Annotated in this window: 58 protein-coding genes (1 of these 58 cut by a window edge); 37 read left to right on the forward strand and 21 right to left on the reverse strand. The window is 64.5% G+C overall.

Annotated elements, in window-relative coordinates:
- Positions 1–122 precede the first annotated feature (122 nt).
- Both AC13FW_RS10860 and AC13FW_RS10865 read right to left on the reverse strand, forming a co-directional pair.
- Positions 123–725 (reverse strand): HutD/Ves family protein, encoded by a 603-nt coding sequence (locus tag AC13FW_RS10860; protein WP_482989064.1) that lies wholly within the window; start codon positions 723–725, stop codon positions 123–125.
- Positions 726–924: 199 nt separating this feature from the next.
- The gene (locus tag AC13FW_RS10865) at positions 925–2757 is read right to left on the reverse strand and encodes a 3-hydroxybutyrate oligomer hydrolase family protein (RefSeq protein ID WP_482989065.1); all 1833 of its coding nucleotides are present in this window, start codon (positions 2755–2757) and stop codon (positions 925–927) included.
- A gap of 115 nt (positions 2758–2872) precedes the next feature.
- On the opposite strand from AC13FW_RS10865, the gene AC13FW_RS10870 reads away from it, so the two are divergent.
- Both AC13FW_RS10870 and AC13FW_RS10875 read left to right on the forward strand, forming a co-directional pair.
- Positions 2873–3670 carry a 3-hydroxybutyrate dehydrogenase gene (locus AC13FW_RS10870; RefSeq protein WP_482989066.1) on the forward strand — a complete coding sequence of 266 codons (798 nt, stop codon included), beginning with the start codon at positions 2873–2875 and terminating at the stop codon, positions 3668–3670.
- A gap of 111 nt (positions 3671–3781) precedes the next feature.
- Complete coding sequence (locus tag AC13FW_RS10875) at positions 3782–4444, forward strand: response regulator transcription factor (protein WP_296250722.1); 663 nt, start codon at positions 3782–3784, stop codon at positions 4442–4444.
- 95 nt (positions 4445–4539) lie between these two features.
- On the opposite strand, the gene AC13FW_RS10880 is transcribed toward AC13FW_RS10875, so the two are convergent.
- Genes AC13FW_RS10880 through AC13FW_RS10890 form a run of 3 tightly spaced genes read right to left on the reverse strand, consistent with a single transcriptional unit; the run spans position 4540 to position 6310 of the window.
- The gene (locus AC13FW_RS10880) at positions 4540–5013 is read right to left on the reverse strand and encodes a DUF6691 family protein (protein WP_482989067.1); all 474 of its coding nucleotides are present in this window, start codon (positions 5011–5013) and stop codon (positions 4540–4542) included.
- A complete protein-coding gene (locus tag AC13FW_RS10885) occupies positions 5010–5423 on the reverse strand; it encodes a YeeE/YedE family protein (RefSeq protein WP_482989068.1) in 414 nt (137 codons plus the stop codon). Before AC13FW_RS10885 ends, AC13FW_RS10880 begins: the two co-directional genes overlap by 4 nt.
- The gene (locus AC13FW_RS10890; RefSeq protein ID WP_482989069.1) at positions 5420–6310 is read right to left on the reverse strand and encodes an MBL fold metallo-hydrolase; all 891 of its coding nucleotides are present in this window, start codon (positions 6308–6310) and stop codon (positions 5420–5422) included. Before AC13FW_RS10890 ends, AC13FW_RS10885 begins: the two co-directional genes overlap by 4 nt.
- A gap of 81 nt (positions 6311–6391) precedes the next feature.
- Here AC13FW_RS10890 and AC13FW_RS10895 point away from each other — a divergent pair, with 81 nt between their 5' ends.
- Entirely contained in the window at positions 6392–6721 is a 330-nt protein-coding gene (locus tag AC13FW_RS10895; protein WP_482989101.1) for an ArsR/SmtB family transcription factor, read from the forward strand.
- A 119-nt stretch (positions 6722–6840) separates the two neighbouring features.
- On the opposite strand, the gene AC13FW_RS10900 is transcribed toward AC13FW_RS10895, so the two are convergent.
- Both AC13FW_RS10900 and AC13FW_RS10905 read right to left on the reverse strand, forming a co-directional pair.
- Positions 6841–10197, reverse strand: a complete 3357-nt coding sequence (locus tag AC13FW_RS10900) for a hybrid sensor histidine kinase/response regulator (RefSeq protein ID WP_482989070.1) — start codon at positions 10195–10197, stop codon at positions 6841–6843.
- 527 nt (positions 10198–10724) lie between these two features.
- Positions 10725–12965: a TonB-dependent receptor gene (locus tag AC13FW_RS10905; protein WP_482989071.1), complete on the reverse strand. Its 2241-nt coding sequence runs from the start codon at positions 12963–12965 to the stop codon at positions 10725–10727.
- Positions 12966–13126: 161 nt separating this feature from the next.
- Between AC13FW_RS10905 and AC13FW_RS10910 the strand changes: the two genes are divergently transcribed.
- Complete coding sequence (locus tag AC13FW_RS10910; protein WP_481546230.1) at positions 13127–14533, forward strand: GntP family permease; 1407 nt, start codon at positions 13127–13129, stop codon at positions 14531–14533.
- 439 nt (positions 14534–14972) lie between these two features.
- On the opposite strand, the gene AC13FW_RS10915 is transcribed toward AC13FW_RS10910, so the two are convergent.
- Complete coding sequence (locus AC13FW_RS10915) at positions 14973–15305, reverse strand: ComEA family DNA-binding protein (protein WP_482989072.1); 333 nt, start codon at positions 15303–15305, stop codon at positions 14973–14975.
- 234 nt (positions 15306–15539) lie between these two features.
- On the opposite strand from AC13FW_RS10915, the gene AC13FW_RS10920 reads away from it, so the two are divergent.
- The 4 genes from AC13FW_RS10920 (at position 15540) to murU (ending at position 19153) form a co-directional block, all read left to right on the forward strand.
- Positions 15540–17033 (forward strand): M20 family metallopeptidase, encoded by a 1494-nt coding sequence (locus tag AC13FW_RS10920; protein ID WP_296250974.1) that lies wholly within the window; start codon positions 15540–15542, stop codon positions 17031–17033.
- 93 nt (positions 17034–17126) lie between these two features.
- Complete coding sequence (locus AC13FW_RS10925; protein ID WP_282267821.1) at positions 17127–17399, forward strand: GlsB/YeaQ/YmgE family stress response membrane protein; 273 nt, start codon at positions 17127–17129, stop codon at positions 17397–17399.
- Between the two features lie 45 nt (positions 17400–17444).
- Positions 17445–18455: an aminoglycoside phosphotransferase family protein gene (locus AC13FW_RS10930; RefSeq protein WP_482989073.1), complete on the forward strand. Its 1011-nt coding sequence runs from the start codon at positions 17445–17447 to the stop codon at positions 18453–18455.
- Positions 18452–19153 carry an N-acetylmuramate alpha-1-phosphate uridylyltransferase MurU gene (gene murU / locus AC13FW_RS10935; RefSeq protein ID WP_482989074.1) on the forward strand — a complete coding sequence of 234 codons (702 nt, stop codon included), beginning with the start codon at positions 18452–18454 and terminating at the stop codon, positions 19151–19153. The genes AC13FW_RS10930 and murU overlap by 4 nt, the downstream gene beginning before the upstream one ends.
- Positions 19154–19421: 268 nt before the next feature.
- Here murU and hda read toward each other — a convergent pair whose 3' ends face one another.
- From hda to AC13FW_RS10950, 3 genes are read right to left on the reverse strand one after another with little or no spacing between them, the layout of a single operon-like run.
- Positions 19422–20123, reverse strand: coding sequence for a DnaA regulatory inactivator Hda (hda, locus tag AC13FW_RS10940; RefSeq protein WP_296250981.1), 702 nt, complete (start codon positions 20121–20123; stop codon positions 19422–19424).
- On the reverse strand, positions 20120–21295 hold the full coding sequence (locus AC13FW_RS10945) for an AI-2E family transporter (protein ID WP_296250983.1): 1176 nt from the start codon (positions 21293–21295) through the stop codon (positions 20120–20122). The genes hda and AC13FW_RS10945 overlap by 4 nt, the downstream gene beginning before the upstream one ends.
- Positions 21292–22425: a DUF2066 domain-containing protein gene (locus tag AC13FW_RS10950; RefSeq protein ID WP_296250985.1), complete on the reverse strand. Its 1134-nt coding sequence runs from the start codon at positions 22423–22425 to the stop codon at positions 21292–21294. The genes AC13FW_RS10945 and AC13FW_RS10950 overlap by 4 nt, the downstream gene beginning before the upstream one ends.
- Before the next feature lie 97 nt (positions 22426–22522).
- Here AC13FW_RS10950 and purM point away from each other — a divergent pair, with 97 nt between their 5' ends.
- The 6 genes from purM to AC13FW_RS10980 all read left to right on the forward strand — a co-directional run bounded on the left by purM (position 22523) and on the right by AC13FW_RS10980 (position 27155).
- Positions 22523–23581, forward strand: a complete 1059-nt coding sequence (gene purM, locus AC13FW_RS10955; RefSeq protein WP_481614993.1) for a phosphoribosylformylglycinamidine cyclo-ligase — start codon at positions 22523–22525, stop codon at positions 23579–23581.
- A 12-nt stretch (positions 23582–23593) separates the two neighbouring features.
- Positions 23594–24202: a DUF2238 domain-containing protein gene (locus tag AC13FW_RS10960; RefSeq protein ID WP_282267834.1), complete on the forward strand. Its 609-nt coding sequence runs from the start codon at positions 23594–23596 to the stop codon at positions 24200–24202.
- Positions 24199–24858, forward strand: a complete 660-nt coding sequence (gene purN / locus AC13FW_RS10965) for a phosphoribosylglycinamide formyltransferase (RefSeq protein WP_482989075.1) — start codon at positions 24199–24201, stop codon at positions 24856–24858. The genes AC13FW_RS10960 and purN overlap by 4 nt, the downstream gene beginning before the upstream one ends.
- A 63-nt stretch (positions 24859–24921) precedes the next feature.
- The gene (locus AC13FW_RS10970) at positions 24922–25716 is read left to right on the forward strand and encodes a DUF3108 domain-containing protein (protein WP_482989076.1); all 795 of its coding nucleotides are present in this window, start codon (positions 24922–24924) and stop codon (positions 25714–25716) included.
- A gap of 2 nt (positions 25717–25718) precedes the next feature.
- Positions 25719–26402, forward strand: coding sequence for a DUF3108 domain-containing protein (locus tag AC13FW_RS10975; protein ID WP_296250994.1), 684 nt, complete (start codon positions 25719–25721; stop codon positions 26400–26402).
- A gap of 60 nt (positions 26403–26462) precedes the next feature.
- A complete protein-coding gene (locus tag AC13FW_RS10980) occupies positions 26463–27155 on the forward strand; it encodes a DUF3108 domain-containing protein (protein WP_296250995.1) in 693 nt (230 codons plus the stop codon).
- Between the two features lie 187 nt (positions 27156–27342).
- On the opposite strand, the gene AC13FW_RS10985 is transcribed toward AC13FW_RS10980, so the two are convergent.
- Genes AC13FW_RS10985 through AC13FW_RS10995 form a run of 3 tightly spaced genes read right to left on the reverse strand, consistent with a single transcriptional unit; the run spans position 27343 to position 29192 of the window.
- A complete protein-coding gene (locus AC13FW_RS10985; RefSeq protein ID WP_296250997.1) occupies positions 27343–27651 on the reverse strand; it encodes an EF-hand domain-containing protein in 309 nt (102 codons plus the stop codon).
- Complete coding sequence (gene murA, locus AC13FW_RS10990) at positions 27648–28922, reverse strand: UDP-N-acetylglucosamine 1-carboxyvinyltransferase (protein ID WP_296250999.1); 1275 nt, start codon at positions 28920–28922, stop codon at positions 27648–27650. Before murA ends, AC13FW_RS10985 begins: the two co-directional genes overlap by 4 nt.
- 39 nt (positions 28923–28961) lie before the next feature.
- Complete coding sequence (locus tag AC13FW_RS10995; RefSeq protein ID WP_296251001.1) at positions 28962–29192, reverse strand: BolA family protein; 231 nt, start codon at positions 29190–29192, stop codon at positions 28962–28964.
- A 52-nt stretch (positions 29193–29244) separates the two neighbouring features.
- Between AC13FW_RS10995 and AC13FW_RS11000 the strand changes: the two genes are divergently transcribed.
- The 16 genes from AC13FW_RS11000 to AC13FW_RS11075 all read left to right on the forward strand — a co-directional run bounded on the left by AC13FW_RS11000 (position 29245) and on the right by AC13FW_RS11075 (position 41985).
- Complete coding sequence (locus AC13FW_RS11000) at positions 29245–30246, forward strand: KpsF/GutQ family sugar-phosphate isomerase (RefSeq protein WP_282267852.1); 1002 nt, start codon at positions 29245–29247, stop codon at positions 30244–30246.
- Positions 30247–30308: 62 nt separating this feature from the next.
- The gene (locus AC13FW_RS11005; protein ID WP_282267853.1) at positions 30309–30854 is read left to right on the forward strand and encodes a KdsC family phosphatase; all 546 of its coding nucleotides are present in this window, start codon (positions 30309–30311) and stop codon (positions 30852–30854) included.
- Positions 30854–31420 (forward strand): LPS export ABC transporter periplasmic protein LptC, encoded by a 567-nt coding sequence (gene lptC, locus AC13FW_RS11010; RefSeq protein ID WP_482989077.1) that lies wholly within the window; start codon positions 30854–30856, stop codon positions 31418–31420. The genes AC13FW_RS11005 and lptC overlap by 1 nt, the downstream gene beginning before the upstream one ends.
- Entirely contained in the window at positions 31398–31925 is a 528-nt protein-coding gene (lptA, locus tag AC13FW_RS11015; protein WP_282267857.1) for a lipopolysaccharide transport periplasmic protein LptA, read from the forward strand. The genes lptC and lptA overlap by 23 nt, the downstream gene beginning before the upstream one ends.
- Positions 31925–32644, forward strand: a complete 720-nt coding sequence (gene lptB / locus AC13FW_RS11020; RefSeq protein WP_282267859.1) for an LPS export ABC transporter ATP-binding protein — start codon at positions 31925–31927, stop codon at positions 32642–32644. Before lptA ends, lptB begins: the two co-directional genes overlap by 1 nt.
- A gap of 40 nt (positions 32645–32684) precedes the next feature.
- Positions 32685–34115, forward strand: coding sequence for an RNA polymerase factor sigma-54 (locus tag AC13FW_RS11025; protein ID WP_482989078.1), 1431 nt, complete (start codon positions 32685–32687; stop codon positions 34113–34115).
- A 58-nt stretch (positions 34116–34173) separates the two neighbouring features.
- Complete coding sequence (gene hpf, locus AC13FW_RS11030) at positions 34174–34488, forward strand: ribosome hibernation-promoting factor, HPF/YfiA family (RefSeq protein WP_282267862.1); 315 nt, start codon at positions 34174–34176, stop codon at positions 34486–34488.
- A 26-nt stretch (positions 34489–34514) separates the two neighbouring features.
- Positions 34515–34967 carry a PTS sugar transporter subunit IIA gene (locus AC13FW_RS11035; protein WP_296251014.1) on the forward strand — a complete coding sequence of 151 codons (453 nt, stop codon included), beginning with the start codon at positions 34515–34517 and terminating at the stop codon, positions 34965–34967.
- Complete coding sequence (gene hprK / locus AC13FW_RS11040) at positions 34964–35914, forward strand: HPr(Ser) kinase/phosphatase (RefSeq protein ID WP_282267866.1); 951 nt, start codon at positions 34964–34966, stop codon at positions 35912–35914. Before AC13FW_RS11035 ends, hprK begins: the two co-directional genes overlap by 4 nt.
- A complete protein-coding gene (gene rapZ / locus AC13FW_RS11045; protein WP_482989079.1) occupies positions 35911–36789 on the forward strand; it encodes an RNase adapter RapZ in 879 nt (292 codons plus the stop codon). The genes hprK and rapZ overlap by 4 nt, the downstream gene beginning before the upstream one ends.
- Positions 36790–36887: 98 nt before the next feature.
- Positions 36888–37280 carry a PTS sugar transporter subunit IIA gene (locus tag AC13FW_RS11050; RefSeq protein ID WP_282267870.1) on the forward strand — a complete coding sequence of 131 codons (393 nt, stop codon included), beginning with the start codon at positions 36888–36890 and terminating at the stop codon, positions 37278–37280.
- Entirely contained in the window at positions 37273–37542 is a 270-nt protein-coding gene (locus tag AC13FW_RS11055) for an HPr family phosphocarrier protein (RefSeq protein ID WP_282267872.1), read from the forward strand. Before AC13FW_RS11050 ends, AC13FW_RS11055 begins: the two co-directional genes overlap by 8 nt.
- 46 nt (positions 37543–37588) lie before the next feature.
- Complete coding sequence (gene ptsP, locus AC13FW_RS11060; protein ID WP_296251020.1) at positions 37589–39310, forward strand: phosphoenolpyruvate--protein phosphotransferase; 1722 nt, start codon at positions 37589–37591, stop codon at positions 39308–39310.
- Positions 39311–39428: 118 nt separating this feature from the next.
- Positions 39429–40790, forward strand: a complete 1362-nt coding sequence (gene mgtE, locus AC13FW_RS11065; protein WP_282267877.1) for a magnesium transporter — start codon at positions 39429–39431, stop codon at positions 40788–40790.
- A gap of 117 nt (positions 40791–40907) precedes the next feature.
- A complete protein-coding gene (locus tag AC13FW_RS11070) occupies positions 40908–41171 on the forward strand; it encodes a hypothetical protein (RefSeq protein ID WP_482989080.1) in 264 nt (87 codons plus the stop codon).
- 76 nt (positions 41172–41247) lie between these two features.
- Complete coding sequence (locus AC13FW_RS11075; protein ID WP_482989081.1) at positions 41248–41985, forward strand: hypothetical protein; 738 nt, start codon at positions 41248–41250, stop codon at positions 41983–41985.
- 129 nt (positions 41986–42114) lie between these two features.
- Here AC13FW_RS11075 and AC13FW_RS11080 read toward each other — a convergent pair whose 3' ends face one another.
- The 4 genes from AC13FW_RS11080 to AC13FW_RS11095 form a co-directional block, all read right to left on the reverse strand.
- Positions 42115–43542, reverse strand: a complete 1428-nt coding sequence (locus tag AC13FW_RS11080) for a hypothetical protein (protein WP_482989082.1) — start codon at positions 43540–43542, stop codon at positions 42115–42117.
- Positions 43543–43618: 76 nt separating this feature from the next.
- Positions 43619–44569, reverse strand: coding sequence for an aspartate carbamoyltransferase catalytic subunit (locus AC13FW_RS11085; RefSeq protein ID WP_282268494.1), 951 nt, complete (start codon positions 44567–44569; stop codon positions 43619–43621).
- A 17-nt stretch (positions 44570–44586) separates the two neighbouring features.
- Positions 44587–45054: a Holliday junction resolvase RuvX gene (gene ruvX, locus AC13FW_RS11090; RefSeq protein WP_296251643.1), complete on the reverse strand. Its 468-nt coding sequence runs from the start codon at positions 45052–45054 to the stop codon at positions 44587–44589.
- Positions 45047–45613: a YqgE/AlgH family protein gene (locus AC13FW_RS11095; RefSeq protein WP_296251645.1), complete on the reverse strand. Its 567-nt coding sequence runs from the start codon at positions 45611–45613 to the stop codon at positions 45047–45049. The genes ruvX and AC13FW_RS11095 overlap by 8 nt, the downstream gene beginning before the upstream one ends.
- Positions 45614–45690: 77 nt before the next feature.
- On the opposite strand from AC13FW_RS11095, the gene AC13FW_RS11100 reads away from it, so the two are divergent.
- The gene (locus AC13FW_RS11100) at positions 45691–46227 is read left to right on the forward strand and encodes a DNA-3-methyladenine glycosylase I (protein ID WP_482989083.1); all 537 of its coding nucleotides are present in this window, start codon (positions 45691–45693) and stop codon (positions 46225–46227) included.
- A gap of 297 nt (positions 46228–46524) precedes the next feature.
- Here AC13FW_RS11100 and AC13FW_RS11105 read toward each other — a convergent pair whose 3' ends face one another.
- Together AC13FW_RS11105 and AC13FW_RS11110 are read right to left on the reverse strand one after the other, a co-directional pair.
- Positions 46525–47655: a PilT/PilU family type 4a pilus ATPase gene (locus AC13FW_RS11105; protein ID WP_482989084.1), complete on the reverse strand. Its 1131-nt coding sequence runs from the start codon at positions 47653–47655 to the stop codon at positions 46525–46527.
- 112 nt (positions 47656–47767) lie between these two features.
- Positions 47768–48805, reverse strand: a complete 1038-nt coding sequence (locus AC13FW_RS11110; protein ID WP_296251652.1) for a type IV pilus twitching motility protein PilT — start codon at positions 48803–48805, stop codon at positions 47768–47770.
- Positions 48806–48901: 96 nt separating this feature from the next.
- Here AC13FW_RS11110 and AC13FW_RS11115 point away from each other — a divergent pair, with 96 nt between their 5' ends.
- The 5 genes from AC13FW_RS11115 (at position 48902) to AC13FW_RS11135 (ending at position 53301) form a co-directional block, all read left to right on the forward strand.
- Positions 48902–49564, forward strand: coding sequence for a YggS family pyridoxal phosphate-dependent enzyme (locus tag AC13FW_RS11115; protein WP_282268507.1), 663 nt, complete (start codon positions 48902–48904; stop codon positions 49562–49564).
- 19 nt (positions 49565–49583) lie between these two features.
- Complete coding sequence (gene proC / locus AC13FW_RS11120) at positions 49584–50429, forward strand: pyrroline-5-carboxylate reductase (protein ID WP_296251655.1); 846 nt, start codon at positions 49584–49586, stop codon at positions 50427–50429.
- A 236-nt stretch (positions 50430–50665) separates the two neighbouring features.
- Positions 50666–51127 carry a DUF4426 domain-containing protein gene (locus tag AC13FW_RS11125; RefSeq protein ID WP_482989085.1) on the forward strand — a complete coding sequence of 154 codons (462 nt, stop codon included), beginning with the start codon at positions 50666–50668 and terminating at the stop codon, positions 51125–51127.
- Positions 51128–51461: 334 nt separating this feature from the next.
- Complete coding sequence (locus tag AC13FW_RS11130; RefSeq protein WP_482989086.1) at positions 51462–52811, forward strand: phosphatase domain-containing putative toxin; 1350 nt, start codon at positions 51462–51464, stop codon at positions 52809–52811.
- An 82-nt stretch (positions 52812–52893) separates the two neighbouring features.
- Complete coding sequence (locus AC13FW_RS11135) at positions 52894–53301, forward strand: hypothetical protein (protein ID WP_282268515.1); 408 nt, start codon at positions 52894–52896, stop codon at positions 53299–53301.
- A gap of 90 nt (positions 53302–53391) precedes the next feature.
- Here the strand turns inward: AC13FW_RS11135 and soxR are convergent, their stop codons facing one another.
- Positions 53392–53826: a redox-sensitive transcriptional activator SoxR gene (soxR, locus tag AC13FW_RS11140; protein WP_282268518.1), complete on the reverse strand. Its 435-nt coding sequence runs from the start codon at positions 53824–53826 to the stop codon at positions 53392–53394.
- A gap of 74 nt (positions 53827–53900) precedes the next feature.
- On the opposite strand from soxR, the gene AC13FW_RS11145 reads away from it, so the two are divergent.
- Positions 53901–55006: the 5' portion of an MFS transporter gene (locus tag AC13FW_RS11145; RefSeq protein ID WP_296251663.1), read on the forward strand. Its footprint extends 256 nt past the window's final position; only the first 1106 of its 1362 coding nucleotides appear in the window; the start codon lies at positions 53901–53903; the stop codon falls past the right edge of the window.

A 55006-nucleotide genomic window follows, 5' to 3' on the forward strand; every position in this document is an offset into this window, starting at 1 on the left:
ACCCCCCCCCCCGGGGCTGCCGCGCCCCCGCGGCCCCCCGCCCTCCCCCCCCCCCCCCCCCCCCGCGCCGGCCCCCCCACTACAGGTGAAGCTTTGCACCGCTGGTTCTTTGGCTTCGCGGCTTACGCCGATCCTACAGCAGCCGGGGCCACCTTTATCGCCAGCAGCTCACCGCCGCCGCTGAGCGTGTAGCGCTGCCGCTCCCCCGCCCCCAACCAGGCGGTATCGCCCGCCGACATTGCCGGCAGCACACCACCCTCGAATTCGGCCTGCCCAGCCAATAGATGGATCGCCCACGCGGCCTGCGGCTCGGTGAAGAACAGCATGTTGCCAACCAAGGGGCGATGCAGCAGCTCGGCTTGCAGCGCCTCACGCCGCCACATCAGGTTGAAATCCTGGGTCACGCCATCGACCAGTTCACCCACCAACTCCGCCTCGCCAGCGAAGCGCAGGCGCTGATACGGCGGCAGCAGGGTTTCGCAACGGCCATCGGCAAAGCGCAGGCGCAGGCCTTCGCCCTGCAGCAGCACCAGCTCACGTTCGACACCGGGGAAGGCGGAGAAGGCCGCATCCTGTTCGATCTCGGCGATCGACAAACGCAGCTGCCAATCACCCTGCTCCGGCAGACGCAGGATCTCGCGCGTCCAGCCCAGACCATTGCGCCAGCGCTCGAGCTGGTAGAGGGCGGACGGGATGACGCGGGAAGGAGAGTTCAGTGTATGCATCCGGCAATGATGCCATCAGCGCGCGGATGGCTGCTTCTTTTGTGGGAGTGGCGTGAGCCGCGAAGCCACAGAGCCAACAGCGCAGAGCAACAACAACCCCTCCCCAACCCTCCCCTTGCCTTCGGCAAATGGAGGGGGCTCAAAGCAACCCCTCCCCAACCCTCCCCTTTGCTGCGCAAAAGGGAGGGAGTAGAAGCACTTACTTCGGCATCGCCAGGTTCTCCGCCGTCAGCGGCTTGCCCGCACGCGGGATGGTCGCGATCACCGCATCGGCCGGCAAGGCCGTGCCCTTGTCCAGACGCGCCTGCACCCGATCCAGCGCCTCGTACACGTACGGCAACAACGGCAGGTAACGCGAGCCGTAATCCGGCAGGCCGAGGAAACCATCAAAGTGCTGCACGTTCTGCACCTTCCAATAGCTCACCTCACGCCCGGCAGCCTTCGCTGCATCCGCATACGGCGCGCTGCTGAAAGCCGGCGGAATCAGACCATCGTCAGCACCGTGCACCACCATCACCGGCAGACCCTTGCGCGGCAATCCAGCGTGGGTAGCCTGGATACCGGCCTGCACATGCCTGGCGTCTTCGCCCTGCCCGTCCCACAGTCCACGCAGGCACTTCAGGCCGGCATAGGTCAGGTCGGGCAAGGCGACCTTGCTGTCGAGCAGGCCAACACCTGCGCCCGGCGGAATACCGCTGCCATCGGAGATCCACGCCGCACGTTCGACGGCGGTCGCGGCGCGCGGCGAGAAGTCCGGGTTCTGTGCCGCAAAGTTGAAACCGCAGGGGTGCTCGCCCACGCCATAACGGCCGTAAGCCGAGGCATAGGTCGCGGCGATCGCACGCCACAGATCGAAGCCGGTGGACAAGGCACCCGCACGCAGCGATGCGTCGGTCCAGCCCTTGCTCAGCATCAGGTCGTAAGCCGATTTGGCCTGCGCAGCCGGAGTCGCGCCGCTGATAACACCTTCCGCCGCCAGCGTCGCGCAGCGCAATGCGGCACTGGCCTGCAGCGCAGCCGTCATTGGCGGCTGCGGCAGGTTGCTCATATGCAGCTGCGCACACGGCATCAACAGCGCCGCTTCGGTGCTGTAGTCGTACAGCGCGCGTGCGCCCGGGCCGCTGGAGTAGATGCTGGGCTCGCCCGCCACCACGGCGTCCAGCCAATCGCCTTCCAACTCGGCCGCACGCAGCACCGCACCGCCACCGTTGGAAATGCCAACGGCGATGATGCGGGTGTTCTCAAACGTGAAAGGCGCAGCCTGCGGATAGGCTTCTGCCAACGCCAGCAATGCGAACTCGGCGGCCTGCTTTACGTGGCGGCCCCAATCGGCCTCCGGGTTGTCCTTGGAGTGCGCATGCTTGAACGCCACGCCCGAGGCGTTGATCGGCGCATCCGGCACGAAGGCAAGGTCGCTCACTTCACCCAAGGCACCGACCGTGCCATTGGCACGCACGCCAGCCTGCGCGTTCAGATCGTAATAATCGCTGCCCGCGCCCTTGTCGGTATAGACCACGGCACAGCCCTTGGGCAGGCCCCAGGCAGCGGCAACCGAGACGGCGCCATAGATGCCGCGCGAGCCCGACGCCGGTGCGACCAGCACGCAGCGCTTGCCGGTATCGAAGTTGTCCGGAATCTGCGCCAGCACGCGGTGCGGCTGCTTGGCACCGGGCAGGCGCGCGAACGCCGAATACTCCCGGCCGGGCACGCTCTGCAGGCTGCCGAACAATTCGCCGTAGCCACCGCCGGGAGCGAGGTCGGCAATACCGCGCCAGCTGCCCCACATCGCCCGGCGGCGCAGCTCATCGACGGTCGGCGCACTGGCGTCGGCGAATGCCGGCGGCGCCATGCTGCGCAGGCCGGCCAGGCCGAGCCCGGCGGTAAGCAGGTCGTCACTGCCGCGGTGTTCGCTGCGGAGTTCGTTGCTGAACATGGAAGGCTCCACGGACTTGGATGCTGGGCCGCTGGCACAGGAGGCCAGGCTCAGTCCGACGAATAGGCCGCAGGCGGCGCGCAGTAGGGATTGGCTCATGGACGCACCCTAGCAGAGCCGCAGTACCCGGCTCATCGTACTTAAGTACCACACGCTTTTAGCGCCACGGCTGCTAGGTTTCCACCATCCCCCAAAGCAACAATCGGAGTTCCCCATGGACCGCTTCCTGCAAGGCCGCACCGCACTGGTGACCGGCAGTACCTCCGGCATCGGCCTGGCCATCGCCCAAGCCCTGGCCAGCGCCGGTGCGCGCGTGGCCATCAATGGCCTCGGCAGCGCCGAGCAGATCGAGGCGGCGCTGAAGAGCGTCACCGATACCGGCACCGAATCACAACACTTCGATGCCGACCTGCGCAAGCCCGACCAGATCGCGCACATGCTCGAAGCCGTGCAGGCCTGGGGCAACATCGACATCCTGGTGAACTGCGCCGGCATCCAGCACGCCGCACCGCTGGCCGAACAGCCGCCACAGAAGTGGGACGACATCATCGCCATCAACCTCAGCGCGGCCTTCCACACCATGCAGCAGGCGCTGCCTGGCATGGCCGAGCGCGGCTATGGCCGGGTGGTCAACATCGCCTCGGTGCACGGCCTGGTCGCCTCCAAAAACAAGGCTCCTTATGTGGCCAGCAAGTTCGGCATCGTCGGCCTGAGCAAGGTCGCCGCGTTGGAATATGCCGCTGCTGGCAGCCGTGACAGCGGTGGCGTCACCGTCAACTGCGTGTGCCCGGGCTGGGTGGAAACCCCGTTGATCGAGCCGCAGATCCAGGCCCACCGCAATGGCGGCAGCCGCGACGACGGCGTGCGCGCCCTGCTGGAAGAAAAGCAGCCAAGCCTGCGCATGTCGCTGCCGGAAGACATCGGCGCAATGGTGGTGTGGCTGTGCCGCCGCGAGGCGCACAACCTGACCGGCGCGGCGATGCCGATGGACGGCGGCTGGACCGCGCAGTAAGTCTGGAAATGCAGGAGGAAGCGGGCAATGGCTGAAATCCACGGCATACTGCCCCGGGCGCATGCTGCCGAGCAGCCGGCACCCGCTTCCTTCCATCCTGTTAGCACCGCCATGCCCAGCCTGTTGATTGCCGACGACCATCCCCTGTTCCGTGCCGCCCTGCGGCAGGCTGCCAGCGAGGCGGTCAGCGATCTATCGGTGCGCGAGGCCGAATCACTGGAAGGCGTGCTGGCCGCACTGGATGCTGCGCCGGATACCGACCTGATCCTGCTCGACCTGCACATGCCGGGCAATCATGGTCTGGCCGGGCTGGCCGCGATCCGTGCCCAGCATCCTGGCGTGGCGGTGATCGTGGTGTCGGCCAATGACGATCCGCGCGTGGTGCGGCGTGCGCTTGATCATGGCGCTGCGGGCTACCTGCCCAAGAGTTCCGGCTTGAACGAGCTGCGCGAGGCGATCCGCTGCGTGATGGCCTGCGAGCAATGGTTGCCGGCCGCGCTGCGCGCCTCGGTTTCGCGCGCGCAATCGTCCACGCATGACAGCGAACTGGCAGCGCGGCTGGCAAGCCTGTCACCGCAGCAGTTCCGCGTATTGGCGCTGGTCGCCGAAGGCCTGCTCAACAAGCAGATTGCCGACCGCCTTGATGTGCAGGAACGCACGGTCAAGGCGCATCTGTCCGCCATCTTCGAGCGGCTGGGCGTGCGCAACCGCACCCAGGCCAGCGTGGTGTTGCGTGAGCTGGAATTGAGCGACCCGGCGCGGCAGGCGCTGTAGTCAAGGCTTCTGATTCTTGTGGGAGCGGCGTAAGCCGCGAAGCTATCGAACTGGCCGCCCGCGGCCGGACCAACCCCACGCATTCCTGATTGCAATTATTCCGACGTCGGAACCGATGTCAGCTTCGCGGCTGACACCGCTCCCACATTGCTTCTGTTGGTCAACTTGTGCAGCAACATACCTGCCACCATCGCCGGCACAAACCATAACGCCTCCGGTGACAACACACCCAGGCCAACCAGCGCCGGGCCCGGGCAATAGCCAGCCAATCCCCAGCCAATACCAAACAAACCCGCACCGATCAGCAACGGCCGATCGATGCTGCGCAGATCCGATATCTGGAAGCGTTCGGCAAACACCGGCGCAGGACGCCGCAGGACAAAGCGAAACAACAGCATCGTCGTCCCAACCGCGCCGCCAAGCACAAACAGCAGCGCCGGATTGAAGTCACCAAACACATCCAGAAAACCCAGGATGCGCTGCGGATTGGTCATGCCTGACACCGCCAAGCCGAGACCGAACAGCGCACCGGAAACCAATGCAGCCAAGCTGATGCGTGACGTACTCATGCCAGGTGCCTCACGACATAGGTAGTTGCTATCGCAGTTGCCATGAAGGTCAACACCGCGGCAAACGAACGCATCGACAAGCGCCCCAGACCGCAGACACCGTGGCCGCTGGTACAGCCGTTGCCCATGCGCGTACCGAAACCTACCAACACACCGGCCATCACCAGCAACAACGGCGAGAATCCCTGTCGTGGCGAATACGCACCCGGCACCAGCCACAGATACGCGGCGCCGGCGCCGATCAGGCCAACCAGGAAAGCCACGCGCCAAGCCAGCTCGCCGCTGCGCGGCATCAGCACACCACCAAGAATGCCGCTGATGCCGGCGATACGCCCTGTCAGCCACAACAGCAAGGTGGCAGCGATACCAATCAGCACGCCACCGGCCAGCGCCATCATCCAGCTGTTCATTGCGGCTTTCCGATCTGATCCAACGGCAAGCGTAGATAGCGCACACCATGGGCATCCGCTTCCGGCAGGCGACCACCACGGATGTTCACCTGCAACGCAGGCAGGATCAGCTTCGGCACCGGCAGGGTCGCATCACGCTGCTGGCGCATCTGCACGAAGGCTGCCTCGTCGGTGCCTCCCTTCAGATGCACGTTGTTCTGCCGTTGCTCATCGATCGTGGTCTGCGCCTGCGCCTCGCGCCGGTTGCCCGGATAGTCGTGGCACAGGCAGATGCGGGTATCGGCAGGCAACGACAGGATGCGCTGGATCGAAGCGTACAGGCGACGCGCGTCGCCGCCGGGAAAGTCACAGCGCGCGGTACCGGTGTCGCTTGCAAACACCGTGTCGCCGACGAACGCGGCATCACCGATCACATAGGTCAGGCTGTCATCGGTATGCCCCGGCGTAGCGATCACCCGCGCGCTCAACGCTCCAACGTTGAAGGTATCGCCGTCGTCGAACAGCCGGTCGAACTGGCTGCCGTCGGCGATGAACTCATCGCCCAGGCCAAACACCGTCTTGAAATGCTGCTGCACCTGCACGATGCCGCGACCGATGGCCACCGGCGCCTGCAGCTGATCAGCAAGATAGCCGGCGGCACTGAGATGATCGGCGTGTGCATGGGTTTCCAGAATCCACGCCACCGTCAGCAGCTTGCCGCGCACGAACTCCAGCAGCACATCGGCCGAAGCGGTGCTGATGCGTGCACCGGCGGGCTCGTAATCCAGCACCGGATCGATGATGACGGCCATGCCGCCGACCTGGTCATAGGCCACGTAACTGAAGGTACCAGTGTCCTTGTCGTAGAACGGTTCGACCAGGGTTGATGAAGGCTGCGGCTGGCTCATGGGGTGCCTCGCTTTTAATTTAGCTTTTTCTAAACTAGGCTAGTACCTTCCAAAGTACAAGCCCGAACCTCAACGCTCATGATGCGCGCTTCAGACATGGATATGGAGCAGATGCAGCTGCACGCCGAGCAGGCGGCGCAGCTGCTGAAGTCGCTGGCCCATCCGGCCCGCCTGCGCGTGCTGTGCCGTCTGGTGGAAGGTGAAGCCTCGGTGGGCGAATTGCAGGCGCAGGTTGGCCTGTCGATGTCTGCACTGTCACAGCATTTGGCGGTAATGCGAGAAGCGGCGCTGGTCAGTACCCGCCGTGAAGCCCAGACCATCTACTACACGCTGGCTGACAGCCCGGCGCTGGGCGTGATGCAGGCATTGCATGCGGCGTATTGCGGAAATACCGAGATCCGGAGTTCCTGACCACCCAATTCGCCGAACTCCGTAGCCCGGGTAAGCGCAGCGCACCCGGGGCTCCATGCGGAAAGCCCCGGGTGCGCTGCGCTTACCCGGGCTACCAACTCCGACCGATAGCACTGTCCCTATTCCCTGCCACCGGTCCCGGGCCGCAACGCATCCGCCGCCAACAGTCGATCCAGGATCGACTTCAACGCCAATGGCCGCACAGGCTTGTGCAGTAAGGTCAGCCCCTGTTCCAACACTTCGCGCCGCGTCGCAAGGCTGTCATCGGCACTGAGGATCAACGTAGGTCGCGCGCCAAAGCGTTCGCCCAACCGCAGCTGCAATGCAGTGCCGGTATCGCCATCGTCCAGGTTGTAGTCGAACAACCACAGACTCGCAGGCATCTGCTGCAATGCCGCCACCGCCTGCGCTTCGCCCGAGGCCTCGGCCACCTCATAGCCCCAACCGCGTAGCAGCCCGGCCAATCCCTGCAGGGCGGCAGGATCGTTATCAACCACCAGTACCGGCACGCCGCCCGAGGTTGCCGCAGTGCGTGCACGCGGCTGGTTCGCTATCTGCGGCGAGCTCACGCGTTTCAACGACACCGAGAAGACCGTGCCCTGCCCTTTCTCGCTGCGCAGGCGCAGCGGTGCATGCAGCAGACCGGCAATACGGTCTGCGATCGCCAGGCCGAGGCCAAGTCCCTGCCCACTGCTGTCCTCGCCGCGCCGGAACTCCTCGAATATTCGCTGCTGTTCTTCCTTGGCAATACCCGGGCCGGTGTCGTGCACCTCAACCCGCAGGCGCTCGCCATCACGGCGTACGCCCAATAGCACGCCGCCCTGGCTTGTGTAGCGCACCGCATTGGCCAGGAAGTTCTGCAGCACCCGTCGCAGCAGCTGCGGATCACTGTTCACCCAGGCAACCGTGGGCACATAGTGAAACGCCAGTCCGCGCGCAGTGGCCAGTGCGCGGAACTCCGAGACCAAGGGGTCCAGCACTTCAGCCAGCGGCAGGTCACGCGGCTGCGGCACCAGCCCACCGGCTTCCAGCCGCGACATGTCGAACAGGCCGGTCAATAGATCGGTGGTCGAATCCAGGGCGCCACGGATCTGCACCACCGCCTGTTGCTGCTGGCTGGACTCCACCTGTTGCGCCAGCGTATCGGTGAACAGATGCGCAGCGTGCAGCGGCTGCAGCAGGTCATGTCCCACCGCGGCCAGAAAGCGGCTCTTGGCATCGTTTGCCCGCTCGGCCTCACGCTTGGCCGATTCCAGCAACGCGGTACGTTCGCCAACGCGCTGCTCCAGCGTCTCGTTGCTGCGCTTGAGTTCGCGCTCGCTACGGCGGAATTCGGTGACGTCGGTGAAGGTGGCGACGAAGCCACCGCCCGGCATCGGATTGCCACGAATCTCGACGATGCTGCCGTCGGGAAACACGCGCTCGGTCAGGTGTGGCGTGCCTGCGCGCATGAATGCCAGACGCCGGTCCACCGCACGCTCATCGCCACCGCGCGCCGGCATCGCCTGCAGCGCCCAGCGGGTCAGGTCCATGATCGGCCTCCCGACCTGCAGCAACTCATCGGGGAAGCCGAACATGCGCGCATAAGGGCGGTTCCACGCCACCAGACGCTGTTCGCGATCGATCACGCTGATGCCCTGGCTCATGTTCTGCAACGCGGCCTGCAGCACCTGCTGGCTGAAACGCAGATCCTGCGAGGCCTCACTGACGATGGCTGCCACGGTCGCCAGCTCATTCCCTTCGCGGCGTGCGGCATCCAGCAATAGGCGCGCAGAGGCGGCACCGAGCACCGCCGACAACTCGCGCTCGATGCTGGCCTCGATCGACGCTGGCACCGCACCGCTGCGCGGCGCGTCTGCCAACAGCTGTTGCACGCGCTCGTCGGGCAGGAAGCGGCGCCCCGCATTGCGCAAGGTATCGGCATCCAGGTTGCGGCTGATGCGATCGGGCGTATCGCGACGCCATGCCATCGCCAGCAAGGTCACCGCAGTGCCAACGAAAAGACTCGCTCCCACTGCCCGGCCCAACGGCGTCCAGCCGGTCAGGCCAAACAGGCCTTGCGGGGCAAGCCACTGCCATCCGAACGGCCCCTGCTGCAGCCACATCGGTGTACGCCCGCCGCTTTCCAGCAGCGATGGCAGCAACAGTACCCAGGCCCAGGTCGCAAAGCTGGCGACCACACCGGCAATGGCGGCACGTGGTGGCGTCTGCGGACGCCAGATGGCGAACGCCAGCACCGGCACCAGCGTCGCCATCGCCGAGAACGACACCGCACCGATATCGGCCAGCACATTACCACCGCCAATCAGGCGGCTATAGCCCCAGGCCAGCAACATGATCACGCAGATGCCTGCGCGTCGCAGCCACACCAGTTCGCGCCGATGATCACCACCGCCAGCGCGCGCCCACGCGCTGCGCACCAGACCTGGCGCAAACCAATGATTGCCGATCATCAGGCTCAGCGTGAGCGTACTGACCACCACCATGCCGGTGGCCGCACTCAGGCCACCGAGGAAGGCGAACAAAGCAACCCCTTCATGGCCTGCGGCGAACGGCAGCGCCAGCGTATACATGTCGGAAGGCACGCTATTACCCAACAGCAGCGTACCGGCGCGTGCCAAGGGCAGGATGGGCAGCGCGATCAGCAGCAGGTACAAGGGGAACAACCAGCGTGAGGTGCGCACATCGGCAGGATCGCGGCACTCCACCACGCCGATATGGAACTGATGCGGCAGCAGGAACATCGCCAGTCCGCCAAGTATCACCAGCGGGATGAAGCCGCCCTCAGGCGCGCTGACGGGTGCCACGGGGGCTGCTTGCACGCCCTTCAAGCCAAACCAGACAAATACCCCCAGCGCCAGCATCGCGCCCAGTTTGAATACCGATTCGGCCGCCATTGCCAGCACCAGCCCGCGGTTGTGCTCGGAGGCATCAGCGCGGCGTGCGCCAAACAACATCGCGAACAAGGCCATCGCCAGCGCCACGTACAAGGCGCTGTCCTGCCAGATCGAACCGCCCTGCCCGGCCTCTACCGCGCGCGAGGTGATCATGCCGAAACTCATCGCCACTGCCTTGAGCTGCAATGCGATATACGGAATCAAGCCGAGCACGGTCACCAGCGTCACCGTTGCCGCCAGCCAGGCATCGCGACCCAAGCGCGCAGCGATCAGGTCGGCCAGCGAGGTCGCGTTGGTTTCGCGCGCCAGCCGCACCAGCCGCATCATCACGCCGATGGCCAGCGCATAGAACAGGATGGCGCCGACGAAGGTGGGTGGCAGTGGCCAGCCGTGACGGGCTGCCTGGGTGACGGTGCCGTAGAACGTCCACGAGGTGCAGTGCACCGCCAGTGACAGCGCATAGATGTGCCGCCAATGCCGGGCAAACGCGGTGGGCCGGCGTTCGCCGTACAGGGCCACGCCGAACATCAAGGCCAGCCAGGCCAGACCCGCCAAGGCCACTGTTACCAGACTCAACATGGAAAGCGTTTCCCGGAAACTGTTTGGCAGGATACGGAGTTAAGAGCGGAGGATGAAGCGGTGCAGGCTCAAAGCCCCTCTCCCTCCGGGGCGAGAAGATGCGTTTGCGAACCATAGGTTCGCGCTTCGTCGAGCGCCCTCGCGCTGGCGCGGGGGCCGGGGCGCGGAGCGGGGGTTGGGGTGAGGGTGCGGTTCGCCAGGAGTCTACTTTTTAGCTTTTGCATCAAAAGCCAGAGCTTAAAAACCAACAGCAAGGGCTGCCCTCACCCCAACCCCTCTCCCGCAAGCGGGAGAGGGGCTTCAAGCAACAGCAACAGCAACAGCCAAGCAATAGCCAAAACAACGGCCAAAGCAACAGCCATAGCAACAGCCATAGCCAAAGCCAAAGCCAAAGCAGCAGCACCTGCTCCGGCAACCGCCGCCGCAGCTACAACCAGAGCACCAACAACAAACGCAAAAGCCCTCCCCCGTCATGCGGGAGAGGGCTGCCTTGCATACCAATCAGCCAGCCGTCACCGGCTACATCATCAGAAGTTGTAACGCACCGACACATACCAGTTGCGCGGCAGGCCGTAGTACGCGGTCTGGATGTTGCCAACGCTGGCGAACTCCTGGCCTTCGGTCTTGTACTGCTTGTCGGTCAGGTTGCGCACGCCCGCACGTACCTGCCAGGTCAGCTGCGACGAATCCCATACGCCGTAGGCGCCCAGCAGGGTGTAAGCGTCCTGGCTCAGCACCTTGCGGTTGTCCACCGACAACCAGGTGTCGCTGCGATACGACACGTCGCCGCCAAAGGTCAGGCTGCCGTTATCACCCAGCGAGAACACATGCTGCAAGGCCACGCGGGCAGTCACGTCCGGCGAGAACGGCACGTGGTCGTGGTTCACGGTCGGATCGTAGCCGGCGTAGGACGGATCGAGACGGAAGTCCTCGAAGCTGTCGTACTTGGCATCCATCCAGCCCAGCTGTGCGCTCAAGGTGGTGGACTCGCCCAGCAGCGCGCTGCCTTCCAGCTCGATGCCCTTGATGTTGAGCTTGGCCGCATTTAACACCGGGAAGGTGCCCACGTCCTGCGATACGCGTGCCTGGAAGTCGCTGTAGTTGCTGTAGAACGCAGTGGCGGTGCCGCGCAGTCGGTGATCCGCCGAGCTGCCCTTCATGCCCAGCTCGTAGGTCCACACGTATTCCGGGTCGAACTTGGCGTGCTGGGTGTCGTACACGGTGTTGGCGCGGCCGTTGAAGCCACCGGACTTGAAGCCACGGTTGGCCGACACATAGCCCATCAGGTTGTCGCTGAATTCCTTCTGCAGGCTGATCGACGGCGTTACCGCCGTCCACGAGGCCTTGGCATCGAACGCAACCGTGCCGTTCGAACCAGCAAACGGTGCACCCCAGAACGTGCTGGTGGAACGATTGTAGTCTTTCTTGTCCTTGGTCCAGCGCACGCCGGCGGCGACGGTCCAGGTCGGCACGAACTCCCAGTTCACATGCGCGAATGCCGCGGTGGACGTGGTGGTCAGGTCATCGTCGATGGTACGCAGGAACGGAACCTTGGCACCCAGGAACGAGAACAGGTCATCGGCATACGCTTCCTGGTACGACGGCACGTTCTCCTTCATGTAGTACGCACCAAAAGTGGCGTGCACATTGGAACCGTTGTCGTAGTGCAGCTGGAATTCCTGGCTCTTCTGGTTCTGGTCCAGCGCCACCAGCACGTCGCCCAGCTCGTACTCGGAGGCGTCGATGTCGATGTACGACTTGGTCTTGAGCTTGCGGTAGGAGCTGATGCTCTTCAGCGTGAACTGCTCGTTGATGTCCCAGCTCATCGACAGCGAGGCACCGGAATGCTTCAGGTACTGGCCTTCGCCGTTCTGGAACGAGGTCTGCGCACGACGATTCCATTCACCGGTTTCTCCCGGCTGCAGCACGATGACACCGGCCGGAGCCAGGCTGGTCTGCAGCAATGGTGCCATCGGACGGCCCAGCGTCAGCGCTGCGTCCTGCTTGGTGGTGTCCAGCGACAGCACCGCGCTGAAACTGTCGGTCGGCTGGAAGGCCAGCTTCGCGCGCAATGCCTCGGTGTCGTCGTCGTTGTAGCGCTTGCCGCTGACCGCATCCTTGACGTAGCCGTCATTGGTGATCTTGGCGCCGGCAATGCTGGCAGCCACGGTGTCGCTCAGCTTGCCCGAGACATAGAAGCGGCCTTCCAGGCGACCATAGTCACCGGCGGTCACTTCCACCGCGCCGCCTTCATTGTCGAAGGGATTCTTGGTGGTCAGCTTGATCGCACCGCCGGTGGAGTTCTTGCCGTACAGCGTGCCCTGCGGGCCACGCAGTACTTCCAGCTGCTGGATGTCGAACAGCGAGAACAGCGCGCCATTGATGCGCGAGTAGTAGACGTCGTCCACATACATGCCCACGCCAGGGTCGAAGGTCTGCAGCGCATCGGGCTGGCCGATGCCGCGGATGAAGACGTTGACGCTGTTGGCCGAGCCGCGGCCCTGGGCGATGTTCATGTTGGGCACGGCGCCCTGCAGGCCTTCCACGGTCGAGGCCTGCAGATCCTTGATCTGTTCCTCGCCGAAGGCACTGACCGCCACCGGCACGTCCTGGATGGACTCGCTGCGACGACGCGCGGTCACGGTCACTTCGTCCAGCTGCGTCGCCTTGGTGCCTGCCGGCACCGCCTGCTGCTCCTGCGCCTGCACGAATGCGGCCGGTGCCAGCAGAATGCCACCGATGGCGATACTCAGATACTTGCGCTTCATTGGTCTCCCTCCTCCCGGGTATGACGTTGCGACACACGAATGTCGCCATGGAGCGCACGTTAATGGAGCGTTAGCCGGCCGCGTATAGTCCCTTCGTACAGTGGGCCGGGCCGCCCCCGATCCTGATACTCGCCGGCAATGTATTGGCCGGGGAGCTGTGAATGTCGTTTCTGATCGTATTGGCGGCCCTGTGCTTCCTGATGTTTGTCGCCTACCGCGGCTACAGCGTGATCCTGTTCGCGCCGGTCGCGGCGCTGGGCGCGGTGCTGCTGACCGACCCCAGTCTGGTGCAGCCGATGTTCACCGGCTTGTTCATGGACAAGATGGTCGGCTTCCTCAAGCTGTACTTCCCGGTGTTCGTGCTGGGCGCGGTGTTCGGCAAGCTGATCGAGGTCTCGGGTTTCTCCAAGTCCATCGTCAGCGCCACCATCAAGCTGGTCGGGGCCAAGCGCGCGATGCTGTCCATCGTGCTGGTCTGTGCACTGCTCACCTACGGCGGTGTGTCGCTGTTCGTGGTGGTGTTCGCGGTCTACCCGTTCGCCGCCGAGCTGTTCCGCCAGAGCAACATCCCCAAGCGCCTGATTCCCGGCACGATCGCGCTGGGTGCCTTCACCTTCACCATGGACGCGCTGCCGGGCACGCCGCAGATCCAGAACATCATTCCCTCGGCGTTCTTCGGCACCAACAGCTGGGCCGCACCGTGGCTGGGCGTGATCGGCACCGTGGTGATCCTGATCCTGGGCATGAGCTACCTGGAATGGCGCCGCCGTGTCGCCGTGCGCAATGGCGAGGGCTATGCGGGCGCCAACGACGAGCTGCGCAATGAGCCAGAACCCTTCCACGGCCAGAATCTGGCACATCCACTGGTGGCGATCACCCCGCTGATCCTGGTCGGCGTAGCCAATTTCCTGTTCACCCGCTGGATCCCCGGCTTTTACGGTGAAACCCAATCCTTCATCCCGGCGGTGATCGGCAATCCGGCACCGGTGGTGCAGGAAGTCTCCAAGCTGGGGGCGATCTGGGCCGTGCAGGGCGCGTTGCTGCTGGGCATCCTCAGCGTCATCGCCTTTGCCTGGAAGCCGGTGATCGCCTCGTTCGCCGAGGGCACCAAATCGGCCATCGGCGGCGCCATGCTGGCATCGATGAATACCGCCTCCGAGTATGGTTTCGGTGCGGTGATTGCCGCCCTGCCCGGCTTCCTGGTGGTGGCCAATGCACTGGGCTCGATCCCGAACCCGCTGGTCAATGAAGCGGTTTCAGTCACTGCCATGGCCGGCATCACCGGCTCGGCGTCAGGCGGCATGAGCATCGCGCTGGCGGCAATGGCCGACAGCTTCATCGCCAATGCGCAGGCGGCCGGCATTCCGATGGAAGTGCTGCACCGCGTGGCGGCGATGGCCTCCGGCGGTATGGACACGCTGCCGCACAACGGCGCGGTGATCACCGTGCTGGCCGTCACCGGCCTCACCCACCGCCAGTCCTACAAGGACATCTTCGCCATCACCATCATCAAGACGCTGGCGGTGTTCGCGATCATCGGCGTGTATTACGCAACCGGCTTGGTTTGACTGTCTGTGCGCCCCAGCTATCGCCAGGGCGTTTGGCAACGCGGATATCGCAAGGCAGACACCGCCCTTGTAGCCCGGGTAAGCGCAGCGCACCCGGGGTTCTTGCGGAAAGCCCCGGGTGCGCTGCGCTTACCCGGGCTACATGCGCACCACGCCGATGGCGCCGCGTGCGCAAACCCGGAGCTCGTAGCGGCTCTTGCGAACCCCCAATCCCCAATCGCGAACCCCGAATCGCAAATCCCCAGAAAGGAACAAGGCCCGGGAAGACCCGGGCCTTGTTCTTTGGAGCAAAGACAGAAAAATCGCCCGGCTGCACGTCACTGTGCACCACCGGACGACCTCACATCCTTGTTGGCATCCTGCCAGCCCCCAGCGTCCTGCCCTTTTCGGGTTCCTGGTGATCCGTCATCCTGACGGCTCACTATTCGATTCCTTCCGCTCAGCGCCTCTCAACCGGCTGCGCAGCTACCGTCCCGGCAGCGTTCTTGGCAGGGGCAGCTCCGGCCCTTGCTTCGATCAGGTCACGATTCCGTTCGACCGTCTTCAATCCGATTCCTTTCACCAGTGCCAGTTCCTCGACACTTTTGAAGGGCCCGTTGGCCTGTCTGTGTTCAATGATCGCCTGCGCCTTGGAAGGGCCGACATTCACCAACACCTGATTCAGCTCCGCCGCGGAGGCGGTATTGATGTCGACCTTGTCCTTGGCTTGCGCCGTTAGCGTCAACAACAATGCGAGAATCAGAGACTGCAGCGTTACGGTAAAAAGCTTCATCGCTGTACTCCTTGTGGCTTGGTCATTGATCGGCTGGCTATCCCGCCGGTCAGATCAGTGTTCCGCGCCACATGAATCCAGAATATCCGGGGCGGGTTCAGCAAACAGCCAGCCAACCACCCGGGCCCTTGTAGGAAAAGTCCTACAAAAATTCACTGATGAAACCGTCGCCAGCCCGATAAACAAGGGAGCGGCGTAGAATGGTTGCACCTGACATTGCTATCGGAGATCCAGATGGACAGCGCCAAGATCGGCCAATTTCTCAGCGACAAGTGGGACAACGACATCGTCCCGCAATTGGTCGATTACATCCGTATCCCCAACAAGTCGCCGATGTTCGACGCCAACTGGGTCGCCAACGGCTACATGGAGCAGGCCGTCACCCTGATGGAAAGCTGGGCCAAGGCGCAGACCATTCCCGGCCTGCAGGTCGAGGTGGTTCGCCTGGAAGGCCGCACTCCGCTGCTGTTCCTGGAAATCCCGGCCACCGGCCCGGAAACCGGCGACGACACCGTGCTGCTCTACGGCCACCTGGACAAGCAGCCGGAAATGACCGGTTGGGACGAGGACCTCGGCCCGTGGATTCCGGTGCTGCGCGGCGACAAGCTGTACGGTCGCGGCGGCGCTGATGACGGCTACGCCATCTTCGGCTCGCTGGCCGCGGTGCTGGCGCTGCAGGAACAGGGTCTGCCGCACGCCCGCTGCGTGATCCTGATCGAAGCCTGTGAGGAATCCGGCTCCTACGATCTGCCCGCTTATGTTGACCACCTGGCTGAGCGCATCGGCCAGCCGTCGTTGGTGGTGTGCCTGGATTCGGGCTGCGCCAACTACGACCAGCTGTGGTGCACCACCTCGCTGCGCGGCCTGACCGGCGGCAACTTCACCGTCAAGGTGCTCAACGAAGGCGTGCACTCCGGTGATGCCTCCGGTGTGGTGCCGTCCAGCTTCCGCCTGCTGCGCCAGTTGCTGTCGCGCATCGAGGACGAGAACACCGGCCGCATCCTGCTGGAAGGCCTGCACACCGAAATCCCGGCCGAGCGCCTGGAACAGGCCAAGCGCGCCGCCGACGTGGTCGATACCGCCATCTTCGACAAGTTCCCGCTGGTCGACGGCCTCAAGCCGATGAGCGATGAGCTGACCGAACTGGTCCTCAACCGCACCTGGCGCCCGGCCCTGTCGGTGACCGGCATCGGCGGCATGCCGCCGCTGGAATCGGCCGGCAACGTGCTGCGCCCGGAAACCTCGGTGAAGCTGTCGCTGCGCCTGCCGCCGACCGCCAATGGCAAGGCATGCGGCGAGCTGCTGAAGGAAGCCCTGCTGCGTGATCCGCCGAACGGCGCCCACGTCAGCCTGGACCTGGAAAAAGCCTCCACCGGCTGGAACGCACCGGCCATGGCGCCGTGGCTGGAGCAGTCCATCGACGCCGCCAGCCAGGCCTTCTTCGGCAAGCCGGCGATGTACATGGGCGAAGGCGGCTCGATCCCGTTCATGGGCATGCTGGGCGAGAAGTTCCCGGGTGCGCAGTTCATGATCACCGGCGTGCTCGGCCCGCACTCCAATGCACACGGCCCGAACGAGTTCCTGCACATCCCGATGGGCAAGCGCGTCACCTCCTGCGTGTCCAAGGTGCTGTTCGACCACCACGCCGCCAGCCTGCGTGGCGAAACCAGCGGTTCGCCGGTGGCCGCCGACAGCGGCACCCGTCACGGTGGCCACGGCTGCTGCTGATCGGTCCGACGTTGTTGGTCGGATGTTGATGGTTTGATGACGAACGCAGCCTGGCCTTGCTAGGCTGCGTTTTTCTTTGGCACGGGCAAGAACATGAGCGGACTGTTTGGCAGCGACAGCTGGCTGTACATCATCCTGATCGGCTTCTTCGTAGGCCTGCTCGGGCGCTTCTTCATGCCCGGCAACAACCGCATGGGCTGCCTGCTGACCATCGTGCTCGGCGTGGCCGGCGCGGTATTTGCTGGCTGGTTCGGCCGTGAGATGGGCTGGTATGCCGCCGGTCAGCCGGCCGGCTTCATCGGCGCCATCATTGGCGCGATCGCCCTGCTGGCACTGCTGCGTCTGGTCAGCGGCGGCAAGCGCTGACTCCATCCAACGGCGCCTGCTGGCGCCGCTTCACTTGTAGTGTCCATGAACGATCCCGCTTCCGATCCGCTGCGCGCCCAACAACGCCTGCAGTGGACCTGCACCGCACTCGGCGACCCTGCCACCACGCTTGAACGCGCATCGGTCGATGCCGGTTTCCGCAGCTATTGGCGCAGCACCAGCGCACGCGGCAGCCACATCGTGATGGACTCACCGCCCGGGTTGGAAGATGTACGCCCCTGGCTGCGCATGCACGACCTGCTGGAAACCAACAGCGTGCGTGTACCGCAGATATTGGCGCGCGATGTCGACAACGGCTTCCTGCTGCTGGAAGACCTGGGCGGACCAACCCTGGCCCGCTTCATCAGTGACGACACCGCCGACGCTTGGTTCGATGCGAGCTTCGTGCAACTGATCCGCCTGCAGTCGATTCCGGTGCCCTACGGCATGGGCGCGTTCGGCGAAGCACTGCTGCAGCGTGATGCTGGCCTGTTTGAAGAGTGGTTCGTGCAACGCCACCTCGGCCTGAGCTTGGACTGCGGCGAAAGCGAGCAGTTGCAGCTGGTGCAACGGCGCCTGATGGACAACGCCTTGAACCAGCCACAAGTGCTGACCCATCGCGACTTCATGCCGCGCAACCTGATGCCGGTTGATGGAGGCCCCGCGGTGCTGGACTTCCAGGATCTGGTCAGCGGTCCGATTGCCTATGATCCGGCCAGTCTGTTCAAGGACGCCTTCCTGAGCTGGCCGCTGGAAAAAGTGGACGCCTGGCTTGCGCGCTACCACGCAAAGGCACTGGCCGCCGGCCTGCCGGTGCGGCCGTGGCCGCAGTTCCTGCGCGACGCCGACTGGATGGGCGTGCAGCGCCATCTGAAGATCCTCGGCATCTTCGTGCGTCTGCGTGATCGCGACGGCAAGGGCCATTACTTCGAAGACGCACCGCGTTTCATTCGCTACCTGGATGAGGTGTTGCCGCGCTATCCGGAGCTGGCGCCGCTGCAGGACCTGTTCGAGCGCCGCTTCAAGCCGGCAATGGCCACCAAGGCTTCCGCATGAAAGCCTTGATCTTCGCCGCCGGGCTGGGCGAGCGCATGCGCCCGCTTACCGATCACACGCCCAAGCCGCTGTTGGCCGTGGCCGGTGTGCCACTGATCGAATGGCACCTGCAGCGCCTCGCCGCGCTGGGCATCGCCGATGTGGTGGTCAACACCAGCTGGCTGGCCACGCAGTTTCCGGAAAAGCTCGGCGATGGCAGTCGCTGGAACCTGCGCCTGCATTACCTGTACGAAGGCCCGGTGCCGCTGGAAACCGGCGGCGGCATGCACAACGCGCTGCCGCTGCTTGGCGATGCGCCGTTCCTGGCGATCAATGGCGACATCTGGAGCGACTTCGACTTCGCCGATCTTCCGCGCGAACCGAAGGGCAATGCGCACCTGGTCATGGTCGACAATCCAGTGCAGCACCCTCGTGGTGATTTCATTCTTGAAGCCGATGGCCTGATGCACGACAACGGCGAACAGGCACGGTTGACCTTTGCCGGCATCGGCATATATCGACCGCAGCTGCTGCAGAACTGGCAGACCGTGATTGGCGATGCCGATGGCAGCACGGAAACACCGCCACGCTTCAAACTGGCGCCCTTGCTGCGCGCGGCAATGGCCACCGACAGCATCAGCGGCCAGCATCACCAAGGCCGCTGGACCGACGTCGGCACCCCCGAGCGCCTGCAGCAGCTGGAAAACCAGCTCTTGTAGGAGCGGTGTGAGCCGCGAAGCAAGTGAAGACTCAGATACACAGATGCCTGCAATTGCAGGCATCTTCGTTTGCGGACGCGACACCGGCTTCGCGGCTTACGCCGCTCCTACAGAAGTCGCGTCCGCCAGCCGTTTGTGGGAGCGGTGCAAACCGCGAAGCAACTGAAGCCCCAGATACAAAGATGCCTGCAATCGCAGGCATCTTTCTTATGCGGATATGACATCTGCTTCGCGGTTTACACCGCTCCCACAGAATCCATAATGCCGATCAACCCGGCCCGTTCTCCAACACCCGTTTCAGGAACGGCACGGTGATCCGCTTCTTTGCCGCCAGCGATTCGCGGTCCAGCCTCTCCAGCAAGGTCACGAGTCCGCTCAGGTCGCGGCCGGTGCGGGTCAGCAACCAGTCCAGCGTCGCCTCATCCATCACCAACCCACGGCGCACCGAACGTTCGCGCAGCACTGCGCCACGGCCTTCGGCATCCAGCGGCTCCAGGGTGATGCGGCTGCACTGCGACAGCCGCGAGCGCAGGTCCGGCAACACCAACCCCAGGCCATCAGGCGGCAGCCGCGAGGTATAGATCACGGTCACGTCGGCAGCGCGCGCGCGATTGTGGAACTCGAACAGGGTGATTTCCTGCTCGCGTCGACCGGCGACATATTCCAGCCCGTCCAGCGCCAGCACGTCGTGCCCTTCCAACGCTTCCAGGGCGTCCTGCAGGCGCGTACCGGCCGCCTGTAGTGGCAGGTACGCAGGGCGACGCCCGGCCTGCAGTGCAGCAGCGCAGGTGGCCAGGGCCAGGTGCGTCTTGCCGGTAGCACCGGCACCCACCAGATAGATCCAATCCTGGCTGCTGCCATTGGCAACGGCACGCAACTGCGGCAGCGCGCCTTCCGGCGCACCGATGAATGTTTCAAAGCGCTGGTCTGGCGGGTAACGCAAGGCCAGCGGTAACTGCGGCACACTCACTTCGGTTCTACATCCTTCGACACGATGCTCAGATCCGCCGGCACCTGAGCGTTGCGCGGATCCAACACAATCGTCGGCCCGTGGCCGGCATACAACTCACTTTGGCGATAACGCTGGTGCGCATAGCGCAACAACACGTTGATCACCGCCGCCGCTGGCAAGGCCAGCAGCATTCCCAGGAAGCCAAACAACTGGCCACCTGCCATCACCGCGAAAATCACCGCCACCGGGTGCAGGCCAATTTTGTCACCGACAATACGCGGGGTCAGCACATAGCTTTCCAGCAACTGGCCGACCGTGAAGACCACGCCAACCAACACCAGCAACTGCAGGTCAAAGCCCTGCGATTGCACCAGTGCCGCCAGCACCGCCATCACCACGCCGGTGGTTGCACCCAGGTAGGGGATGAAACTGATCAAACCTGCGACCAGGCCGATCAACAGGCCCAGGTTCAGGCCCACCAGGCTGAGGCCCGCGGCATACACGATGCCCAGTGCGATCATCACCACGATCTGGCCGCGGATGAAGGCACCCAGCACGTCATTGGACTCACGCGCCAAGCGCGTAACCACTTCGATATGGTTGCGCGGGATCATCGATGCAACCCGCTCGACCAGCTTGTCCCAGTCGCGCAGGAAGTAATAGGCCAGGATCGGCAACAAGGCCAGGTTGATCACCCAGGCCACCATCGCAAAACCCGAACGCGACACGTAGCCAAAGAACGTGGTGGCAACGCCGCCAGCCTGCTGCCAGTGGCTGCGCACCCACTCGAACAGACGGCCCGGGTCCAGCCAGGCCATGATTTCCAGCCCGGTTTTCTGCTCAAGCCACGGGATTGCGGTGTTCATCAGCCACTCCTGCCCTTGGGGCAAAGCGGTGACCAGGGTAATGATCTGGCGCTGTATCAAGGGCACCAGGATCAGCAGCGCCAAGGCCAGCAGCAGGATCATCAACACGAACACCAGCACCACCGCGGTGTTGCGCGAACGGCCGCTGGCTTCCAGCCGGTCAACCAGCGGATCGCCCAGCCACGCCAGCATCAAGGCGACCACGAACGGGGTCAGCACTGGTGCCAGCAGCCACATCACCCACAACCCGAAGGCACTGAGCACCACCCACTTGAGGCGGCGCAGGAACAGCGCGATTTCCATTTCCGCTGTATCAGTACTCATCGAATGCGGTACTCCGCGCGGCGGCTACTGTTCTGTTCGGTACCGGCGTCGGCATCGTCGTCGCCTACCGCACCCACCGGCTGTAGCGCGGCGTCGCTGCCCAGCATGCGGTTGAACCCAGGCAAGCCGCTCATCAGCTCGACATCCAGCTCCAGTCGGTCACCCGAGGCCTGGATCGGCATGATCGACTTGACCACCGCCACTCGCTGCAAGGTGGCGGCCAAGCGCAGGTAGTCGTCGGCACTGCGGATACCGCTGACCACGATCCGGTAAACACCGGCGGCACCACCGACCGGCGCCTTGGCATAGCGCCGCACCAGCGCATCGGCGGCGCCATCGGCACCGGCCATCATCGCCCGCCGGGCATCGGCGTCGTTGGTGGTCCACTTGGACAGTTCACGGCCATTGTCGACAAACACCCAGTCCGCAACCCAACCGCCACCCTTGCCACGGTACAACTTGCCGATCAGCTGCATCGGCGGCGAATAGCGCGATGAGGCGCGCGCTACCGCAGCGGTGTCCTGGCGCCAGATCGCACCGACCAGGGCCTGCTCGGCCGCGCCGCCGGCAGGCAGGCCCAGCTTGAAGCCACGTTCAACCGCACGATCCAGCAATGGCCGCGCCGCATTGGACTGCGGTACACCGACCAGGCGCGGACCGCTGCCATCATCGATGGCCAGCCAGACCACCGGCTTGGGTCGTGGCTGCGGCCATACCGGCAGCCCCAGCGCCGCCACCAGCCCGTCGACGTCATCCTGGCGGAAGCGTGCCACCAGCATGGTCCGGAAGCTCGGTGCGCCACTGGCGCTGACGCTTTGATCCTGCCGGTAGTCATAACTCTCGGCCATGTCCTTGGCGCTGCGCAGGGCCTGCGCCACACCCGGCCGCGCCAGCACGCTGCGGTCGCCGGACAGCTTGGCCAGCACCGCGCCCAGCGCGCGCGCCAGCCCGCCGTTGCGATCGGCCTCGCTTTGGCTGTTGACCGGTACCTCGGCCTCATAGGCACTGCTGGCGCCAGCCACGTCCCCTTCGGTACGCATGCTGGACGACTGTGCCTGCACCAACGAAATTGGCAGGCAGAGCGCCAGAAACAGGATTGTGACCAGGCTGCGGCGCATTGAAATTTCCATTGCTCGACGATTCCGGAGGGAATTGTTGCCCGAATGGGGCCTTCACGCCAACGTGGCCTGTTAAAATCGACCGTTCACCCCGCCAGTGCAGCCGCCAGTGACCAGCCCCTCGACCTCTGCCAACTCCCCCCTGACCTACCGTGACGCCGGTGTCGACATCGACGCGGGCAACGAACTGGTCGAGCGTATCAAGCCGCTGGTAAAGCGCAGCTTCCGCCCGGAGGTGATGGGCGGACTGGGTGGCTTTGGCGCCCTGTTCGACCTCTCCAACAAGTACCGCGAGCCGGTGCTGGTGTCCGGTACCGACGGCGTCGGCACCAAGCTGAAGCTGGCACAACAGCTTGGCCGCCACGACACCATCGGCATCGATCTGGTCGCGATGTGCGTCAACGACGTGCTGGTACAGGGTGCTGAGCCCTTGTTCTTCCTGGATTATTTCGCCACCGGCAAGCTCGACATCGACACCGCTGCGGCCGTGGTCGGCGGCATCGCCAATGGCTGCACCGAGGCCGGCTGCGCGCTGATCGGCGGCGAAACCGCTGAAATGCCCGACATGTACGCCCCGGGCGAGTACGACCTGGCCGGCTTCACCGTCGCCGGCGTGGAGAAGAGCGAGCTGAAGGACGGCTCGGCCGTTGCCCTCGGCGACGTGCTGATCGGCATTGCCTCCTCCGGTCCGCACTCCAACGGGTATTCGCTGGTCCGTCGCATCTATGAACGTGCCGGCAGCCCGGCCGATCTGGTGCTGGAAAACGGCGTGAAGCTGGTCGATGCGCTGATGGCGCCGACCCGCCTGTACGTCAAGCCGATCCTGTCGCTGCTCAAGACCCACGGCGCAGCCGTGCACGGCATGGCCCACGTCACCGGCGGCGGCCTGACCGAGAACATCATCCGCGTGGTGCCGGAAGGCCTGGGCCTGACCATCGACGCCAGCAGCTGGCCGTTGCCGCCGGTGTTCCAGTGGCTGCAGCGCGAAGGCAATGTGGCCGACAGCGAGATGTGGCGCACCTTCAACTGCGGCATCGGTTTCGTGCTGCTGGTGCCGGCCGACCAGGTCACCGCCATCAACGCCACGCTGGACTCGTTGGAACTGGCGCATTGGCAGATTGGTGAAGTGGTCGCTGAAAACGGCGCCGAACGCGTCCACATCGGCTGAGCCAACGCCTACATGACAGCCGCCAAGAAGGCCGCCTTCATCGGCGTGCTTGTTGTATTCGCGCTCACCTGGATCAAACCGTTATGGCCTGTGGAACAGGCCCTGCACAGCTCGTTGACCGTGCTCGGCCTGCTGGCGCTATGGTGGGTGGACCGCCGCTGGCCACTGGGCAGCGGCGCCTTCGCGGCCATCTGCGGCTTCATCCTCCTGCACTGCATCGGCGCCCGTTGGCTGTACTCCAACATCCCCTATGACCAATGGGCGCAGGCGCTGTTCGGCTGGTCGCCGAACGCCGCCTTCGGCTGGGAACGCAATCATTTCGACCGGCTGATCCACCTGCTGTACGGCATCTGCTTCACCCCGGCACTGACCCAACTGGCCCGGCGCACCTGGCCGGCACTTCGTGTGGGCCAGGCCTTCACGCTGGCGGTGATGACCATCATGTGTACCAGCCTGGCCTACGAATGGCTGGAATGGGGCATCGCCCTGGCGCTGTCACCGGAAGCCGCCGAAGCCTACAACGGCCAGCAGGGCGACATCTGGGACGCGCATGCAGACATGTTACTGGCCACCCTCGGCAGCCTGGCGCTGTGGCCGCTGTTGCGGAAGACGCGGGCATGAGCCCCCTGCCCCGTCTCGCCGTGCTTGCCTCCGGCCGCGGCAGCAACCTGCAATGCCTGCAGGACGCGATTGCCGAAGGCCAGCTGGATGCGCAAATCGTCGGTGTATTCTCCGACAAGCCAGCCGCCGCCGCGCTGGAAAAAGTGGCCCCCGCACAGCGTTGGGCGCGCTCCCCCAGCGATTTCGCCGACCGCGAGGCGTTTGACAGCGCGTTGGCCGACGCGGTGGCGGCAAGCCAGCCGGACTGGATCATCTGCGCCGGTTACATGCGCATTCTCGGCGCTGGCTTCGTACAGCGCTTCAGCGGGCGCCTGGTGAACATCCACCCCTCGCTGCTGCCCTTGCACAAAGGCCTGCACACCCATGCCCGCGCCATCGAGGCCGGCGATGCCGAGCACGGCGCCAGCGTGCACTTCGTCGTACCTGAACTGGATGCCGGGGCGGTCATCGCCCAGGCACGGGTCCCGGTGCTGGCCGGGGACAGTGCTGAAGTGCTGGCCAAGCGCGTGCTGGCGGTCGAACACCCGCTGCTGCTGGCCAGCGTACAGTTGCTGGTCGCCGGCCGACTTGCTGAACGCGATGGCATGGTCCACTACGACGGTCAGTCTGTGTTTAGTCCATTACGCCTAGATTCCGCCGGAACCCTCCGTCGCTGATCCGCACGGGCTGCTGACGTGTGGTTTGGCAAGATCCCCCCTCCCCTCTGCCCTCGTCCCCACATGGCCATAGCGCTTTTCAAACCATTGGTTTTGACCGCACTGCTGGTATCAGCGGTCAGCCACGCACAGGAAACGCCCACACCAACGGCTGATCCGGCGCAGGCACCGGTTGTCCTGGCGCCGCCGGCGCTGGAGTGGACCCCGCCGGCACTGGAGCCGTTCGTCGCCACCTACCAGGCCTTCTACAAGGGCAAGGAAGCCGGTGATGCAACCATGCGGGTGGTCCACAACAGCGACAGCCAATGGCGGGTGGACATGGCGGTGCGCGGCAAGCGCGGCTTTGCCAGCATCCTCGGGCTGAACATCGAGCAGAGCAATGTGTTCAACAACCAAGGCAGCGTCTACACGCCACTGAGCCAGAGCACGGTCAAGAAGGCCCTGTTCATGAGCAAGAAGGTTACCGGCGTCTATGACTGGCAAGCCGGTACCGCGCAGTGGCAGGGTGACCTCAAGAAAGAACGGCAGCGCCCGATTGCGCTGCAGCGCGGCGACCAGAGCGCCTTGGTGCTGAATCTGTCGCTGATGCGCGATGCGCGCCCGGGACAGGCACTGCAGTACCGCTACGTTGATGTCGGCCGGGTGCGCCAGTACGAGTACCGTGCCGCTGACACCACCGAGAACGTGCAGGTGGGTGATCTCAGCTATGACGCCTTGCGGGTCTACCGCACCAATGGCGGCAATGATGAAACCATCCTGTGGATCGCCAACGGCGTACCCACCCCGGTGCGCATCCTGCAACGCAAAGACGGTCAGGACGAAATCGACCTGCGCCTGATCGAATACCAAGGAGCCTGAGCATGAAGCTTACCCGTAGCCCCCTGCGTTACCTCGCTGCCGCCGCACTGGTCGCTGCCAGCCTGCCAGCCTTGGCATTTGAGCCGTTCACCGCCAACTACCAGGCCAGCTACATGGGCATGCAGGCCAATGGCGTGATGTCGGTAGCTCCCGCCGGCAACAACCAATGGCGCTACAGCCTGCAGATCAAGAACCCGATGGCGGAACTGAGCCAGGCCACCGTGTTCGACGAACACGGCGGCAAACTGCGCCCGTTGAGCAGCCATGACCGTTCGGTGGTGCTGATCAAGCGCAAGCAGGTGGATGCGCGCTATGACTGGAACAGCAACCAAGCCACCTGGACCGGCGACGTGAAGCCCGATCGCAGTGGCCCGATCCGCCTGCAGAGCGGTGACATGGATGCACTGTTGATCAACCTGGCCATTGCCCGCGATGTCGCTGCCGGCAAGCCCCTGACTTACCGCATGGTCGACGATGGCCGCATCAAACCCATGACCTACCGGGTGATCGGCAAGGAAAACCTGACCATCGGCGGCAAGCAGCAGGAAGCCACCAAGGTGTCGCGCGTGGATGGCAACAAGGAACAGATCGCCTGGATCGTTCCCGGCATGCCGGTACCAGCACGCCTGCTGCAGCGCGAGAACGGCCAGGACGCACTGGACCTGACCATCCGTTCGATCAACTGACCAACGCCCACACCCCAACGCGCCCGGCCTGATGCCGGGCGTTTTCATGGAAGAGCCGCCGTGACCCTTGTTCGCAAATTTGCCCTGCTCCCGCTTGCAGCTGCCCTGCTTGTATCCCTGGCCCCGACTGCCGATGCAGCCGTACAGCGTTTCGATGGACGTTACACCGCCAGCTACAAAGGTTTGAGTGCATCCGCGCGGATGACCCTCACTCCGGCCCGCAATGGTTCCTGGATGTACCTGCTGACCGTGGATCACATGCTCGCCAAGCTGAGCCAGGCCACCGTGTTCCAGGACATGGGAACGCAGTACCGGCCACTGGGTGGCAGCGACCGGAGCAGCTATGCCTCGATCCAGCGCGGTGTCATTACCAATTACAACTGGGCCGCCGGCCAGGCGCGCTGGAGCGGCGATGTCAAACCCACCCGTGCTGGACCGGTAGCCCTGCGCGCCGGCGACATGGACGCCCTGCTGATCAATCTGGCGTTGGCACGCGACGTGCCCGCCGGCCGCCCCCTGTCCTATCGCATGATCGAGAACGGGCGTGCACGGCCAATGAACTATCGGGTGATTGGTCGCGAACGGGTCACCATCGCCGGCCGCAACTACGACGCCACCAAGGTGGCCCAGGGCGGCGCCGAAAAGCAGACCATTGCGTGGATCGTGGCCGGCATCCCGGCACCGGTGCGCATCGTCCAGCGCGAAAACGGCGCCACCACGATCAGCCTGCAGATGAACTCCTGGTCGCGCTGAGCACAGCGCACAGCAGCAACCAGGCCCAGCCCGGGCAAGACCCTGGGCCTGGGCAACAGTTGCAACAGGCAACGACAGGACTCAAGCAGGAGCGGTGCCCTGCCTGAGCGGCAGCATCCCGGCTGCGCTGTGCTTACCCGGCCTGCATTGCCAGCGAGACGCGCCGCAGCGCGGCGGCGCAGGCGTGCTATTCGGCGGTGTCCTTCTTGAACACCGTACGGCAATCGCGGCGGAATTCCTCACCACTGCTGCGCCAGATGAAACTGCGGCAGTGGCGGTCGCCCTCTTCGCTGTCCTTCACCTGCACCGCATAGAACGCCTGCAGGAACTCGTCGCTACTGATCTGGCCGTCGCCATTCCAGTCCATCTGTTCCTTCTCAACGCCCTGGGTGATGGCCACGCCGCTGTACCAGCCCCAGCCCAACCAGGCCAGGGCCAGCAGCACCAGGGCCAACAAAGCCCTGCGGCGCGGACTGAAGCGACCCTTGAGGATCATGCGATCCGCCGCACGTTGGCGCCGAGCCCGCTGAGTTTTTCCTCGATGTTCTCGTAGCCACGATCAAGGTGGTAGATGCGGTCGATGCTGGTCTCGTCCGCAGCCACTAGACCGGCCAGGATCAGGCACGCCGACGCACGCAGATCGGTCGCCATCACCGGCGCACCGCTAAGCTTGGCCACGCCGCGCACGATCGCGGTATGGCCTTCGATCTGGATGTCGGCCCCCAGGCGCAGCAGCTCGTTGACGTGCATGAAGCGGTTTTCAAAGATGGTCTCGGTGATCACACCCACGCCATCGGCCACGCAGTTCATGGCCATGAACTGCGCCTGCATATCGGTCGGGAACGCCGGATGCGGCGCGGTGGTGATGTTCACCGACTTGGGCCGCTTGCCATGCATGTCCAGGGTGATGCTGTCTTCGGTGGTGCTGATCTCGGCGCCGGCCTCGGTCAGCTTGTGCAGCACTGCGTCCATCGTGTCCGGGCGCGCATTGCGCACCGTGACGCGACCACCGCTCATCGCTGCAGCCACCAGGAAGGTGCCGGTTTCGATGCGATCGGGCAGTACCGCGTGGCGACCGCCGTGCAGGCGCTCGACGCCTTCCACGACCAGCCGCGCAGTGCCAATGCCTTCGATCTTCGCGCCGAGTGCGATCAGGCAATGCGCCAGATCGGCTACTTCCGGCTCCATCGCGGCGTTTTCCAGCACCGAGGTGCCTTCGGCAAGTACAGCTGCCATCAGCACGTTCTCGGTGCCGGTCACGCTGACCATGTCGAAGGTGTAACGGCCGCCTTTCAGGCGCCCATCGACGTGGGCCTTGATGAAGCCGTTCTCCACGCTGATTTCCGCACCCAGCGCCTGCAGGCCCTTGATGTGCTGGTCAACCGGGCGCGAGCCGATGGCGCATCCGCCCGGCAGCGACACTTCGGCCTTGCCGAACTTGGCCAGCAACGGGCCCAGAACCAGGATCGAGGCGCGCATGGTCTTGACCAGCTCATACGGCGCAACATGTTGATCAACAGTGCGCGGGTCCACCACCACCGCGCTGCCGCGCGACAGCGTGCCCTGGTCGACGGTGACCTTGGCGCCAAGCTCACCGAGCAGCTTCACGGTGGTGATCACGTCGTGCAGATGCGGCACATTGGTGATTTCCACCGGCGCATCGGCCAGCAAGGTGGCGCACAGGATCGGCAGGACGGCGTTCTTGGCGCCGGAGATATGAACCTCACCGCTCAGCGCATTGCCGCCGGTGACTACGATTTTTGCCATGGATTTAAGGCCGATATAAGGAGAAGAGAGTGAGCCGGCTCAGCCGGCTTCACCCGGAGTAATGGTTTTCAACGCCAACGCGTGGATCGCACCGCCCATCAGGTCGCCCAGCGTCGCATACACCATGCGGTGGCGCGCCAAGGGCATCTTGCCGGCAAATGCCTCGCAGACCACCGTGGCCTCGAAGTGCACCCCGTCGTCGCCCTGCACGTCGGCGCGGGCGCCCGGCAGGCCGGCTTCGATCAGATTTCGGATGGTCTCGGCGTCCAAAGCGCTTTCCTAATAAAATGAACCCCCATTCTACTCTCCGAGTGGCACCCGTATGGCTGCTTCCCCGCTTTCCCTGGCTACATTGCGCGACACCGATCTGGTGGCCAGTGGTCACCGTGTGTTCGAGATCGAGCGCGACGAACTGGACCGGGTAGGCGGTCGCATTGGCGCCGAGTTCGCCGCCGCCTGCCGGCTGGTGCTGGCTTCGCGCGGCCGTGTGGTCACCACCGGCATGGGCAAATCCGGGCATATCGCGCGCAAGATCGCCGCCACCCTGGCGTCGACTGGCACACCGTCGTTCTACGTGCACCCAGGCGAGGCCGGGCACGGCGATCTTGGCATGATCACCGAAGATGACGTGGTTTTGGCACTCTCTTATTCGGGTGAATCGGACGAAGTACTGACCCTGCTGCCGGTGTTCAAGCGCCAGGGCAATCCACTGATTTCCATGACAGGCAAGCCGCAATCGAGCCTGGCGCTGGCCGCCGACGTGCATCTGGACGTGAACGTGGACCACGAGGCCTGCCCGCTGGCCCTGGCCCCGACCTCCAGCACCACCGCCTCGCTGGCGATGGGTGATGCGCTGGCGGTGGCCCTGCTGGATGCCCGCGGCTTCACCGCCGACGACTTCGCCCGCTCGCACCCGGCCGGCAGCCTGGGCCGGCGCCTGCTGCTGCATATCACCGACGTGATGCATGGCGGCGATGACCTGCCCAGCGTCAGGGACGATGCCAGCCTCAGCCAGGCCTTGATGGAAATGAGCCGCAAGCGGCTTGGCATGACCGCCGTCGTCGATGCCCAGGGCAGACTGGTGGGCCTGTTCACCGACGGCGACCTGCGCCGTGCACTGGACACCGACCTGGACGTGCGCACCGCCAGCATCGCCCAGGTGATGACCCGCAACCCGCGTACCATTGGTGCCGACCAGCTGGCTGCGGAAGCCGCGCGACTGCTGGAAACCCACAAGATCAATGGTTTGATCGTGGTCGATGGCGACAATCATCCCGTCGGCGCCCTGAACATTCATGACCTGTTGCGGGCAAAAGTCGTCTAAACCCCGCACAATCAACGATCTCGGGCCAATACCCGACCTGCCGCAACGGATCCTGCCTGCCAATGCCCTACTCGCCGCTAGCGCTTTTCCCCACCAATCTGCACGCCACCGCCAGCGCCATCCGCTTGGCCTGCTTTGACGTGGACGGCACACTGACCGACGGCCGGCTGTTCTACGACCATGCCGGCAACGAGAGCAAGGCGTACTACGTGCAGGACGGGTTGGGCCTGAAGCTGCTGCAGCAACACGGCATCCACCCGGTGCTGATCACCGCCCGCAACAGCCTGTCGGCGCAGCGCCGCGGCGCCGATCTTGGCATCGACACCCAGATCGCGGTCGGCGACAAGCTGGCCAGCGTGCGCGCCTTGTGCGACCAGCACGGCATCGGCCTGGATCAGGTCGCCTTCATGGGCGACGACCTGCCCGATCTTGCGCCGCTGGGCGCGGTCGGCCTGGCGGTCGCCCCGGCCGATGCGCATCCGTGGATCGCCGAACGCGTGCATTGGCAGACCCGTGCCCAAGGCGGACGCGGCGCAGCGCGCGAGCTGTGTGACGTCCTGCTGGCCGCACAGGGCAAACTGGATGCAGTCCTGGCGAGGTTTTCCTGATGAGTTGGCGTTCAGTTCTTGGCATTGGCCTGCTGTTGGCCGCCTTGATCAGCGGCTGGTCGGCCTGGCGCAACCGCGCCAACACCGCGCCAACGGCCATTGAGCAAGGCAGCACCGACTTCACCTTGACCGACTTCGAGATCGTCACCCTGGACAAGCAGGGCAAGGAGTCGATGACGCTGCGCGCGCCGTCGATGGCGCGTAGCCGCGCCGACCAGACATCCAACATCACCAAGCCACTGTTCTTGCTGCCCGACGCGGCAGGAGAACACTGGCGACTGAGCGCCGATACCGGCTGGGTCAGCCCCAAGGGCGAAGAACTGCGCCTGCGCGGCAATGTTGCTGGTGACAGCCCCACCGATGGCAAGACCCCACCAACCACCTTCCGTACCAGCGCGCTGGACGTGCTCGCCGAGCAGGACCTGGCGCGCACCGATGCACAGGTCACGCTGACCCGACCGGGCCTTTCGCAGACCGGTGTCGGCTTCCGCGCCAACCTCAAATCCCAGCAGTACTCACTCCTTTCCCAGGTCAAGACCCGCTATGAACCCAAAGCTGCCCGCTAAGCTCGCGTCGATCACCCTGCTCGCCGTCCTGCTCGCACCTGGCCTGGCGTGGTCCAAGGCATCGGATCGCAACCAGCCGATGACCATCGATTCCAACAACAACGACTGCAACTTCAGCGACAACGGCAAGTGCCAGTTCAGCGGCAACGTGATCATCACCCAGGGCTCGATGGAGATCCACGCTGATACTGCCGATGTGATCCGCAAGAACGGCGAAACCGAACGCGTGATCCTCACCGGCAAGCAAGCCACGCTGAAGCAGCAGATGGATGACAACACCTGGATGAATGCCCGTGCCGACAACATGGACTACAACATCAACAGCGAAATCATCATCCTGACCGGCAACTACAAGGTTGAATCCGAGCGCGGCACCAACGCCGGCCAGCGCATGGTCTACAACACCCGCAGCGGCGCGATGCAGAGCGGCGGCGACGGCACCCGCGTGCGCACCGTGATCCAGCCCAAGAACAAGGCGCCGGCAGCGGCGGGAGAGGCCAAGTAATGCTCGTCGCCCAAGGCCTGCGCAAGCGCTACAAGAACCGCGAAGTCGTCAAGGACTTCGGGCTGACCCTGGATGCCGGCGAAGTGGTCGGCGTGCTCGGCCCGAACGGTGCCGGCAAGACCACCTGTTTCTACATGATCGTCGGCCTGGTCGCCGCCGACGCCGGCAGCATCGTGCTTGATGGCAAGGACATCACCTCCGAGCCGATGTACGAGCGCGCGAAGCTGGGCGTGGGTTATCTGCCGCAGGAGCCCTCGGTGTTCCGCAAGCTCAGTGTGGCCGACAACATCCGTCTGGTGCTGGAACTACGCACCGACCTGGACAGCGCCGGCCGTGAGCACGAACTGTCTTCGCTGCTGGAGGAACTGCAGATCAGCCACGTCGCCGACCAGACCGGCGCCAGCCTGTCCGGCGGTGAACGTCGTCGCTGCGAAATCGCCCGCGCACTGGCTGCAAAGCCGCGCCTGATCCTGCTCGACGAACCGTTTGCCGGCGTCGACCCGATCTCGGTCGGCGAGATCCAGCGCATCGTGACCCACCTCAAGCAACGCGGCATCGGTGTGTTGATCACCGACCACAATGTGCGCGAAACCTTGGGAATCTGCGACCGGGCGTATATCCTCGCAGAAGGCAGCGTACTGGCGCAGGGGGCACCGGAAGATCTGCTTGCCAATACCGACGTGCGCCGTGTTTACCTCGGGGACGCTTTCACCCTCTGAGTCGCAGCGCCACGCCGGGCCCTACCCCAACGGATCAGGCATGAAAGCTCGGCTGCAGACATCGATGGGACAGAACCTGGTCATGACGCCGCAGTTGCGTCAGGCCATCCGTCTTCTGCAGATGTCCAGCACCGAGCTCGAACTGGAACTGACCGAGGCGGTGGAAACCAATCCACTGCTGGAATGGGCCGAGAACTCCGAAGGCGCCGACGGCGACGAGGCTCCCGCAGGCAGCGCCAACGATGATGCCCCGATCGATCCCGCACAAGGCGACATCAACGCCGATGGCGAAGATTGGGATGGCGGCGACGAAGACTGGAGCAGTGGTCGCTCCGGCTCCTTCGATGGCGACGAAGACAACGAACGCGAACAGGCCGAGGACGGCGATACCCTCGCCGATCACCTGCTGTGGCAGCTGCACCTGACCCATCTGGGGCCGTGTGATCGCGCCATCGGCGTGGCCTTGATCGATGCATTGGATGAAGACGGTTATCTGCGCGAGCCCTTGTCGGCAATCGCACAGACACTGCTGCCTGAAACCCATGCCGACGAAGATGAGATCCTGGCGGTATTGCGCCAGATCCAGCGCTTTGACCCGGCCGGGGTTGGCGCACGCAGCCTTGGCGAGTGCCTGAGCCTGCAGCTGGACGTACTGCCCTGCCAAACCCCTGCCCTTGCCCTGGCCCGGCGTATCGCCGATGGCCCACTGGAGCGCTTGCCGCGCGCCGGCATCAGCGGCATCGCGCAGGAACTGAAACAGCCTGTTGCCGACGTCGAAGAAGCCGTGCAGCTGCTGCGCTCACTCGATCCGCGCCCGGGCAAGCAACTGGGGCAGATGACGTCTGACACCTACGTCGTGCCCGATTGCGTGGTCTGGCGCCAGCGCGGCATCTGGCGCTGTGCGCTGGCCGGGCACGCTGGCCCCAGGGTAGTCATCAATCAAAGCTACGAGCAACTGATCCGCCGCTGCGGCGACGCCGACGCCAGCTATCTGCGCGCACAGCTGCAGGAGGCGCGTTGGCTGCTGAAGAGCCTGCAGGCCCGTGGCGAAACCCTGCTGCGGGTGGTCAACAGCCTGCTGCATCACCAGGCCGGCTTCCTGGAATTCGGCGAACAGGCACTGCGTCCGCTAACGCTGCGTGAAATCGCCGCTGAGCTGGAACTGCACGAATCCACCATTTCGCGCGCCATCGCCCGCAAGTACGTGCGTACCCCGCGCGGCACCCTGCCGCTGCGCGCCTTCTTTGCCTCCGGCATAGATACCGAAGGCGGTGGCGAGGCTTCCAGCACCGCCATCCAGTCGATGATCCGCAACCTGATCGACGCGGAAAACCCGCGCAAACCGCTTTCTGACGCCAAGCTGGCTGAAATGCTCAAAACCAGTGGCATACCGGTAGCGCGCCGCACCGTTGCGAAGTATCGTGAGGCCATGAACATCTGTGCCTCTCACGAACGCGTCCGCATCGCCTGAAGCATTCGTTGAGCAGCGCAGGGTTCATTAGGCAACCCCGAACCACAGGAGGAATCCGATGCGTATCGAGACGTATGGCCAGCAAGTTGAAGTCACGCCTGCCCTGAAGGAGTACGTGGAAACAAAGCTGGAGCGGCTGGGTCGACACTTCGACCAGCACTGCGAAGTACGAGTCCAGTTGTCCACCCGCAAGCCTGACTATCTCGTCGTCGCCACGGTGAATTTACCCGGGCGCACCCTGCACGCCGATGCTGCCGAACCCACCATGTACGCAGCCATCGACGTCTTGGCCGACAAGCTCGACCGACTGGTCATAAAGCACAAGGAAAAGCATCTTCCCCACGCATCGCATGCTCTGCGCGACAATGGCTGATCTTTACACCCAGCCGTAAGCCCAACATGCCGTTGACCGACCTGATGGCGGCCGTGAGTACCCAGGTACTCGCGGTCGCTGATCGAGACAGCACCCTGATAGCCGCTTCCCGCCTTCTCGCCTGTCGTGAAGCCGGCGCGGACAGCCTGTTTTTAAGCCTGCGCGAACGTGAAAACGTCGGCAGCACCGCCATTGGCCACGGCATCGCCATTCCCCACGGGCGCTCTGAAACCCTGCAGGAACCTCGCGGCGCCCTGCTACGGCTGCAACAACCCGTTGATTTCGGCGGCGACGAACCGGTGGATCTGGTCTTCGCCATGGCGGTACCCGCGCATTACACCCACCAACACCTGATGCTGCTGTCGGAGCTGGCGGAAATTTTCTCCGACCCCGACATCCGCCAGGCATTGCGCGTCGCCCCCGATGCGCAGACCCTCAAGCACATCATCATCAACCCGCAGCAGGCGCGTAGCGGATGAATACCAGCATCACCGCCCAGGAACTCTTCGACCAGCAGCGCGAGAAGCTCGACCTGCGCTGGGTCGCCGGCCATGCCGGTGCGCAACGTGAGCTGGAGGCTGGCAATACCGTCTCGCGGCGGCCCTCGCTGGCCGGCTATCTCAACACCATCTACCCGAACAAGGTGCAGATCCTCGGCACCGAGGAACTGACCTGGCTGGATTCGCTGGATGCCCGCCAGCGCTGGGAAGTGATCGAGCGCATCATCCAGGCGCGGCCACTGGCGCTGGTGATCACCAAAAGCCATGGCTGCCCGGAAGACCTGCGCTCGGCCGCCGACGAATCGCAGACCCCGTTGTGGGTGTCGCCACGCCGCGGCCATGAGCTGCTCAACCACATCAGCTACCATCTGGCCCGCACGCTGGCGCCACGGGTGATCCTGCATGGCGTATTCATGGAGATCTACTCCATCGGCGTGCTGATCACGGGTGAGGCAGGCTCGGGCAAGAGCGAACTGGCACTGGAACTGCTGTCCCGCGGCCACCGCCTGGTCGCCGACGATGCCCCCGAATTCACCCAGATTGCCCCGGACGTGCTCGACGGCACCTGCCCGGAGCTACTGCAGGACCTGCTGGAGGTGCGCGGGCTGGGCGTGCTGAACGTGCGCCAGATGTTTGGTGACACTTCTGTAAAGAAGAACAAGTACCTTCGCCTCATCGTCCACCTGACCAAGCCGATGACCGAGCCCAGCAGCTACGGCTATGAACGCCTCACTGGCGATTCGGGCAAACGCCACGTGCTCGACCTGGACGTGCCACTGATCACCCTGCCGGTGATGCCCGGACGCAACCTGGCGGTACTGACCGAGGCCGCCACCCGCCTGCACATCCTGCGCACCAAGGGCATCGACCCGGCGGCGATGTTCATCGCCCGCCATAGCAACCTGCTGGAGCAACGTAGTTCATGAGTGCGCACCCTGCATCGGTACTGATCATCGTCAGCGGCTTGTCCGGCTCGGGCAAATCGGTGGCCTTGAAGACCTTTGAAGACCTGGACTACTACTGCTCGGACAACATCCCGGTAAACCTGCTGCCGGAGTTCGTGCGTGGCGTGCTCGGCGAACGCGATGAGAACCGGCCGGAGCGGGTGGTGGTCGGCATCGACGTACGCGGCCGCAGCGACCTGAGCCAGCTGTCCACATGGCGCAAAACCGCACTCAATTACGGTATCGACGCACGCCTGCTGTTCTTCGAAGCGGACGACGACACCTTGCTGGCCCGCTACGCCGACACCCGTCGCCGGCACCCGCTGAGTCACCTGGGCCTGTCGTTGCCGGAGGCCATCACCCGCGAGCGCGAGCTGACCGCCCCACTGCGGCGCGAAGCCGATGCCATCATCGATACCACCCGCCTCAACGTGCACCAGCTGCGGCGCCGGGTAATCACCGAGTTTGCGCTCAGCCATGAAAGCAAGCTGTCACTGCTGTTCGAATCCTTCGCCTACAAGCGTGGCGTGCCGGCCGAAGCCGACTTCGTGTTCGACGCGCGGGTACTGCCCAATCCGCACTGGGACCCGGAACTGCGCTCGCTGACAGGGCGCGACCGCGAGGTTCGCGAGTATCTGGACGCGCAACCCGATGTGGTGCGCTACGTCACCCAGCTGCAGGATCTGCTCGATACCTGGCTGCCCAAGCTGAGCGGCGAGACCCGCAGCTATGTCACCGTGGCCTTTGGCTGCACCGGCGGCAAACACCGCTCGGTCTATCTGGCCGAACGCCTCGCCCGACACGCACGTGAGCAGGGCTGGCAGGACGTGGCCACCTTCCATCGCGAACAGGACTGAGCGGGCGCTTGCGCGTCAGGCGCGCAAGCCCTGAATGGCACACAGAAGACAGTTTTAAGCGCTATCGCGGACTCACCCTGACCTGTTAACGTTCAAGGATGACCTGCGGCATTCTTCTAGTTACTCATACCGGTGTCGGCACTTCCCTGCTGGAAGTGACGACCGCCTTGTTGCGGCAACTGCCGCTGAAAACAGAAGCGTTCGAAGTGCCGTTCGACGCCGACCTGGATGCCCTGCTGCCTGCCGCTTCTGCGGCGATGCGGCGGGTGGAAGGTGAAGGCGGCGTGTTGATACTGACCGATCTGTATGGCGCCAGCCCGAGCAATCTTGCCGGCAAACTGGCGCGCCTGGGCACGCCTACCAAGCGCGTATCGGGATTGAGTCTGGCGATGTTGCTGCGGGTAATGAACTATCCGGAACAGGGATTGGACCAACTGCCCGCCACTGCGGCGGCGGGCGCTCGCAATGGAGTCATCACCGACGATGCTTGAACAAGAACTCATGGTTTCCAACCGGCTGGGGCTGCACGCCCGGGCCACCGCCAAACTGGTGCAGGTGCTGTCCGCCTTCCGCTCCAACGCCACGCTTGTGGCCAAGGGCCGCGAGGTCAACGCCAAGAGCATCATGGGCGTGATGTTGCTGGCCGCCGCCCAAGGCACGCCGGTGACGGTGCGCGTGGACGGCGAAGATGAAGCTGCCGCATTGGAGGCAGTTGCCGCACTGTTCGAGCGCCGTTTCGACGAGGACAGCTGATGGCGCAAGCCGCGCACGCAGCTGCAGGCATGCCTAGGAGCTTGCAGTGGTGACTCGTCTAACGGGCTTGCCGGCTTCCCGTGGCTCTGCCTTGGGCCGCGCCCGCGTGCGTCTGCCGCATGTCCAGGACATTGGTGAAAAGCGCGTCGCTGCCGCTGCGGTGGAACACGAGCTCGAACGCCTGCACCGCGCCACCGACGCGGCCCGCCAGGAAATGCGCGAGCTGCGCACCCGCCTGCAAGGTGCATTGCCGTCCGAGGTCGGTGAGTTCCTCGAACTGCACGCCATGCTGCTGGACGACCCTGAACTGCTGACCGGCCTCGACGAGCTGGTACGCAGCAAGCGCTACAGCGCCAGCCATGCCCTGCGCGTGCAACGCGACCGGCTGGCGCAGGTGTTTGAAGGCATGGAAGATGCCTACCTGAAAAGCCGGATGGATGATCTGGACCATGTGATCGGTCGCATCCAGTCCTTCCTGCACAAACGCACCACCACCATGAAGGGGCTGGCCGGCGAAATCCTGGTCTGCGAGAACGTCGCGCCATCGGAACTGGCGCAGCTGCAGGCGCAGGGCGTGGTCGGCATCGTCAGCAGTGCCGGCAGCGTGCTTTCGCACAGCGCCATCCTCGCCCGCAGCCTCCATATGCCGCTGGTGGTGGCCGCAAATGCGGTGCTGCAGAAGGTCAGCGATGGCGACGTACTGATCCTGGACGGCGTCAGCGGCGAGATCGTGGTCGATCCAGCCCCGGACGACCTGCGCCAGTACCGCAGCCGACAACGCGAGCTGGCCCGCGAGCAACGCGAACTAGGCCGCTTGCGGGCAAAGCCCACCCGCACCCTGGATGGTGCGGAGATCACCCTGCTCGCCAACGCCGAATCGCATGACGACGTCGCCCAGGCGCATGCGCTGGGTGCCCGCGGACTGGGCCTGTACCGTACCGAATTCCTGTTCATGCAGCGCAACCAGCTGCCTGACGAAGAAGAGCAGTTCCGCGTCTACCGCGACACCGTGCTGGGCATGAGCGGGCGTCCGGTCACCATCCGCACCCTGGACCTGGGTGCGGACAAGGCCGACCGCACCGGTCTGGTACTCAGCAGTGAAGAAAACCCTGCACTGGGCCTGCGTGGCGTGCGCCTGTCGCTGGCCCGTCCGAAAGTCTCCGACACCCAGCTGCGGGCAATCCTGCGTGCCTCCGGCTACGGCCCGCTGCGCATCCTGGTGCCGATGCTGACCACCCGTGAGGAAATCATGGCGGTACGGCGACGGCTGTCGCGGCTGGCCGCAATCCTGCGCAATGACGGCCATGAGGTGGCGGAGAACATTCCGGTCGGGGCGATGATCGAAGTGCCGGCAGCCGCAATCGCACTGGAAACCTTCATCGACCAGGTCGACTTCCTGTCGATCGGCACCAACGATCTGGTCCAGTACCTGCTGGCCGCCGATCGCAACAATGACGCCGTGGCCGAGCTGTATTCGCCCCTGCATCCGGCCGTGCTGCGGCTGCTGTACCAGGTGATCGAAACCGCGCAGCGGCATGAAACCCCGGTAGCGGTCTGCGGTGAAATGGCAGGTGACGCGCGCATGACAGCCCTGCTGCTGGCCTTGGGACTGACTGAATTCAGTCTGCACCCGGCCACGCTGCTGGAAGTGCGGCGCGCCATCCGTGAAGTGAACCTGGCCGAGCTGCGCCTGCAGGCCCCGCAATTGCTGGCTGCACGCGACCGCCGCGGCATTGAACGCTGGATCACCGGCAGCGCCGGAAACTGATTCCGGGCGCAACGGTTGTATGCAAGCCCGCGCGTCGCACGTGATAATGGCGGGCTAAACACCGCCGTTGGCGCCCAGTCGCCACGGACAGCGGCCATCACCACACCGGGAGCTGCGCATGGCTGAAGCCGTACGCCACGACAAGACCGCACGCCAGCTGCGCCTGCTTTCCGATGCATTGGACAGCGGCCGCCTGGGGCCGGTGCGTCGCCTGGTCAACACCTTGTCGCCAGCCGAGATCGGCAACCTGCTGGAATCGCTGCCACCGGGCAAGCGTGAGGTGGTGTGGGGCTTGGTCGACCCAGAGGACGACGGCGAAGTCTTGGTGCATGTCGGTGAAGACGTGCGCGAAAGCCTGCTGGCAGACATGGACGCGGACGAAATCATCGCCGCGGTCGAAGACCTGGACATCGACGACCTTGCCGATCTGGTCGAGGACCTGCCTGACACAGTCATCGACGAAGTGCTCAAGTCGATGGATCGCGAGAACCGCGAGCGGCTTGAGCAGGTGCTGTCCTACCCGGAAGACACCGCCGGCCGCCTGATGAACCCGGACGTGGTCACCGTGCGCGCCGACGTCAATGTCGACGTGGTGCTGCGCTACCTGCGCCTGCGCGGCGAGCTGCCCGACCACACCGATCACCTGTTCGTGGTCAGCCGTCGCCACCAGTATCTGGGCCGGTTGTCGCTGGCCTCGCTGGTCACCCATGAAGACACCACCCCGATCAACCGCCTGATCGACGACGAACAGCCGGCCATCGACGTGGGCGAAAGCGCCGACGAAGTGGCCCGCCAGTTCTCCGATCATGACTGGGTCTCGGCACCGGTGGTGGATGACAACAACATCCTGATCGGTCGCATCACCATCGATGACGTGGTCGACATCATCCGCGGCCAGGCTGATCACCAGGCACTGGGTGCGGCCGGTCTGGACGAGGACGAAGATCTGTTCAGCCCGGTCTGGCGCGCCATGCGCCGTCGCCTGATGTGGCTGTCGGTCAACCTCTGCACTGCCTTCCTTGCTTCCAGCGTGGTCGGCCATTTCGAGGGCACCATCGACAAACTGGTGGCGCTGGCGGTGTTGATGCCGATTGTCGCCGGCTTGGGCGGCAACGCTGGCACCCAGGTGCTGGCGCTGATGATCCGCGGTCTGGCACTGGGCCAGGTCGGCGCCTCCAATGCCCGCACCCTGCTGTGGAAAGAACTGCGCGTGGCCCTGCTCAACGGCGTGGTACTGGGCACCGTGCTCGGCCTGATCGTGCTGGCATGGTTCCACATGCCTGGACTGTCGCTGGTGATTGCGATCGCGCTGACCTTCAACCTGCTGTTTGCCGCATCCGCCGGTGTACTGGTGCCGTTGACGTTGAAGCGGCTGGGATTCGACCCGGCCCTGGCCAGTGGCATCTTCCTTACTGCGGTCACCGACTCGATGGGCTTCTTCACCTTCCTCGGCCTGGCCACGCTGGTGCTGCTGCACTGATTGCGAAACCGTAGCCCGGGTAAGCGCAAGCGCACCCGGGAGCTCTTCGCGGAAAACCCCGGGTGCGCTCACGCTTACCCGGGCTACACTTCACCGCTCTTTTTTTTGGCCTTACCCATGACCATCACCGTCAACGACTACTACCAGACCGGCTGGCGCGAAGACGTGCACAACTGCCCCGCCTGCGAATGGAAGGGCAGCTCACGGCAGATGGAAATGGAACTGCACGACGAGCAGACCGAATACGCCTGCCCCGAATGCGAGTACCCGCTGCTGGTTGTGCAACACCCGGACCTGGCCCAGGTGCAGGCTGCCGCCGCAGCCGGCAATGAAGAAGCCCAGCAGCAGCTGGCAATCCTGGCGATGGCACCGCGCGGCTGAGCGCCTGCACCGGAGCCCCCTACCGATTCGCCGCGGCTCCGGCTACGCTGGCCTCCACATCGCTGCGGGGGGACGTATGCGTTATCTGCTTTGTATTGCCCTGGCGTTGTCCTGCGCCAACGCACTTGCTGACGAACCCGACGATCCAGTCAGGCTCAGCACCTCACAGATCTACTCACGGCCCGGTGAGCCAGCGCTGGGCAAGGAATTGCGCGCTTCCGTGCAGGAGGCCAATGCCCTGAATCTGAAAGGCGAGCATGACCAGGCCAAAGCCCTGCTGCTCGATGCCGCGCGACAATGTGACGCTTACCGTGCAGCGCCAGGACGACGTTCGCTGAGCTTCCGCAGCCAACGCCAGTACGAGCTTTACCTGCGGGATCACGGCGACGGCGAGCCCATCGACTGGCTGGACAGCGCCTGCGCCAACGTCTACATCCAACTGGGCTACATCGCCGTGGAACTGCGCGATGCAGCACAGGCAATGCAGTGGCTGGACAAGGCCCATGCAACCGCGCCTTATGAGCCCGAAGCACTGACCGAGCGCGGTGCGGCACTGAACATCAGCAAGGATTGGACCGCTGCGCTGAGCACCTACCAGCAGGCATTGGCACTGACCCGCAGCCATCCTGAAGCAGCGTACGCCGAGGCGCTGGCACTACGCGGAACCGGTTACGCCCTGATTGAACTGGGCGATCTGGACGCAGCCCAGAAAGCCTACGAAGACTCGTTGGCGCTGGAGCCCGGCAATAAAGTCGCCGAGAACGAACTCACCTACATCCGCCAGCAACGCAAGCGTCAGGCAGGAAAGCCGTAACAACAGTAGTGCCGAGCCATGCTCGGCAGAGGCTTTCCCGGCAACGCCCAGCCGAGCATGGCTCGGCTCTACAGCGGGGCTACACGCGCAATCCCTACCTGCCTGCAGAAGCTGCACCCAACCTGCAATTCAAGGCGCCACTGGACGATGGGCCCATCGCCCTTCGGCATCCATTTCCAGACAGGTACCCGAGCCGCTCGACGGGCAGGCGTCCACCGCGTGGATCTGCTCCAACGGTACGTCCAGCCGCCATGCCAGACCATGCAGGCCAATGGCATAGAAACGCTGGTCGTCGGCGACATGCACCCACAACGGGGCCTTCAGCTGCTGCGCGGACAACTGCTGCACAGATGCCTCCGCCCAGCGCGCGCGACCGATAAGACCCGGGTGATCCAGCCAGCGCGTTCCAGCCACCGACACCCAGCAGGACACCGCCATCAACACCGCTACCAGCACAGCGACCCGGCGACCCTGCAGCAATCGCGCCAGCACGATGGCGGGCAGGATCGCGGAAATCGCGGCGTAATACTCGTAGCTGTTCCAGACCAGCGGGAAGTAAGGTGTGTAGGCGACAACAGCAAACACCGCCAGCAACCCCCATTGGCGACGATCCAGACGCCGCCATCCGCCCTTGGCTGCAGCCAGCACCCAGCCGAGCACAACCGGCAAGGCAGCCAGCAGCGCCCAGACGGCGCCCTTCAGCAGCTCGCCGGTGGCGATCATTCGCAGCGCCTCACGTGGCACGTTGAGCAACCACGCACCGAACGATGCACCGTTCTTGATCAGGTTGCCGCCATAACCGTAGGCGTACTGCGGCGCAGGAGGCAGCGTGGCTTTCTGCCGCAGCAGCAGCCAGATTCCGCCAAGAACCACGCATGAGATCAGAACCAGCCACTCGCCGCGGCGCATTCGCGCGCCGGTGAACAGACTGCAGATCAGCATCAGCACCGGCATCAGGATCGCCGACTCCTTGCTTAGCAGGGCGACGGCCAGCAGGCCCGGCACCACCACCAGCAACAGCGCGCGCTTGCCTGCGGTCGCGGTGGAGGCAGCCAGCCATGCTGCGAGCAACAGCGTGGTCAACAGCACCAAAAGCGGGCTGTTGGCTGCGGCAACCCAATGCACCGTCAGCAGGCTGACGGCCAATACACCGTACAGACCCGCACTCAAACCCGCCACGGCCCAACGCGCCGGCCAACCGGCAACGCGTGCGATGGTCAGTCCCAGTACGCCAACACCAAGTGCGGCCAGCAACTGCAACACGAGCATGACGGAGTGCGCCACCAGCACGTTGCCACCCATCACACTCTCAACCACGCGCCACCACGCGGTCTGCGACAGCGGCCGCCAGAACAGTTCCGGCTGCACTGGCCAGAAGGTTTCCGACCACGGTTGGCTGGCCAGATTGGCCAAGCGCGCCGCATGCAGGAAGACGTAGTCATCCCCCCAGAACGGAGTCCATAGCGCAGGCACCCAGATCACGGCGGCCAGCACCAGCAACACCAACATCGTCAGCAGGTCCGACCGCACCGGCCCGGCTTTCACATTCGCATCCATACTTGTTGCTCCACGGTGTTGCCTGCAAGCGCAGGTTCATCAGCACTGGCAGGGTCAATGCCCTGCCGCTGCCAACTCAGCCCAACAGGGTTTCCAGCACGGCCATGCGCACGGCGACGCCGTTGGCGACCTGGCGCAATACCCACGACTGCGGACCATCGGCCACTTCGTCAGTGACTTCCACGCCGCGGTTGATCGGACCCGGGTGCAGCACCGCTGCGTCCTTGGCGGCACGCTTCAGGCGTTCGCTGTTGAGGCCGTACTGCGCGTGGTACTGCTCCAGCGATGGCACCAGGCCTTCTTCCATGCGCTCGCGCTGCAGGCGCAGCATCATCAGCGCATCCACGCCTTCCAGCATCGCGTCGAAATCATGGCCGACCACGCAACCATCAAGGATGCCATCCTCCGGCAGCAGCGACTGCGGACCGCAGACGCGGATCTCGCCCACGCCCAAGGTACGCATCGCCTGCAGATCGGTGCGCGCAACGCGCGAATGCTTCACGTCGCCGACGATCACCACTTTCAGCTTGGAGAAATCGCTGCCCTTGGCCTGGCGCAGGGTCAGCATGTCGAGCAGGCCCTGGGTCGGGTGCGCGCTGCGGCCGTCGCCGGCATTGATCAGCGCGGTACCTTCGCCAGCCACGCCAGCCAGTTCGGCCACCGCACCATCATCCGGGTGGCGCACGATGAAGCCGCGCACGCCCATCGCTTCCAGATTCTTCAGCGTGTCGCTGGCGGTCTCGCCCTTGCGCGCGGAAGAGGTGGAAGCATCGAAATTCAGTACGTCAGCACCCAGCCGCTGCGCCGCCAGCTGGAACGAGCTGCGGGTGCGGGTGGAGGGCTCGAAGAACAGGGTGCAAACGCCGGTACCGGCGAGCACCGCGCGCTTGTTGTTGATCCGGCCAACCGCGGCATCGCGGATCTGGCCAGCACGGTCGAGCAGCTGCAGCAGGGTTTCCCGCGGCAACCCATCCAGGGTCAGCAGGTGGCGCAGGCGTCCTTGGGCATCAAGTTGCGAAGCGGTCATGGCAGGGTCTTCGACAGTCAGGAAATAGGGGTGGCTTCATGCGGCGCCGACAACCAGCGCTCGATGATGACGGCGGCGGCAACGGCGTCGAGGTTGGCGGCATCGCGGCGGCGCTTGCGGCCTTCGGCGCGCTCCACGGCGAAGCGCTGCGCCGCCTCGACCGAGCTGGAACGCTCGTCCACCAGCAATACCGGCACCTTGTAGCGCTGCTGCAGCTGCCGGGCAAAGGCGTGCGCGCGCTTGCGGTTGGGCTGGTCTTCGCCTTCCAGGGTGAGCGGATCGCCGACGATCATGCCTTGCGGCCGCCATTCCTTGTGCAGCTTGTCCAGCGCGTTCCAGTCCGGGCCATTGCCATGCACATCGACGACCGCGATCGCACGCGCGCCGACGCCCAGCGAGCTGCCAATGGCAACGCCGATGCGGCGCGAGCCGACATCGAAGCCCAGTACCGTGCTGCTGGTGGAAAGTGTGTTGGACTCAAGCACGGCCGCTGTATCCGGTGACCAGGAACAGATCAACGCCGATGCGCGCGCCGGCCAACTGCCAGCGCTCGTCCAGCGGTGTTTCGAACAGCACGGCAGCGTCGGCGGGCACGGTCAGCCAGCTGTTCTCCGCCAGTTCCTGCTCCAGCTGGCCTTCACTCCAGCCGGCACAGCCGAGCGTGACCAGGGCATTGCGCGGACCTTCGCCACGGGCCATGGCTTCGAGGATGTCGCGGGACGTCGTCAGGTAGAGGCCATCGCCCACCTTCAGGCTGGAATCCCATTCGCGGGCGTCGTCATGGATGACGAAACCGCGTTCGGTGTGTACCGGCCCGCCATTGAGCACCGGCACGGCGCGCAGGTCGCCATCGTCGGTATCGATCGCCATCTGCGCGAACACATCGCCCAGGGTGAAATCGGAGGGCTGGTTGACCACGACGCCCATCGCGCCGTTTTCGTCGTGCTGGCAGATCAAGGCCACGCTACGCGCGAACTGGGGGTCGACCAGCGACGGCAAAGCCACCAGCAGGTGATTGGAAAGAGGTGGTGACAGCGCAGACATGTCTGCATTCTACCGGCTGCGGCTGCCTGACGCCTCGCAGGGGCGATAATCGGCCCTACCTTAACGCGGACACGCCCATGACCTACTACTGTGATTTCGCCCCGGGCCACCCCGTGCACGGGCCGTACCACGAGAACGAGTATGGCTTCCCGCAGCGCGACGAACGCGAACTCTTCGAGCGCCTGCTACTGGAAATCAACCAGGCCGGCTTGAGCTGGGAAACCATCCTGCGCAAGCGCGAAGGCTTCCGCAGCGCCTACAGCGGCTTCGACGTGGACGCGGTGGCAGCCTATGGCGAGGCGGATATCGCCCGCCTGCTGGCCGATGCCGGCATCATCCGCAACCGGCTCAAGGTGGCAGCGGCGATCCACAACGCGCAGGTGATCCAGGGGCTGCGTGCCTCCCATGGCGGCTTCGCCGAATGGCTGGATGCGCATCATCCGCTGACCAAGGCGGATTGGGTGAAGCTGTTCAAGAAGACGTTCCGGTTTACCGGCGGCGAGATCACCGGCGAATTTTTGATGAGCTTGGGCTATCTGCCCGGCGCGCACCGGGAGGATTGCCCGGTGATGGTGAAGATTGCGGCGATTGGGCCGGCTTGGATGGGGCGGTAGGGCCGGGATTCGGGATTGGGGAGAGCTTGAAGCAAAGGCAAAGAGCAGAAGCACCCCTCCCCGGCCCTCCCCTTCGCTGCGCGAAAGGGAGGGGGAAGAGCGGCCTCCCCCTGGATTTCGGCTTCTGCTTCGGCTTCGGCTTTCGCTTTGGCTCGGCCTTGGCCCCTCCCTTTCGCGCAGCGAAGGGGAGGGTTCGGGAGGGGTGCTCTTGATCTTGATCTTGATCTTGATCTCCCCCCCCAAACAAAAAAGCCGCCCCAAAAGGAGCGGCTTTTCAAACAACCAATCCCGCCAGACTCAGCGAACCTCGGCAATCTCCACACCATCCAGACCCTGCGACAAGGTCTTGGCGTCACCGCCCTGCGACAGCTTGATGCGCAGGCGCACTTCGTTCTGCGAATCGGCGTAGCGCAAGGCGTCGTCGTAGCTGATCTCGCCAGCCTGGTACAGCTCGAACAGGCTCTGGTCGAAGGTCTTCATGCCCAGCTGCACGGAATCCTTCATCACTTCCTTGAGCTTGTGCACTTCGCCGTCGCGGATGTAATCCTGCACCAGCGGCGTGCCCAGCAGGATTTCCATCGCCACGCGGCGGCTCTTGCCGTCAGGGGTCGGCACCAGCTGCTGCGCGACCACGCCCTTCAGGTTCAGCGACAGATCCATCAGCAACTGGTTGCGGCGGTCTTCCGGGAAGAAGTTGATGATGCGGTCCATCGCCTGGTTGGCGTTGTTGGCGTGCAGCGTGGCGAGCACCAGGTGGCCGGTTTCGGCAAACGCCACCGCGTGATCCATGCCCTCGCGGGTACGGATTTCGCCGATCATGATCACGTCCGGCGCCTGCCGCAGGGTGTTCTTCAGCGCCGCTTCCCAGCTGTCGGTATCGATGCCGACTTCGCGCTGGGTCACGATGCAGCCTTCGTGCTTGTGCACGAATTCAATCGGGTCTTCGATGGTGATGATGTGGCCGGTCGAGTTCTGGTTGCGGTAGCCAATCATCGCCGCCAGCGAGGTCGACTTGCCGGTGCCGGTGGCGCCGACGAACAGGATGATGCCGCGCTTGGTCATCGCCAGCGTCTTGACCACCGGCGGCAGGTTCAGCTCTTCCACGGTGGGAATGCGCGTCTCGATGCGACGCAGCACCATGCCTACCTGGTTGCGCTGGTAGAAGCAGCTCACACGGAAGCGACCCACGCCGGATACACCGATGGCGAAGTTGCATTCGTGGGTTTTCTCAAACTCCTCGCGCTGCGCCGGCGTCATCACGTTGAGCACCATGTCGCGGCTTTGCTGCGCCGTCAGCGGTGTCTGGGTGATCGGCGACAGCTTGCCGTTGACCTTCATCGACGGCGGCATGCCGGCGGTGATGAAAAGGTCCGACGCCTTCTGGTGCGCCATCAGCTTGAGGAACGAGGTGAAATCAATAGTGCTCATGTCTGGCTCCCGATGGAGAGCCGGGACAGGGCGTGGGATGACCCCATCGCGCCCCGTCGATTCCGGCTTTTGCGAATCCCGAATTCCGAATCTTCAATCCCGAAACCTGGAATTACTCGAACAGACGCTTGTCCTTGGCGTATTCCTTGGCCTGGTTGCGCGTGACCAGGCTGCGCTTGACCAGATCCTGCAGGTTCTGATCCAGCGTCTGCATGCCCACCTGCTGGCCGGTCTGGATGGACGAGTACATCTGCGCCACCTTGTCTTCGCGGATCAGGTTACGGATCGCCGGTGTTGCCACCATGATTTCGTGCGAGGCCACACGGCCGCCGCCGACACGCTTGAGCAGTGCCTGTGAAATCACAGCACGCAGCGACTCGGACAGCATCGAGCGCACCATCGGCTTTTCGCCGGCCGGGAACACGTCGATGATACGGTCGATGGTCTTGGCCGCCGAGCTGGTATGCAGGGTGCCGAACACTAGGTGACCGGTTTCTGCCGCGGTCAGTGCCAGACGAATGGTCTCAAGGTCACGCAATTCGCCGACCAGGATGATGTCCGGGTCTTCACGCAGCGCCGAGCGCAGGGCTTCGTTGAAGCCGTGCGTGTCACGGTGCACTTCGCGCTGGTTGATCAGGCACTTCTGCGAGGTGTGCACGAATTCGATCGGGTCCTCGACGGTGAGGATGTGACCGTATTCGTTCTTGTTGATGTGATCGATCATCGCCGCCAGCGTGGTCGACTTGCCCGAACCGGTCGGGCCGGTGACCAGAATCAGACCCTGCGGCTGCTCGATCAACTCACGGAAGATCGGCGGGCAGGCCAGGTCTTCCAGCGTCAGCACTTCCGAGGGAATGGTACGGAACACCGCACCGGCACCACGGTTCTGGTTGAACGCATTGACACGGAAGCGCGCCAGCGAAGGAATCTCGAACGAGAAGTCGACCTCGAGGAACTCTTCGTAATCACGCCGCTGCTTGTCCGACATGATGTCGTACACCAGCGCGTGCACTTGTTTGTGGTCCAGGGCCGGGATGTTGATGCGACGGACGTCACCGTCCACGCGGATCATCGGCGGCAGGCCGGCGGAAAGATGTAAGTCCGAGGCCTTGTTCTTGACCGAGAACGCCAAAAGTTCAGCGATGTCCATACGCGCTCTGTCCCCTGCGTTGCGAGTATATGTAAGGTGTTTCCCCTGGCAGGCAGTATAAGCCTTCCCACGTAAGAGGTAGATGCTTTGCAAACCGTGTCGTTGGCCACCCTCCGGCAGCAGATCGACGCTGCTTCCAGCCCCTCCCAACCGGTCCGCCTGCTGGCCGTCTCCAAGCTGCAGCCGGCCGCTGCGGTGGCTGGACTGGCCGCCCAAGGACAGCGCGCCTTTGGTGAAAACTATGTGCAGGAGGCGGCCGCCAAGATCGCCGAGCTGGCCGAACTGGGCCTGGAGTGGCACCTGATCGGCCACCTGCAGTCCAACAAGGCCGAGCTGGCCGCCCAGGTCTTCGACTGGGTGCAGACCGTGGACCGGGGCAAACTGGTCAACGCCCTGGCCAAGGGCCGCCCGGCCGCTTTGCCCCCCCTCAATGTGCTGATCCAGGTCAACATCGACGACGAGGACAGCAAGCATGGCTGCACCCCGGAGCAGGTCGCTGCACTGGCCGCGGCCGTCGCCAAGGAGCCACGGCTCTGCCTGCGCGGTCTGATGGCGATCCCCGCCCCGTTCCCGGAAGCGGCCAAACGCCAGGCCGCGTTCGCACGGATGCAGGCCTTGTTTACCGACCTGGCCGCGCAGTACCCGCAGGTCGATACACTTTCGATGGGCATGAGCAGTGACTTTGCCGAAGCCATCGCCGCCGGCTCGACCATGGTCCGGGTCGGCACCGCCTTGTTCGGCCAACGCCCTTCCCCTTGATCGCACCGAGATTGGATTGATGACCAGCAGCCCGAATACAGACCTTCCCGACACTGATGTCGCCTTCATCGGCGGCGGCAACATGGCGCGCAGCCTGATCGCTGGTTTGCTGCGACGCGGCATGGCCGCCAGCCGCATCCATGTTGCCGAGCCGGTCGCCGCCCTGCGCGAGGCGCTGGCGCAGGACTTCGGCGTGCATACCTACAACGCCGCCGAAGCCGCCGCCGCTCATGCCGGGCTGTGGTTGATGGCGGTCAAGCCGCAGGTGATGCGTACCGTCTGCGAGGCCTTGAGTCCCATCGCCGCTGCACAGCAGCCGGTGGTTGCCTCGATCGCCGCCGGCATCACCGCCGCGCAGCTCGAACGCTGGCTGGGTGGCGATCAGGCCATCGTCCGCGCCATGCCCAACACCCCCGCCCTGCTCGGTGCCGGCGTCACCGGCCTGTTCGCCAACCCGCGCGTATCCGCCGCCCAGCGCGCGCAGACCGAGCAGGTGCTTGCCAGCGCTGGCCGCACCGTCTGGATCGAGAACGAAGGACTGATGGACGCGGTGACCGCCGTTTCCGGCAGCGGCCCCGCCTATATCTTCCTGCTCGCCGAGGCGATGGAAGCCGCAGCACTGGAACAAGGCCTGCCGGCAGACGCGGCCCGCACGCTGGTACTGGATACCGTCCTCGGTGCCGCACGCATGCTGACCGAAGCCGGCGAAGCCCCGGCCGAACTGCGCCGCCGCGTCACCTCGCCGGGTGGCACAACCCAGGCCGCTATTGAAACCTTCCAGGCAGGCGGCTTTGAAGCGCTGACGGCGAAGGCCATCGATGCGGCAGCCAAGCGCGGCAAGGAGCTGTCTGCTGCGAACGATTGAGCAGCAAGAACTCTGCAAGGTGCAAGCAATCCCAAGCCCCTCTCCCCTTGTGGGGTGAGAGGGGCAGCTTGCGAACCACCGGTTCGCTGCCCATCGAACCCCCTTGCGCTGGCGCAAGGGCCGGGGCGCGGAGCGGGGGTTCGGGAGAGGGGCAAGGCGAAGCCTTGTAGCTTCTGGACCCTCAGAAAGAAGCCTCTTTCCTACAACCAGCACCACAGCCCAAGGAGCAATCCAACATGCCCCGGTTCGCCCTAACGCTGTCCTCCACCCTGCTGCTCACCCTTGCCGCCTGCTCCGCGGAACCCTCCCCGCGCGCAGCCGTCATCCAACAAGCGCACCCCAGCCACGCCGACCTGGGCAAGCTGCGCGTGCACTACAACCTGCTGCCTACGCTGGCCATGAACGACACCGTCGCCCGCAGCTACCAGGTGCAGCGCGAAGCCGACCGCGCACTGTTGGTGGTTGCACTACGACAACTGGAACAAGGCGAAGAACTCCCAGTCGAAGGCAAGGTACAAGCCATCGCCACCGACCTTTCCGGCAAGCGCCAACAGATTGACTTGCGTGCGGTGCGTACCGGTTCCTATACCGATCTCATCGGTGTGCTCGACGCGCATCCACGCGATCAACTGCGCGTGGATCTGCAGATAAGCGCGGATGCAGGTGCGGGAAACGTTCGCTTCGAGCGGAATTTCTGAATCCCGCCGAAACAATAAGCATCGTCTTGTTTGTTGTTTCAGCGCCGTATTCGCCGTTGCAAATCTCGTTGGAAATGCTGCTTGAAAAGCGCGCATTTCCTTTCCCAATCAATTTGATATGACAGCGCAGCAGCGATCACCTCGCAGCTTGCGAGGTCGTTGCGCGTTGCCCGCACACATCACAAAGTCAAATTGACATGGAATTAACACAAACCATACTGGCCGCCTTTCCAATTCCGCGCAGGCCTCAGAAACGGGGCCTGCGACGGGCAGAGTGACGTCCTTGCCAGTCCACAACTCCCCTACTCCGTTGCTGCAGCTGCAAGGCTGGGGCATGCGCCGTGGCCAACGCACCGTGCTGGCATCGATTGATCTGGACATCAGCGGTACCGGCATCGTGGTGTTGATGGGCCCGGGCGGCACCGGCAAGTCCTCGTTGCTGCAGGCGCTGTCTGGCCAAAGCAACGCCCATGGCGGGCGTTGGGGCACGCTGCTGTTCCAAGGCGCACCGCTGGAAGCGGCAACGCAGCCACCGGTACTGGTGCAACAACACGCACGCGAACTTGGCTTCAGCGTGCTGGAAAACCTCAGCGCTGCGCTCCGCCCGCAATCAGGCAACAAGCCACAGGCATTGCGCGAACAGATCGACACGCGCCTGCAGGCCTTGGGCGCTACCGCCGTGGCCGCACATCTGCAGCAGCGGGTGATCGACCTGCCGCGCGGACTCGCTCGCCAGGTCGCCATCCTGCGCGCCGCCTTCAGCGGTAGCGCGCTGCTGTTGATCGACGAACCCACCAGCGAGCTGGAACCGGCCGAGGCGGAAGCCGTGCTCACGCTGATTGAACGTCTATCCGCCAACCACTGCTGTCTGGTCAGCCTGCACCATCAAGGCCAGGCACGACGTATCGCTTCGCGGGTGATCCTGCTGGCCGGCGGCCATGTGCAGGTTGATGCGCCGGTGGATGCTTTCTTTGCCAATAGCAGGCAGCACCCGGTGCTGGCGCAGTTCCTGCGCACCGGCAGCTGCCATGTGCCCGCGCCGGATGCGCGCGCCGAGGACCTCGCCGATGGTGTCGTCGCACCAGCGCCCGTTGCCATCGCCGAGAAGGTACCAAGCCAGCCTGTCACGCCTGCGGCCGAAGCTTCCATTGCGCGTCCAGCACCGATGCAGACACCAGCGCCGGTCCGCCTGTCTGCCACGCCATCCCGGCGCGGCCCCAACGGCTTCCATTGGCTGGTACCGGGCAAGCTCGCCGGCTGCCCGATGCCCGGCGTGGTATTCGCCATCGATCACGATCTGGCGTTGCTGCGCGGCATGGGCGTCACCGTGCTGGTCAACCTCACCGAACGCGAGATGTCGGCCGAGCGACTGGCTCCCTACGGGCTGCGCAGTTATCACCTGGGCATCGCCGACCGCGGCGCACCGCCCTTGCTATGGGCCAAGCTGCTGCTGGCCAAGATCGAGGTGATGCTGCGCGAAGGCGAAGTCGTCGCCGTGCACTGCCTGGCCGGCCTTGGCCGAACGGGCATGGTGCTGGCCGCGTGGTTGATACGCGAAGGCCTCACCGCCAATGAGGCACTGCGCCGCCTGCGCACGCTGGACCCGGGTTTCGTGCAGTCGCAGGAGCAGGAAGACCTGCTGCATGCACTGGAAGAAAACCTGCTGATCCGCGCCTGCGACTGATCAACCCCTGAGTGATGCCGGGTCGCACTGCGGCCTGCGGGCATCGTTTTTTCTTTTCTCCCCCTTCCGCAAGGATTCCCCCATGTCGCTCGACACCACCCTGCAGCAATCCGTTGCCTCCATCCCCGAATGCGTCGCCGCCGGCTACGTCGATATCAGCTCCGGCATGCTGCTGTCGGTACGCACCGTGGATTCGCATCCGCGCGAAGTGCTGGATCTGGTCGCCGCGGCTACCGCCGATCTGTACCAGGGCCCGAACATCCGCAGCATCGAGCAGATGTTCCGCCGCGCACGCGGCCTGGAAGACCAGGAAGGCGCGCACTATTTCCAGGAAATCATCGTCAACAGCGAAAACCTGATCCATGTCTTCATGCGCGGCAAGCGCTACCCGGATTACGTGATGGTGTTTGTCTGCCGCCGCACCGCCAACCTCGGCATGGTGCTGACCCGCTCACGCCTGGCGATGCCGCTGATCGAAGCGGAAATCTGATCCATCCGGGCCACGCACTGTGACCCGGGCAGCAGGCACTGCTGGCGTCTCGTCCGATACCCGGCAGCTTGCCGATACCGTCTCGCAACGCTAGCCCACGCGTTGCGGGCCTTCGCCGCGCTGCCCCAGCACATCCTGCGGATTCAGCAGGCCGCAGCGCTTCAGCGACAGACAGCCGCAGCCGATGCAATCGCTGAGCTGGTCACGCATGAACTGCAGCGTTGCGATGCGCTCGTCCAGTTCCTTGCGCCAGCGCGCGGACATCTTCGCCCAGTCAGCCTTTGTGGGTGCGCGCCCTTCCGGCAGTTCGGCCAGGCGCTCGGCCACCGCCTGCAGCGGCATGCCCACGCGTTGTGCGGCCTGGATCAGCGCCAGCCGGCGCAGCACATCACTCTGGAACCTTCGCTGATTACCGGCAGTACGCTGGCTGTGGATCAGTCCCTTGCGCTCATAGAAGTGCAAGGCCGACACCGCAACACCGCTGCGCCGGGCCACTTCACCTACACTCAATTCCCGCGTGGACATCACTTGACCTCAACCATGGTTGAGGTGTGATGCTGCACGCCCCCCAGCCGCAACTCAAGCAGCAGCGTCGCATCATGAGTTCCCAAAGCATCGCCTCGGCCCCACCGGCCAGCACCTCCATCCTCGCCCCGCAATACCGTGCCACCACCTTCGGCATGGTCGCGCTGATCTCGCTGATCGCCTTCGAAGCGCTGGCCGTGGCGGCCGCCATGCCGAGCGTGGCGCAGGCCTTGGACGGGCTGCGCCTGTACGCGCTGGCCTTCGGCGGCGCACTGGCCACCAGCGTGATCGGCATGACCTTGGCTGGCCGCATGTGCGACCAGCAAGGTCCGGCGCGACCGCTGTGGCTGGGCCTGGGCAGCTTCCTGATTGGCCTGCTGCTGGCCGGCTTGGCGCCGCGCATGGATGTACTGATCATCGGCCGCCTGTTGCAGGGCGTCGGCATCGGCGCGATCTCGGTGTCGCTGTATGTGCTGGTGGCGCGCACCTATCCGGAAGCGCTGCGGCCGAAAGTGTTCGCAGCCTTCTCCGCCGGTTGGGTGGTGCCCTCGCTGATCGGCCCCGGCCTGAGTGGCCTGATCGTGCAGCACCTGAGCTGGCGCTGGGTCTTCCTCATCGTGCCGGTGTTGGCCTTGCCGGCGGCGTGGCTGCTGTTGCCGGCCTTGCGCAGTACCCAAACCAGCATCCGTCGCGATGTCGAGCAGCGGCCAGTGGTGCGCTGGGCGATAGGCACCGCGCTGGCCGCACTGTTGCTCTACGTCGGCGGACAGCTGCAAGGCGTGCAGGCGCTGGCGGTGATGACGGTGGCAGTGATTGCACTGATCTTCTGTGCGCGTCATCTGCTACCCAGCGGCAGCCTGCTGCTGCGCCGCGGCCTGCCCAGCGTGATTGCCTTGCGTGGCATTGCCGCCTCGGCCTTCTTTGGCGCCGAGGCCTTCCTGCCACTGCTGCTGCAGCGCGAGCGCGACCTGTCGCCGCTGTGGGCCGGCGCAGCGCTCAGCCTGGGTGCGCTGGGCTGGTTCTCCGGCTCGTGGATGCAAGGCCACCAGCATTTCGGTTGGCGCCGTACGCACATGCTGCAGGCTGGCACCTGGCTGATGCTGGCCGGCCTGCTGATCACCGTGCTTACCCTGTATCCAGGCGTGCCTTTGATGCTGGCGCTTGCCGGCTGGGCGCTTAC

Source organism: Stenotrophomonas sp. 21LCFQ19 (genome assembly GCF_056861425.1).

What these genes read in the sequence shown, in the direction of transcription:
- AC13FW_RS10860 (WP_482989064.1), bottom strand. Translation starts at nt 725, where the DNA reads ATGCATACACTGAACTCTCCTTCCCGCGTCATCCCGTCCGCCCTCTAC.
- AC13FW_RS10865 (WP_482989065.1), bottom strand. Translation starts at nt 2,757, where the DNA reads ATGAGCCAATCCCTACTGCGCGCCGCCTGCGGCCTATTCGTCGGACTG.
- AC13FW_RS10870 (WP_482989066.1), top strand. Translation starts at nt 2,873, where the DNA reads ATGGACCGCTTCCTGCAAGGCCGCACCGCACTGGTGACCGGCAGTACC.
- AC13FW_RS10875 (WP_296250722.1), top strand. Translation starts at nt 3,782, where the DNA reads ATGCCCAGCCTGTTGATTGCCGACGACCATCCCCTGTTCCGTGCCGCC.
- AC13FW_RS10880 (WP_482989067.1), bottom strand. Translation starts at nt 5,013, where the DNA reads ATGAGTACGTCACGCATCAGCTTGGCTGCATTGGTTTCCGGTGCGCTG.
- AC13FW_RS10885 (WP_482989068.1), bottom strand. Translation starts at nt 5,423, where the DNA reads ATGAACAGCTGGATGATGGCGCTGGCCGGTGGCGTGCTGATTGGTATC.
- AC13FW_RS10890 (WP_482989069.1), bottom strand. Translation starts at nt 6,310, where the DNA reads ATGAGCCAGCCGCAGCCTTCATCAACCCTGGTCGAACCGTTCTACGAC.
- AC13FW_RS10895 (WP_482989101.1), top strand. Translation starts at nt 6,392, where the DNA reads ATGCGCGCTTCAGACATGGATATGGAGCAGATGCAGCTGCACGCCGAG.
- AC13FW_RS10900 (WP_482989070.1), bottom strand. Translation starts at nt 10,197, where the DNA reads ATGTTGAGTCTGGTAACAGTGGCCTTGGCGGGTCTGGCCTGGCTGGCC.
- AC13FW_RS10905 (WP_482989071.1), bottom strand. Translation starts at nt 12,965, where the DNA reads ATGAAGCGCAAGTATCTGAGTATCGCCATCGGTGGCATTCTGCTGGCA.
- AC13FW_RS10910 (WP_481546230.1), top strand. Translation starts at nt 13,127, where the DNA reads ATGTCGTTTCTGATCGTATTGGCGGCCCTGTGCTTCCTGATGTTTGTC.
- AC13FW_RS10915 (WP_482989072.1), bottom strand. Translation starts at nt 15,305, where the DNA reads ATGAAGCTTTTTACCGTAACGCTGCAGTCTCTGATTCTCGCATTGTTG.
- AC13FW_RS10920 (WP_296250974.1), top strand. Translation starts at nt 15,540, where the DNA reads ATGGACAGCGCCAAGATCGGCCAATTTCTCAGCGACAAGTGGGACAAC.
- AC13FW_RS10925 (WP_282267821.1), top strand. Translation starts at nt 17,127, where the DNA reads ATGAGCGGACTGTTTGGCAGCGACAGCTGGCTGTACATCATCCTGATC.
- AC13FW_RS10930 (WP_482989073.1), top strand. Translation starts at nt 17,445, where the DNA reads ATGAACGATCCCGCTTCCGATCCGCTGCGCGCCCAACAACGCCTGCAG.
- murU (WP_482989074.1), top strand. Translation starts at nt 18,452, where the DNA reads ATGAAAGCCTTGATCTTCGCCGCCGGGCTGGGCGAGCGCATGCGCCCG.
- AC13FW_RS10945 (WP_296250983.1), bottom strand. Translation starts at nt 21,295, where the DNA reads ATGAGTACTGATACAGCGGAAATGGAAATCGCGCTGTTCCTGCGCCGC.
- AC13FW_RS10950 (WP_296250985.1), bottom strand. Translation starts at nt 22,425, where the DNA reads ATGGAAATTTCAATGCGCCGCAGCCTGGTCACAATCCTGTTTCTGGCG.
- AC13FW_RS10960 (WP_282267834.1), top strand. Translation starts at nt 23,594, where the DNA reads ATGACAGCCGCCAAGAAGGCCGCCTTCATCGGCGTGCTTGTTGTATTC.
- purN (WP_482989075.1), top strand. Translation starts at nt 24,199, where the DNA reads ATGAGCCCCCTGCCCCGTCTCGCCGTGCTTGCCTCCGGCCGCGGCAGC.
- AC13FW_RS10970 (WP_482989076.1), top strand. Translation starts at nt 24,922, where the DNA reads ATGGCCATAGCGCTTTTCAAACCATTGGTTTTGACCGCACTGCTGGTA.
- AC13FW_RS10975 (WP_296250994.1), top strand. Translation starts at nt 25,719, where the DNA reads ATGAAGCTTACCCGTAGCCCCCTGCGTTACCTCGCTGCCGCCGCACTG.
- AC13FW_RS10985 (WP_296250997.1), bottom strand. Translation starts at nt 27,651, where the DNA reads ATGATCCTCAAGGGTCGCTTCAGTCCGCGCCGCAGGGCTTTGTTGGCC.
- murA (WP_296250999.1), bottom strand. Translation starts at nt 28,922, where the DNA reads ATGGCAAAAATCGTAGTCACCGGCGGCAATGCGCTGAGCGGTGAGGTT.
- AC13FW_RS11000 (WP_282267852.1), top strand. Translation starts at nt 29,245, where the DNA reads ATGGCTGCTTCCCCGCTTTCCCTGGCTACATTGCGCGACACCGATCTG.
- AC13FW_RS11005 (WP_282267853.1), top strand. Translation starts at nt 30,309, where the DNA reads ATGCCCTACTCGCCGCTAGCGCTTTTCCCCACCAATCTGCACGCCACC.
- lptC (WP_482989077.1), top strand. Translation starts at nt 30,854, where the DNA reads ATGAGTTGGCGTTCAGTTCTTGGCATTGGCCTGCTGTTGGCCGCCTTG.
- lptA (WP_282267857.1), top strand. Translation starts at nt 31,398, where the DNA reads ATGAACCCAAAGCTGCCCGCTAAGCTCGCGTCGATCACCCTGCTCGCC.
- lptB (WP_282267859.1), top strand. Translation starts at nt 31,925, where the DNA reads ATGCTCGTCGCCCAAGGCCTGCGCAAGCGCTACAAGAACCGCGAAGTC.
- AC13FW_RS11025 (WP_482989078.1), top strand. Translation starts at nt 32,685, where the DNA reads ATGAAAGCTCGGCTGCAGACATCGATGGGACAGAACCTGGTCATGACG.
- hpf (WP_282267862.1), top strand. Translation starts at nt 34,174, where the DNA reads ATGCGTATCGAGACGTATGGCCAGCAAGTTGAAGTCACGCCTGCCCTG.
- AC13FW_RS11035 (WP_296251014.1), top strand. Translation starts at nt 34,515, where the DNA reads ATGCCGTTGACCGACCTGATGGCGGCCGTGAGTACCCAGGTACTCGCG.
- hprK (WP_282267866.1), top strand. Translation starts at nt 34,964, where the DNA reads ATGAATACCAGCATCACCGCCCAGGAACTCTTCGACCAGCAGCGCGAG.
- rapZ (WP_482989079.1), top strand. Translation starts at nt 35,911, where the DNA reads ATGAGTGCGCACCCTGCATCGGTACTGATCATCGTCAGCGGCTTGTCC.
- AC13FW_RS11050 (WP_282267870.1), top strand. Translation starts at nt 36,888, where the DNA reads ATGACCTGCGGCATTCTTCTAGTTACTCATACCGGTGTCGGCACTTCC.
- AC13FW_RS11055 (WP_282267872.1), top strand. Translation starts at nt 37,273, where the DNA reads ATGCTTGAACAAGAACTCATGGTTTCCAACCGGCTGGGGCTGCACGCC.
- mgtE (WP_282267877.1), top strand. Translation starts at nt 39,429, where the DNA reads ATGGCTGAAGCCGTACGCCACGACAAGACCGCACGCCAGCTGCGCCTG.
- AC13FW_RS11070 (WP_482989080.1), top strand. Translation starts at nt 40,908, where the DNA reads ATGACCATCACCGTCAACGACTACTACCAGACCGGCTGGCGCGAAGAC.
- AC13FW_RS11075 (WP_482989081.1), top strand. Translation starts at nt 41,248, where the DNA reads ATGCGTTATCTGCTTTGTATTGCCCTGGCGTTGTCCTGCGCCAACGCA.
- AC13FW_RS11080 (WP_482989082.1), bottom strand. Translation starts at nt 43,542, where the DNA reads ATGGATGCGAATGTGAAAGCCGGGCCGGTGCGGTCGGACCTGCTGACG.
- AC13FW_RS11085 (WP_282268494.1), bottom strand. Translation starts at nt 44,569, where the DNA reads ATGACCGCTTCGCAACTTGATGCCCAAGGACGCCTGCGCCACCTGCTG.
- AC13FW_RS11095 (WP_296251645.1), bottom strand. Translation starts at nt 45,613, where the DNA reads ATGTCTGCGCTGTCACCACCTCTTTCCAATCACCTGCTGGTGGCTTTG.
- AC13FW_RS11100 (WP_482989083.1), top strand. Translation starts at nt 45,691, where the DNA reads ATGACCTACTACTGTGATTTCGCCCCGGGCCACCCCGTGCACGGGCCG.
- AC13FW_RS11105 (WP_482989084.1), bottom strand. Translation starts at nt 47,655, where the DNA reads ATGAGCACTATTGATTTCACCTCGTTCCTCAAGCTGATGGCGCACCAG.
- AC13FW_RS11110 (WP_296251652.1), bottom strand. Translation starts at nt 48,805, where the DNA reads ATGGACATCGCTGAACTTTTGGCGTTCTCGGTCAAGAACAAGGCCTCG.
- proC (WP_296251655.1), top strand. Translation starts at nt 49,584, where the DNA reads ATGACCAGCAGCCCGAATACAGACCTTCCCGACACTGATGTCGCCTTC.
- AC13FW_RS11125 (WP_482989085.1), top strand. Translation starts at nt 50,666, where the DNA reads ATGCCCCGGTTCGCCCTAACGCTGTCCTCCACCCTGCTGCTCACCCTT.
- AC13FW_RS11130 (WP_482989086.1), top strand. Translation starts at nt 51,462, where the DNA reads ATGCGCCGTGGCCAACGCACCGTGCTGGCATCGATTGATCTGGACATC.
- AC13FW_RS11135 (WP_282268515.1), top strand. Translation starts at nt 52,894, where the DNA reads ATGTCGCTCGACACCACCCTGCAGCAATCCGTTGCCTCCATCCCCGAA.
- soxR (WP_282268518.1), bottom strand. Translation starts at nt 53,826, where the DNA reads ATGTCCACGCGGGAATTGAGTGTAGGTGAAGTGGCCCGGCGCAGCGGT.